We start from the raw sequence: 57,671 nt of genomic DNA on the forward strand, positions 1-57,671 counted from the left end.
ATCCCGTGGGATCATGGGGCTTTCTTCCGGTTTTTGGACGAAACGGGGAGATTTATGATGGATATTATACCCCGAAGTCAGGCCAACTCATTGCCTTTGTTCAGGTTTTTACTTTTGCAGGGGCGACAAATTACTATGACGGAAACCAGAAGTAATTTGATGTAACGACGTCCGGCTTCAACTGGATCAAACCTGGTTAGGCATTGCTCTGCCAGGTTTGCGTGGAGAGTATGATGAAGATTCCCAGCGCATTAATTGCTTTCGCAATGGTCGTTTCCGTGCCTGTGGCGGCCGCCCCCTATGCTGAGTGGGGGGTGCTTGCTGATGGTACGTCGCTTAAAGAAGTGTTTGTAGAGGTAAAAATGCCCGAGGCATCTGAGGTGCCCCTGCCACCTCCGCCTGGAGGTGTTTTCATAAACTCAGCTTTTGGCTCTGGCAGCTGTATAGTAGGAATGAGAACCAAGCATACAGTAGATGAGGTGTGCGATTTTTATAGAGCTAAGCTGAAGTCGCCTGAATATTTAAGTGTTAAAGAGGCTGAGATGGAGGGGGTGCCAAGCTGTGCTATTTATAAAAATGGTAATGCAGATCATCAGGCCGTTGGTGTTCTGGTATATGAAAATGAAGATCAAATGATGGCGAAAAATGGAACCACACTAACCCTTTTGAGTTACAAATCTCCGGTGGATGATGACTGCGATGGCTTGTTGTTAAAATAAAAGCAGTTGTGTCATGAGGCTGTCTGGCCTAAATAGTCGATGCGGCCCTATTCTAACGTATAGGGCTTTGGCGTGCACTTAATGATAAAGGCCTTCAGGTTTGATCTGGACTGCCCTAGGGAATCAACGCTGCAAATCCGATGGCTTTGCCGTCCATCGCCCATGAGTGGAAGCGACAAGTTGTAGGCCCAAGGATCGCAAGCTCACACTGCATCACATAGCTGTCAGCATTCATCAGTGCTGCGCCATCATCCGACCACAGGACGCAGGCCGCTTCCTCGGTGACGCTGGTTAGCAAGGAGGCGTTGGCCTCAATCGCCAGCGCGTTAACATCGACCATGCCCATAAGCTGCTCACAGGAACGACCAGTTGGCATGAAAGCGGTTTGTGCCGCGCCTGACTGAACGTTGCGCCACCGCCTCGGTAAACCTCGTGAAGGGCTTTATACTGGATTCATTACCTGTTTCCCGAACCGTCCGGATAACACGCCGCCAGCACAGCTAATTGAAACATGAAACTTCGCCCCTAATACACTTCAGCGCGACGGGATTGATGAATCCGTCGCGCAGGACGTAACGACTAGTATTCTTCCGGGTCCAGTTGCTTCATAAACGGCCGAACCGCCTGGATATCTTCGTCAGGGACAGTATCGATAGCTTTCATCTGCGCTTTCGCCTGCCGAGCCATCTGCAGAGCTTGGGCGGATACGTTCTGATTATTGCCGGCGCTCATCATCCTGTCCATCATAGCCCGGTTATCCTCCGTCATATCTTTATAATTTATCGCCAACTCAGCCATCACAATACGATCGCCTGTTTTTGCCCATTCCTCAACGCTATCGAAACCATGCTTTTCTACGATAGCTTCCAACTCACCACGGGCACCAGGGTATGCATCCAGTGAACCCAATACGCTCGAGAAGGGACGGGTCATATCCCGCTCTTTATCTGAAGCCTCTTCAAGACCAGGATAAGCGTCACTAAAGCTCCTAAGCTCTTCTTTAGTATCGATGAAAGATTGAACCTTCTCATCAGTCAATGGCGCTGCCTGCGCCATCCCCGTCAGAAACAGGCTTGCAAAAATCAGGAAAATTGAAGCAAGTATTCCTCGATGCTCAACTGTAAACGGCTTAAAGTGCTGCATAACTACCTCCTTGTAGACATTGTCGTTTCTTCCAATGAATGGATTTTTCTGAATCTGCAAAACGATTCTATCGAATGAATAGAAGCGTTCGTCAATTAATTTCGAGTACTTTCTTTGAATAAGTGCATCGACCACTTTCCAGAGCTGATCTGCGCCGAGTGTTTCGAGTCGATCACGAGGACTTGGCCCGCTATCTTCCAGTACGTTGAGTCGCTTTATAAAAGCAAGAGAAGATACTCCTCTGTGAGCTACCTCACCAGAGTGGGAGCCAGCAGAACGCTACCTCAGTGGTTATATCGTGAGACACCCGCTTATTTTGACGAAAACTAATCGCATTCATTATTTAACGGACCCTTGAAATCCAAGATGACTTCCGTACTTCCATTTTTCACCAACAATCGATCATCATTCTTATGCACTATTACTCCCGTAGCCTGATAACCATCACTACCGTCTTTAAACATAGCGCAGCCTGCCCCCAATTTTCATCCCCCTCCACGCAAGCGCAGCAAAGCAGAGCCTGAACGAGATTGATCTAGCTAAGGCGCACTTTCCTAAGGTTCGAGCACCGCACACAATGCTCGCTCTGATCGTCGAATAGGGTTCAAAGTCGCCGAACCAACTCAACCCGCCGATTCAGCCTTCGCCCAGAATCTGATCCGTTATCACTCACTGGAGAATAGGGCCCAACACCAGCCGGTCTCAGGCGGTCCGAATCCACATCGTATTTAGTTTTCAGCGCATTAACGACTGAAGCAGCCCTACGCGAGGACAAGGTCAGATTGTAGTCGCTATCACCCGTGTCATCGGTGTGACCGACCACATAGAGGTTTAACTTCGGATGAGAGCCGAGGAGGTCTGAGATGGCTTGGAGAGCCTCATCAGACTTGGGCTTGATGGTGGCCGAATCAATGTCAAAGTATATTCCATAAATCAGTGCTTTTCCGGTTTGCTCTATTTTCTCGTAGAGAATGTCTGCATTAACTTTAACCAGATCAGTTTCTGCCCCCTTTTCTTCTACAATGACTTGCTGAATCCATGCATCACCTTCGAAGCCCCCCACATATACTGCTATGGCAATACGTCCTTGAGCCGTGTCCCGAGTCGCCACAAAATAATACGGTTTTCTGTAAAAGTTCTCGACATCGTGATCGACTGCGAGACGCTCAGCTAATTCAATGGATTCCTGCTCGCCGCCACAGGCCCTACGCTCACAGGAAAACTTCACCGAGAAGCCAAGATTTTTCGCCGCTCTAAGGTAGTTCTGATAGACCTTCAACGTCGAAACGCCCTCAACTTCGTAAGTGTACTGATGGATATCTCCAGTAAAATTAAGCTCAACGGGAGCAACACCTTCCGAACCTAATCGGCTGACCGGTAGTGCAATTTTTTCATATTCAATGTTCCGGGCCCGGCTGAGGCTTGCCCCCGGAAATCGAGCTATCATAGGATGGTCCTGCGCCTTCTCCCTGGAAGTACGCTGATCGATTGGAGGCGCTGACTCTACCGGATCCTTGATATAGCCATCATTGACATCGATGAGCCCATTTTGCAGAGGCACCTCCTCAACAACAATCTGCTGCACTTGCACATCGCCGTCAAAGCCACCTATAAAGAGCCCTATTTGAATGTCGCCTTTCGGGCTGTCCAGTTTCGCCCGAATATAATATGGTTTGTTAAAGTAATTGCCGACATAACCCAATACACCTGAAGCCAGATCAAGCAATCCGTGGTCCTTATCACCGCACTCTGCTAACCGACAAACTGAAACCATAGTCGATCCGACATTCTGAAGCGCTTTTCTGTAATTCTCGAACACTTTTAATGTCGAAACACCCTCGATTTCATATGTTATTCCTGTGAAGTTTCCCACAAGTGAATCAACGTCAAGGCGGCCCTCTTCACCGACCGGCCCCGATGGGAGCTCAACCCGCTCATACTCGGTATAGCGCCAGTCTTTGATTTCTGCACCGGGATACCGACTTATGAGGGGATGGTCTGTCTGATTGGCAGAGGCCCACAGCGTAATCAGGCAAAGACATAACACTGCGAGGGTTCTTATGATCATGAACATTCCTTATTCAATTACTAGCAGCCAACTAATCCGGGCGGGCACTTTGAGGCTTTCCTCACTGGCACCGGCGGCCGAAATCCCACCGGTGCCGTTTTTTAGTAGCCAATCAGACCACTGTCAACACCTTTTTGACTCCTGCAGAAATCGAAAGCTACGCATCCACATCAAACCTCAGATGGAAATCAAGTCAGTAGCGACTGATCGCAGATGGTCAAAAGCAGGTCCGACTTGTATTCAGAATCTCGCAGTTACCGCCCAGCTTGGTTAAATCCGATGCTTCCCCTTGATCTAGCAGCGGCAATCCAACCAGACCCACAAAGACAAACCGCACTCCGTCAAAGAGAGAGCTTGTCGGCACCTTCTTTTGACAATTTCTTGAAAATTCACAACTGTCATCAAAAACTCTAATTTCGATACTACTTTTCAGCGATCCATTCAACGCCGCTTCGGCGTCCAGGCCCAGATCATCTCGATGGTGATGGGCTCCTTGCCCTCGGCGTCGTGGATGGTGACCTGGATCGGCGCTTCACCCTTGTCGTCCTCGCGCATGCGCTGTTGCTGCTCCGGCGACACGCTGGCCTCGACCCGCATGTCGCCACTGGCGCGCTTGGTGTAGTCGGCACGGACGGTCTTGATGACCGGCACCTTGTCGTCCGGCACGTTAAGCCCGACCAGGAAGCCGGTCGCCGATTCCGCCAACAGCAAAGACGCTACCGCATGCACACCGCCAATGTGGTTCTGCACCCGACGCTTGTTGGCCAGACTGATCACGCAGCGATTTTCATCCAGGGTTTCAATGCGAATGCCCACGGTGCCGGTAAACGGGACCGCCTTGCCGAAAAACAGCGACAGCGCACGGGACCGGGCAAACCCCGGCAGCCGGTTGATGCGATTGACGATGCCGTGCAATCGATTGTTTGCTTTCATGGGTGGATCTCCAGTGTCTGAAAACGCCTCTGTGGGCGTTTGTTTTCGGGCTCTTCACGGAGCCTCTGTGTGGTTGGTTTGAAAACCAGATGCGACATTAGCCCATCCGGCGTTGGAGGGGAACAAAACGGCCATAGAACAGGCCGATTCGGGGCGGTTATACTCGTTCTTCAACGGTATGCCATTTGAAAACCAAGGGACAAGCATGAGTGATCTGAAGACACAATTCGACGAAGCCGTGAACTACATCCAGACCGCCGAGGGCGACTTCAAGCCGTCCAACGAGCTCAAGCTGGAGTTCTACGCACTCTACAAGCAGGCCACCGAAGGTGACGTGAGCGGCAAGAAGCCCGGCATGCTGGACGTGGTGGGTCGCGCCAAGTACAACGCCTGGGAAGAGGTGAAGGGCATGTCCAGCGAACAGGCCATGCAAAAATATATTGATCGTCTGGAATCCCTGAAAAACGGCTGATTCCAGTCACATAGCCAGCGTCACAGGGCCTTGTGGCGCCGGCTACCCCTCATTTTGGCCTTTCCACACGTGAATCTTTCAAACGCCTGTCATAGAATGCGCGCACTCTAACAACAAGAACACACGTCGTACTGCGAGTAATCTTTCATGAGCATGACCGAAGCGCTGGACCAGAGTCAGTCCGGCCTGCTGTCGCGCGTTCGTCGCGCCATCCAGACCCACAAACTTAACCTCCGCACCGAGCAGACGTACCTGCACTGGATCACCCGGTACATGCTGTTCCACGATCTGCGCGATCCCGCCGAACTGGGCGAGAGTGAGCAACAGCTTTTCCTGGGGTATCTGCAGGAGCGCATGCGCGTGTCCCAGGCCCGCCTCAACCAGGCACGCCAGGCACTGGCGTTTTTCTATGAGGAAGTGGTGGGACAGAATACCGTGAGTGCCGCCAGCTGACCCGGCGTTGCCTCACCGCCCCTGAACGTTGGTGTTGAAGCTGTCGTAGGTGCGGTTTTCCGGCGGGCGGATCACGTAGTTGTTCCCGAACGTTTGCCCGGGGACTTCCTTGGGCGCACTGAAGCGGATTTCGGCAGGAATCTCGTGGCGCCCCAGATCCGTGCGGTCGTCGCGCGGTTGCAGCGCCAGCGGGTCCAGGTAGTAATCGTCGTCCGGACTGCTGACCGGCCGTGCCGGCACGCCGGCGGCCGGGGCCGCCAGCCCGCCTTCGATGGCGGTATTGGACAGGGTCTCGGAGTCCAGCGATTCAAACGGGATGGTCTTGACCGTGGACCGCTCCTCATAGCCAAAATCATCACGGGCCTGCTGGTCGGCGCCTTCCTGCTGCGCATGGGCCAAGCCCGTCACAAGAAGCGACAGCGTGAAGGCGCGGGCAAGCAATTTGTGACAGCGGGCGGATAACATGGCCAAATCCCTGGAACCGATGTAGATTGAGGTCGCGTGGCGACTGTCTCCTACGGCGTCACGACGACAATAATTGGACAGTTTATCGCCAATTAAAGCAGCAGTTTTAATTATTCGCCCGTTTTGTGACGGTTATCACCGATGCCGATCACACCCCGCCTTAACCCGGCGTTAACCCCCGCTTCGATACCCTCACCCTATCCGAAACCGCCCGATAGCCCGAGGAGTCCCGTTACCGTGGCGCATCCCACATACCCCTGCCTGATGGCGATCGTCCTGGCGACCACCCTGACCGGTTGCGCCATCCGCGGCGACAACCCCGACTACACGGAACGGACCCAGACGCTGGTCGAACAGGTGCCAGCCTGGTCCCAGCCCACGAACGGTCAAAAGATCACCGCACTGACCGACCTGATCCAGTCCGACGCACTCGACACGCTGGTGCAGCAGGCGCTGGCCGCCAACCCGAGCCTGCAGCAGACCCTGCTGACCCTGCGCATCCGGGAAGCCGAGCTCAAGCAAACCGGCGCCGATCGCCTGCCGGGCCTGGAAGCCGGCTTTTCTGCCAGCGATGAAGAAGACAGCGACGCCAGCTACACGGGCTCGCTAACGGTCAGTTGGGAAGCCGACCTATGGCAGAAAATCGCCGATCGGACCGCCGCCGCCGGCAAGGATGTGGAAGAACAGGCCGCCCTTTACCAGTCCGCCCGCGACAGCCTCGCGGCGGACGTGATGAGCAGTTGGCTGGCGCTGATCGCCCAGAAACACGCCATCCGCATTCAGCAGGAACGCCTGGCCACCCTGGAAAACAATGAAACGCTGATCAAGCAGCGGTACCGGAACGGCCTGGGCACGCTGGAAGACCTGGACAGTGCCCGCAGCTCCTCCGCCAGCGCCCGCGCCACCCTGGAAAACGATCGGGAAACGCTGGCCCAGCAGGAACGGGCCCTGAAGACCCTGCTCGGCCAGGTGCCGTCCACCGGCAGCGATGTTCCGGGCGACTACCCAGCCGTGCTCACCCCGCTGGCCGATCTGCCGACCCAGACCCTGCAGCGGCGTCCTGACCTGATCGCCGCCTACCACGCCATCGAAGCGCAGGACTACCGGGTCAGCGCCGCCTACAAGAACCTGTTGCCCAGCATCAGCCTGGAAGCCGCCCTGAAAGACGTGGCCGATTCGCCGGCCCAAGCCCTGCTGACCGATCCGGCCTGGAGCCTGCTGGGCCAACTGACGGCGCCTCTGTTCCAGGGTGGCGAACTGCGGGCCGCCGCCGATTCTGCCGAGTACGAACGCGCGCAGCTGTTCCAGGCCTATCGCGAGACCCTCCTGGACGCGGTCAACGAAGTGGAGGATTACCTGGGCCTGGAACAGTCCCTGACCCGCCGCCAGCAGCATATTGCGGATGCGCTCGAGCGCCAGGAAAGCACGCTGGAGCAATACCGCGCCAGTTACCGCGCCGGCCTGGTGGACATTCTCGACCTGCTGTCAGTCCAGCAGCAGACCTACGACCTCAAGGCCCAACTCGACGATCTGATCTATCAACGCCTGGCCAACCGGATTGACCTGGGACTGGCACTGGGACTGGGAGTGAACTCATGAAGCGCAAACTCATCCGCAGCCTGCCGCTGACCGCAGCCCTGGTGGTCGTCGCGGGCGTTATTTTCTACATCCACGACCAGGCCCAGGCCTTCGCCGACCGGCCATTCACCAAGCCGGAAACGCCGGTCCAGCGGGCGGACGTGTCCGTGGTGTCGGTGGAACCGGGCACCTACGCCGCCCATATCTCCGCCTTTGGCGCGGCCAGCGCCCATTACCAGCTCACCCTGAATGCCCAGGTGTCCGGTCAGATCGACGACATCACCGGCGAATTCGAAGGGGGCAACCGCGTGGCCAAGGGCGATCTCCTGGCCGAAGTGGAGGCCAGCAGTTACAGGGAAGCGTTGGCGAGCGCCCAGAGCACCCTGGCCAGCGCCAGGGTCGACCTGCTGGAGGAAGAGCGACGGGGTGAGCAGGCGGTTGCGGAATGGAAGGCCTCCGGCCTGTCCGGGGAACCGGACTCCCCGCTGGTGTTGCGCAAACCACAGTTGGCGTCCGCAAAGGCCGCCGTTGCTGAGGCCCGGGCAGCGGTGGATACCGCCCGCTACAACCTTAACCAGACCCGCATCGTGGCGCCGTTCGATGCGCTGATCACCGATCGCAGCGTGGCGCCGGGCAGCTATGTGCAGTCCGGCACCGAAGTGGCCACCCTGGTCAGTACCGACCGGGTAGAAATCAGCGTCAGTCTGTCCGCCGAAGAATGGAACCAGCTGCCGGACCAGCGGTTGCTGACCGGCGGCCAGTGGCCCGCCACCCTGACCAACATTGAAACCGGCCAGCACTGGAGCGGCCGCATCATTCGAGCCCGTCAGCATCTGGACGACACCAGCCGCCAACGGTCCCTGGTCATTGCCGTCGACGCCCCCTTCAATCAGTCCCCGGCCCTGTTTCCCGGCACGTTCCTGCAGGCCACCGTCGCCGGACGCGATGTCGACGGCCTGTGGAAACTGCCGGCCACCGCCCTCAGCCAGAGCGGCGAGATCTGGTACGTCACCGACGACAACACCCTGGCCAGCTTCGCCGCCGAACCGCGATTTGCCAGCGACGGCGCCATCTACATCGTGCCGCCGAAAGCGTTGGCCGTCGAAAAAGAGCGGGTGGTAAGGCAGCCGCTCAGCAGCTACGTCGAAGGCATGGCCGTGAATCCGGTCGAGGAGAACAGCCATGTCTGATCCATCCCTCGAGCGGGGCATCATTCCCTGGTTCGCCCGCAACCCGGTTGCCGCCAACCTGTTGATGGTGCTGGTGATTGCCCTCGGTGCCATCGCCCTGGGTTCGCTGCAGAAAGAGGCCTTCCCGAGCATGGAGCCGGACAGCCTGTCCATCTCTGTGAGCTACAACAGCGGCTCGGCGCAGCAGTCCGAGGAAGGCCTGGCGATCAAGATCGAGGACGCGCTGGAAGACGTCACCGGCATCGACTCGATCACCAGTTCGTCCACGTCCAGCGGCACCACGGTCACGGTGGAGAAAACATCCGACTACGATCTGGATACGCTGCTACGGGACGTGAAGGCGAAGGTGGACGCCATCAACAACTTCCCATCGGAAGCCGATAAACCCGTCATCAGCAAGGACGAACGGGAAGAGCACGCCCTCTGGATCCAGCTCTACGGCGACGCCAGCCGGCGCACCCTGCAGCACCTGGCGGACAGTCTGAAGAGCGACCTGCTCGCCAACGACAACGTCAGCCGGGTGTCCATTTCCGGCTGGCTGGATCCGATGATGGCCATCGAGATCGACGAGGGCCACCTGCAGGCCTACGGCCTGACCTTGTCCGACGTGGAAGATGCGGTGAACGCCGGCTCCAGCAGCGCGATGACAGCGGTCCTGCGTGACCAGGATCTGTACCTTCAGCTCAAAGCCTCCGAGCAGGCCTATCTGAAAGAAGACTTTGCCAATATCCCGCTGATCACGACCGCCAGCGGCGACCGCATCCTGCTGGGGGATGTGGCCCAGATCCGCGACACCTTCGACGACACCACCTCGACCCTGTCCCGTTTCGATGGCAAGGACAGCATTGCCCTGCAGATCATCACCACCGGCACCGACGACATTTCCGACTCGGTCAACGGCGCGCGTGACGTGGTGCAGCAGTGGCGGGACGAGGGCAAGCTGCCGGAGAGCATCAAACTGGCCACCTGGTACGACCGCAGCACCTCCATCAACGAGCGGCTGCAGCTGCTGATCGACAACGCCCTGTTCGGCATCGCGCTGGTGTTCGGCCTGCTGGCGCTGTTCCTCAACCTGCGGGTCGCCTTCTGGGTCGCCATGGGCCTGCCGTTCGTGTTCTTCGGCACCCTCTACTTCATGGGCGACAGCTTCCTGGGGCTAACGCTCAACGAATTCACCACCTTCGGCTTCATCATGGCCCTGGGGATTGTGGTGGACGACGCCGTGGTGGTCGGTGAAAGCGTCTACTCGGTACGACAGGCCGAGGGCGACACCCTGCGCAACACCATCAGGGGCACCCTGCGCGTCGCGGTACCGACCCTGTTCGGCGTGTTCACGACCGTGGTGGCGTTCTTTGCGCTGTCGCAGATCCAGGGCGGCTTGGGCAAGCTTTATGCGCAGTTTGCGGCGGTCGTCAGCCTGTGCCTGGTGCTGTCGATCATCGAATCCAAGCTGATCCTGCCGGCTCACCTGGCCCACCTGAAAACCCGGGGCGAGCCGTCGAGGGCGTTGCCGGCCCGGGTCTGGGGCGGCATCCAGGGCGCAGCGTCCGGTGCCCTCAGTCTGTTCACCGAGCGGTTCTACCGGCCACTGATCAAGCTGGCGCTGACATTCCGCTACACCACGGTGATGCTGTTCATGGCGGTGCTGATCCTGGTGATGGCGATGCCGTTCGACGGCACCATTCGCATGAGCTTCTTCCCGGACATTTCCGGCGACACCGCCCGGGCCCAGGTTGCCCTGTACAACGACGCCAGCTACGGCCTGACCCACAAGGCCCTGGCGGAGCTGGAAGATTCGGCGTATCAGGCGGACCGGGAGCTGCGCCACAACACCGGCGACAGCGGCATCGAGCACCTGCAGGTCACCTCCTCCGGCGACCAGTCCGGCAAGGTGACGGTGAAACTGATCGCCGACGCGCCCTACGATCTGAAGCAGTTCACCCGGGAATGGACCACCCTGGCCGGCAACCCGGAAGGCGTGCGCTCCCTGAGCATTCAGAGCCACCGCAACAGCGTCGATGCCCTGCGGGTGGAGCTGCGCGCCAACGACGACAGTCTGCTGACCCGGGCCGGCGCCCTGTTCCGCACCAAACTGGCGGACATTCCCTCGGTCAGCGGCATCGAGGACAACATGCAGCCCGGCCAGCCGCAGCTACGCCTGTCGCTCACGCCCCAGGGCCGGGCGCTGGGCATGACCACGGACGACCTGGCCCAGCAGGTGATGCAGGGTTTCCAGGGCCAGGTGGTCCAGCGTTACCAGCGCAACAACGATGAGATAGAGGTCAAGGTCCGCTTCCCGGCGGCCGACCGCCAGTCCATCACCAATGTCCTGCAGTCCAACGTACGGGCGCCGGACGGCACAGCGCTGGCGCTGTCCAGCGTGGCCAAGGTGTCGCTGGGCTATACCCGCGACACCATCACCCGCATCGACGGCAAGCGGGCGGTGTACCTGACGGCCGACGTCAACAAGGATGCGCTGTCCTCGACGGAGCTGGTCGCCCTGCTGAAGCGCGATGTGGTGCCGGAAATCAAGAGCCAGTACCCCGGGGTCGATGTCTACTTCGCCGGTGAGGCGGAGCAGCAGCAGGAAACCCAATCGTCCATGACGGAAGTGTTCCTGGTGGCGATGCTGGTGATTTACATGCTGCTGGCGATTCCGCTGAAGTCCTATGTCCAGCCGCTACTGATCATGACCGCGATTCCGTTCGGCATCGTCGGCGCGCTGCTGGGCCACTGGATCAACGACCTGTCGCTGGGCATCCTGTCTCTCAACGGCATCATCGCGCTCAGCGGCGTGGTGGTGAATGACAGCCTGCTGCTGGTGTCACGCTACAATGACCTGAGACGGGAAGGGATGGATCGCAAAGAGGCGATTGTCGAATCCGCCACCAGTCGGATGCGGGCGGTGCTGCTGACCTCGGCCACCACCTTTGCCGGGCTGATGCCGCTGCTGGGGGAAACCTCGCGCCAGGCGCAGTTCCTGATTCCGGCGGCGGTGTCGCTGGCGTACGGTATCCTGTTCGCGACATTCATTACCCTGATCCTGATCCCGGTCCTGTTGCGCATCCAGACGGACCTGCAGGAGCGGATCGCAGGCTGGTTCGGCAACCGGCAACCGACGGACGAGGCCCCGGCATAATGCTCAGCGTACTTTTGGTGGAGGACGACCAGGACCTGGCGATGACCATCGTCCAGTACCTGGAGATTCAGCAGATCCGCTGCGACCACGCCAGCAATGGCGTGGCCGGCCTCCAGCTGATCCGCACCAACCGCTACGACGTGATCCTGCTGGACCTGAACCTGCCGCGCATGGACGGGCTGTCGGTCTGCCGCGAAGTACGCCGCAGCGGGGACGACACCAGCATCCTGATGCTCACCGCCCGGGACCAGTTGGCGGACAAGGTGGAAGGTTTCGAGTCCGGCACCGACGACTACCTGGTCAAGCCATTCGAGCTGCAGGAGTTGCTGGTGCGCATCCGCGCCCTCGCCCATCGCCGCAGCGGACAGGTCCAGCGCCTGCGCTGTGGGGATCTGGAGATGGACCTGACCGCCCAGCAGGCGACCCGTAGCGGACAGCCCCTCAAGCTGTCGCCTACCGGCTGGCGTCTGCTGGAAACCCTGCTGCGCGCCGCGCCGTCGGTGGTCACTCGCCAGGCGCTGGAACAGGCCGTCTGGGGCGACGAGCCACCGGACAGCAACAGCCTCAAGGTGCACATGCATCACCTGCGCAAGACGGTGGATCACGGCCACGCAACGCCACTGATCCATACGGTTGCCGGGCGCGGCTTCATGATCCGGGAGGGCGGCGATGATCCGGAAAATCCGGCTTAAATGGCAGTTGGCGGCGATTTTCCTGGCTCTGGGCGTCCTGCTGGTGGCGGGCTATTCCATGCTGGCGGCGCACTACTTCATGCTGGGGATGGACAGTTTCCTGGTGGGATCCATGGAACACGCGGTCCAGCGCTACGAGACCGAAGCGAAGCAGGGCCTGACACGACCTGAAATCGAAGGATTCACCATCACCCGGCGCTGGGCCGAACAGCCCTCCGCCGTCCAGTCGGCGTTCGGCCAGCCTCCCGAACCGGCGCGCACGCTGCTCAAGGCCCGCGTGGAGCGCATCAAGGGCAAGCAGCACGGCCGACTCTATTTCGCCATGCGCTTTCCCGAGGCCGACGGCGATCTGTTCATTACCCATGAGATTTCCCGGAAATCCGTTTCCGATCTGGTGGGCACCATCATTCACGACAACCTGAACAGCCTGCTGACCATCAGCATCGGTTCGGCACTGGCACTGGTCCTGATCCTCTGGCTGGTGCTTAGAAGCGTCTCCAAACCCGTGAGCCGGCTGGGGCAGTGGGCACACGACCTCAATACCGACACCCTGCGCGAACCGGTCCCGGACTTTCGGTATCCGGAACTCAACGAGCTCGCCGGCCTGGTCCGCTCCAGCCTGTCGTCCCTGGAAGAGAATCTGGAACGGGAGCACCGCTTCTTGCGCCACACCAGCCATGAACTGCGCACGCCCATCAGCGTGATCCGCAACAACGTGGAGCTGATCCGTTCACTGCCGCCCGAGAAAGGGCCAGCCAGCGACTCCCCCCTGGGCCCGATCATCGACCGGGTCGACCGCGCCAGCCTGACCATGAAGCACCTGACCGAGACGCTGCTGTGGCTGAGTCGGGACGAGCCGGAAAATCTGCCGACCCGCACCCTGTCCCTGGACACCCTGATCCGCGAACTGGTGAGCGAACACCGTTACCTGCTGCGGGACAAGGACGTAACGCTGACGGTGGAGACCGAGCCTACCGCTCTCGATCTGCCGCACGTGGCGGCCCGGGTGGTCATCGGCAACCTGATCCGCAACGCTTTCCAGCACACCTGGGCCGGCGAGGTCAGTATCCGCCAGCAGGGCGACACGGTGCACATCGACAACCACCAGGCCAGCGACGAGGACGCCAACGACGATCTCGGTTTCGGCCTGGGACTGCAGCTGACGGCGCAACTCACGGAGCGCCTGGGCTGGTCCTACCGGAACGACCCGGCACCGGGCGGTCACCGGGTCACCCTGCGCTTGGGCACTGTCGGCACGGGTTGATCTGGTAGACTGGAGCGCATCGTCACAGCTCCGGGATACGAGAGGGTATGCGCGCAAAACTGATCACCCGCGAAGGCTTCAACGCCCTGCAGAAAGAACTGGATTACCTCTGGCGCGAGCATCGGCCCGAGATCACCCGCAAGGTGCAGTGGGCCGCCAGCCTCGGGGACCGCAGCGAGAACGCCGACTACCAGTACAACAAGAAGCTGCTGCGGGAAATCGACCGCCGGGTGCGCTACCTGCGTCGCTCGCTGGCCGAGCTCAACGTGGTCGACTACGCCCCGGAGCAGGAAGGCCGGGTGTTCTTCGGCGCCTGGGTCAGCGTCGAGAACGAAGACGGCGAAACCCGCCGCTTCCGCATCGTCGGCTACGATGAAATTTTCGACCGCAAGGACTACATCTCCATCGACACGCCCATGGCTCGCGCTCTTCTCAAGAAAGAGGTGGACGACGAAGTGGAAGTGCGCACGCCGAAGGGGCCCGCGTATTGGGTGATTACGGAGATCGAGTATGTGCAGGATTTGGAGTGATTGAGGGGCTCGCGTCCTTATAAAAAGCCGCCTTGGAGTCTGAAACCAATGGATACCACCGCTTCCGTCGCCTAAGAGGGCCGTCCATGGCCGCTCATGCGATGAGGACATCCTGTCCTCGGCTCCAGCGATGGCATCCATTGGTTTCGATCTGGCCTTTGGGGCGGTCGCCTGGGTTTAGGGACTCATCGAGGTGACATTCCGAATCGTGGGCGTCAACAGCCATGTAGGTTGAGCCGACGCAGGAAGCCCAACAAGCCAGGTTTGCGGCCAATTCAATCGTCGCCAAGCCAGTTTTGAGACCCCTTGCTACAGGCATGTCTGCGATTATAGGAACGTTCGGAGCCCACGTGTTGTTGGGCTTCCTGCGTCAGCCCAACCTTGTATCTGTCCATGAACTTTGGCTAGCTACCAGAGTTCACTTGGAAGCCGGGTATATAGCGCCCAACCTGAGGGCATAGACCCTGCGTTGTAGATGTAACCCGGCTTCCTCTTTATCGCACTCTGAATGGTATCCGAGTCCCTGGCCACGCCAGAGAGGCTGCATGTACAAGGCGAGATGACGATATGACGGCACAGATTGGTATTGATGTCAGCAAGAATAAACTGGACGTCTGCTGGCTGAGAGATCCGAACACCCTCAAGCTGAAGACTCGGATCTTTGGGAACGACAAGCCGGCCTTTGGAGAGCTCATCCAGTGGCTGTGCAAGCAAACCGGACAGGCACCGGAGTCGATCCACGTGATGATGGAGGCCACCGGGGTGTATCACGAGGCCCTGGCCTATGCCCTGTATGGCGCCGGCATGACGGTGTATGTGAGCAACCCGCACCGGGTGAGCGAGTTCGGCAAGAGCCTGGGGCGGCGCTCGAAGACAGACAAGCGGGACAGCATCATCCTGGCCCGATTCCTCGACAGCCGTGCCCACCAGCCGTGGCAGCCGGAGCCCTTCGAAGTTCGCCAACTCAAAGCGCTGCTGAGCCGCCTGGATGCCCTGGATACGGACATCCAGCGTGAGTACAACCGCCAGGAAAAGGCACAGATCCAGGACGCGTCCAAGGCGGTCCAGGACTCTATCCGCAAGATGATCCAGACCTTGGAAGAGGAGCGGCACCGGGTGGAGCGGCAGGTGGATGATCATTTTGACGATCACCCGGGGTTGAAGAACGACCGAGAGCTGCTGAAGAGCATTCCGGGTATTGGCCGCGTCCTGTCGGCCGAACTGACGGCCATGCTGCGCAGTCGAGACTTCCGCCATGCCAGTGAACCCGCCGCGTTCGCCGGCCTGGTGCCGTTGATGCGTGATTCCGGAACATCCGTCCACAAGCGCCCCGTGATGAGCAAAGCCGGCAATGGGCGTTTACGCGCCAAACTCTATATGGGAGCCATTGTGGCGACTCGGCACAACAGGCGGATCAAAGGACACTACCAGCGGCTGCTGGCGCGAGGCAAAGCCAAGATGAGCGCCTTAGGCGCCGCTATGCGGAAACTGGTGCAGATGGCCTACGGCGTGCTGAAGCACCAGCAAGGCTACGATCCTCAGTGGGCAGCGTAAGCCCATTGAGGACTGTAGGGACAGATGGTATCTACGGCCCCAAAGCATCTGCTACCTGCTCGAGTCGACACCGAAATGTAGCTGATGGGATGGTCCCCTCCCACTCTTCGGCATCGATGTGCCATGGTTGATCGTGCGAACAATTCAACGAGAGCCATAAGGAGGGGGCCAATGACAGTGTCAGTAATTGGGCTCGATATTGCAAAACGCACATTGCAAGTCCATGCCGTTGATGAGCATGGGCATCGGCTTCTGAATCGGTCATTGAAACGCCACCAGTTGCTGCAGTGGTTCGCGACGCTGGACCGTGTGGAAGGCTGCGTCGTTGGCATGGAAGCCTGCGGCACCTGCCATTACTGGGCCCGGGAACTGGAGAAGCTGGGCTACCAGCCGCGGCTGATGAAGCCTTCGCTCGTCAAGCCGTACCGGCAGGGCCAGAAGAACGACGCCCGGGATGCTGAGGCCATCTGCGAAGCGGTGCAACGCCCGAAGATGCGGTTTGTCCCGCAGAAGACCGCCGAGCAACAGGCGGTTCTGGGGCTGCACCATGTCCGCGAACGCCTGATTCGGGAGCGGACACGCCTGATCAACCAGACGCGGGCGATTCTGCTGGAACAAGGCATCAGCATCGCCCTGGGTCGAAAGCGCTTTCGGGAAGCCGTGCCCGAGATCCTGGAGGATGGCGAGAACGCCTTGCCGATGCTGCTCCGGGAGACCGTGGCCGAGGTTTACGACGAGTACCGGGAGCTGGAGGTGCGCATTGAGCGCCTGACCCGGCGCATCGAGTCGGTGGCGCGCCAGGACCCGGCCTGCCAGCGTCTACAGGCGATCGAAGGTGTGGGCGCCCTGACGGCCACCTTGCTGCGAGCGCTGATCGGTGATGCCAAGCCGTTTCAGTGTGGCCGGGACTTTGCCGCCTATCTGGGGCTGACGCCCCGTCAACACTCCAGTGGAGACAAGGAGCGATTGCTCAGCATTACCAAGGCAGGAAACGGTTTGCTGAGGCGCTTTCTGGTACATGGGGCGCGCGCGGCCTTACAGCGATTGACGGGCAAGGACGACGCCCGTTCGGCCTGGTTGCGGGGGCTGTTGCACCGCCGGCCCCATAACGTGGTGGCCGTGGCACTGGCGGCGAAGAATGCGCGGATTGCCCTGGCTCTGGTCAAGGGCGATACGGCTTACGCGCCGGCCTGAAACCATGGTCGGACAACACGAACGCACCGATTAACAACCAAACGAGTACTCAACCGGGTTTGCGATCTCCCTGAGATCATGGTGAGCGGCCAAGCCGACATCCTCTGAAAACTGATGAAGCGTCCGGACCGAACGAGTCCGAGTAGCTGTATAGGAGTTGAGGATGAGCGGAACCCATGAGGGCCCGGAAGCCAGAACGCTTCCACGATGAGGCCGGATATGCGAATGCAACCGTTCTTCATTGACCTGGGGGAGTGACCAACAGGGAGGGGACCATATACGACGCTTCAGCTTCGGAGCAGCCGTCAGGCTGCCTTACTATTTCCCATCGGCCACGCACGCATTAACCTTTTCCCGGCCATAAAAAAACCCCGCAAATTGCGGGGTTAAGGCTAGCGCTGTGCTGGAGGGAACAATACCTGAAGCGCTTGGCGTCTCAGATATTGTCTTACTCGACACTTTCTATTCTGCACATTCGGGGTTACACCCAAGTGGCCCCGCAATTACACTTTTTTAAGGGGTCGACCGGGAACTTTTTGGCCATTCTAGGTTGAGCATTCTAGAAACCCGCCCTAGATTCTGCGCACAGGTATGAAAGCGCTGCCCGCCAGCTGTTGAGGCTGAACGGCGACGACACACAGTAATACGAGGTGCACCCGGATGAATGTGAAAAAAGCGATCGACATGGCCCTGAACGGGCTGGATGCAGTGGGCTACCGACTGGATCAGTACGGCGTCACCAGCAAGGTGAACCGCCATACGCTGATTGCGCTGGCCATGGCCGAGCAGAAACACCTGGAAGGGGAATGGGACAGCCTGCAGGCGCGCTACGGCAGCCAGATCCGCCGTGTCGAAGGCCTGGTTAACCGTGCCCGGGGCCTGGCGCGCATCTGATCACGCGGGCGCGAGTCCGGCCGCTCACGACTGCGAGAGGCTGGACTCCTGCTGGGCTTCTTTCTCGTCGGTCTCCACCGCACCGGCCTGCAAGGCCTGCTCCTGAACCCGCAGCGCCTTGCCCCGAATCGGACGATAGAGCGGCAGGAAGACCTGCACACGCAACCCGGGATTTTCCTCGCCGGGCCGGCGGTCACTCAACTCGATGCGCCCCTGGTGAATCTCCGTCACCGCACTGACCAGACTGAGGCCGAGGCCATTGCCGGGTAACGACCGACTCTTGCCCACCCGATAGAAGCGCTGGAAGACGTTGTCCTTCTCACTGTCCGGGATACCGATGCCGCTGTCGCTCACTTCCAGAACCGCTTCGCCTTCCAGCTCTTCCACCGCCACGCGGATATCACCCTGTTCCGGCGTGTACTTGATGGCGTTGTCGATCAGGTTACTGACCATCTGGAACAGCAGGTCGCGATCCCCTTCGATCTTCACTTCCATGCTGATGGCCTGCTCGAAGGCCTGATCCTTGTCTTCGGCCACCGCTTCATAGAGTTCGCAGGCATCGGCCACCAGTTCGCCGAGGGAGATGACGGTTTTGTCGGCCGCGTTGCCACGGGTTTCCAGGCGGGCAATCCGCAACAGGGCGTTGAAGGTCGCCAGTAGCTGATCGGCTTCCGACACGGCTTTGGCCGCCTGATCACGGGCTTCGTCGTTGTCCACTGCCATCAGCGTGTTCTCAAGCTGATTGCGCAAACGGGTCAACGGCGTACGCAGATCGTGGGCGATGCTGTCAGAGACGTGGCGGATGCCTTCCATCAGGTAGACGATGCGGTCGAGCATCTGGTTGAGGTTGTCCGCCAGCTGGTCGAAATCATCGTTGGTGCCGCGTGTGGGTATCCGCAAGGACAGGTGACCGTTCATGATCCGCCGTGAGATGGCGTTGATCACCTCGATGCGTTTGGTGGTGCTGCGGCTCATCATGAAGCCGCCCAATAAAGCCAGTGCCAGGGTAATGCCCATACCCCAATTGATGGCACGTTCGATCAGGCGCTTGAGGGTGGTGAGTTCCTGGACGTCGCGCCCGACCAGCAGGCGCAGGCCGCCCTGCACTTCGAACACACGGGCCCTGGCCAGGCGCTCGGAGCCTTTCCAGCCCACTTTGTCGTCCAGGGTGAAGTTGATCCAGCCGTTCTGGATCTGGGCTTCTTCCGGCCAGGTACTGAGATTACCGGCCAGCTTGAGATAATCGTCGGTGGCCAGCAGGTAGAGGGATTTGGCGTTGGGATCCCGGGCCACCCGCTCCCGGATGATGGTGATGAGGCCGTTGACGCCACGGCCCCGGTACTGCTCGGCCAGACCGGCGATTTCCGCCTCGATGGTTTCATCCGTCTGTTCGGTCATGAAACCGGCGGTTCGCCAGTAGATAAAGGCCAGCAACAGGAATACGGAGGTGGCAAAAACCACCATGTAAAGCAGGGCCAGCTGAAAGGTAGAGGTTTTAAGCTGACTAAGTATCTTCACGCAACATGTATCCTGCGCCCCGCACCGTTTGCAGCAACGGCGTATCGAATTCCTTGTCGATCTTTGCGCGCAGCCGGCTGATGTGGACGTCGATCACGTTGGTCTGGGGATCGAAGTGATAGTCCCACACCTTCTCCAGCAGCATGGTCCGGGTGACCACCTGGCCGGCGTTGCGCATCAGGTATTCCAGCAGTCGGAATTCCCGGGGCTGGACGTCGATGTTCTGACCGGAACGCTTGACTGTACGGGCCAGCAGGTCCATTTCCAGATCCGCCACGCGTAGGACGGTTTCTGTTTCCGGTGACTGGCGGTTTCGGCGCACCAGGGCGTCGATCCGGGCCAGCAGTTCGGTGAACGAGAACGGCTTGGTCAGGTAGTCGTCACCACCGCCGCGCAAACCTTCCACGCGGTCGTCCACGTCGCCCAGGGCACTGAGGATCAACACCGGCACGCTGTTACCGGTGGCCCGTACCGTCTTGATGATGTTCAGACCGTCCATGCCCGGCAGCATCCGGTCGACAATCATGATGTCGTAGTCTTCGCTCGCTGCCAGCATCAGCCCGTCCTTGCCATCAGCCGCATGGTCGACGACAAAGTCGGACTCCTTCAGTCCCTTGACGAGGTAAGTTGCTACATCATGATCGTCTTCAATTACCAGCGCTCTCACCGGTCAGGCCTCCCGCAATGCGTGAATGGAATGACTACAGAGTACGAACCGCTACATTAAACAGCCAGTTAACATCTTGTAAGAGGGTGTCGCAAATGGCGACGGTCAGCTCATGACGACGCACCCAGCCAGGACAGACTGGCCGAAGTGGCGCCGCTGGGGTGGTACTCCGCGCTGACCCACCCACTATAGCCTATTTCGTCCAGGGTACTGAAAATTCTGTCAAAATTTATCTCACCGGTGCCGGGCTCGTGGCGCCCGGGATTGTCGGCGAACTGGATATGGCCAATGTCGGGTAAATAGCGCTCCAGCGATCGGATCAGATCGCCAGACATGATCTGCATGTGGTAAAGGTCATACTGCAAGGCCATGTTCGGTTCACCCGCCGCCTCAATCATGGCCAGGGTTTTCTCGGCCGTGTCCAGGAAGAAGCCGGGCATGTCCACCCGGGAATTGATGGCTTCCACCGTCAGGGTGATCCCGGCCGGCGCCAGCTGTTGCGCCGCCCAGCGCAGGTTGGCCACCAGGGTATCCCGCGCCACCCCGTCATCCAGACCGACGGGTTTGATGCCCGCCAGGCAGTTCAGGCGCGTGCATTCCAGTGCCCCGGCGTAGTCGAGTGCCCGGGCCACGCCCTCACGGAACTCATCCACCCGGTCCGGCAGGCAGGCGATGCCCCGCTCCCCGGCGGCCCAGTCACCGGGGGGCAGGTTAAACAGTACCTGGGTCAACCGATGGTCCTTCAGGCGGGCCTGCAATTCATGAACGGGCCACTCGTAGGGAAACAGGTACTCGACGCCCCGGAAGCCGTCCGATGCGGCTGCTTCAAAGCGGTCCAGGAAAGGGAGCTCCGTATACAGCAGGGTCAGGTTGGCGGCGAAACGTGGCATGGTTTACTCCCGGTTGGCTTTGGCCCGTGGCGGCAGGTCCGGATCGGACATCTGCACGCCGTTGAGATGCTCCAGCGCCAGCAACAGGCCGCTGTGGTCCGCTTCGCCCTGGCCATTGGCGATCAGGGACAGGTACTCGTCGTGGGTGCACTGGGCCAGTGGCAGGGTCAGGTTCTCCGCGCGGGCCTCGTCGAGGATCATGCGCATGTCCTTGAGCTGGATGCGCGAAGGTGCGCCCGGGTCAAAACGGCGGTCGATCATGCGTTGGCCGTGCAGCTCCAGAATGCGGCTGCCAGCAAACCCGCCCATCAGGGCCTCGCGCACCGCAGCCGGATCCGCCCCGCCCCGGGCTGCCAGCATCAGCGCCTCTGATACCGCGCCGATAGTGATGCCGACGATCGCCTGGTTGGCCAGCTTCGCCAGTTGCCCGCTGCCAACCGGGCCGATGTGGGTGACCTTGCCCAAACGCTCCAGAACCGGGCGGACCTGGTCCAGCGTTGACGCCTCGCCTCCGGCCATAATGCTCAGGCTGGCCGCTTCTGCCCCGACCGTGCCCCCGGACACCGGTGCATCCAGGTAGCCCGTATCGCACGCCAGGCAGCGGTCGGCGTGGTCTCGGGCCAGCGATGGTTGTACCGAACTCATATCAATCACGATGCTGCCCGGCCGCAGCGCATCGATCACGCCCTGGTTCACCAGCACGTCGTCCACCACCGGGCCGTTTTCCAGCATGGTGATGACAATGTCCGCTTCAGCGACAGCGTCTGTTGGGGAGTCTACGATGGTGGCGCGCTCGGCGAAGGGATCGCACTTGTTGCGAGTGCGGTTCCAAAGGGTCATGGGGTAACCGGCCTGAAGCAGGTTCTCGGTCATGGGCGCCCCCATGAGGCCAATTCCGAGGAAGGCAATGCGAGGTTGGGTCATAGCAACGGGCTTTCCGGGCAGTGGAAAAATCCCGATGATAACGGATTGCGGGGGACTCTGCCGACGGGCACGGGTTGCCCCCATAAACAAAAACGCCACGGACCATCACGGCCGTGGCGTTTTTCAGTTCAGACCGCGTACGGATCAGGCGGCCTCTGGCTCACCCATCTGCAACCGGATCTTCTTCATCGCGTTCTTTTCAAGCTGTCGAATCCGCTCGGCAGACACGCCGTACTTGTCCGCCAGCTCATGCAACGTGGACTTGCTTTCGCTCAACCAACGCTCACGCAGAATGTCTTGGCTGCGCTCATCGAGGCCGGACAGCGCGCTCATCAGGCGACTGTTGGAGTCCTCGGTCCAGTCGGACTGCTCCAGCTGCTTGGCCGGATCGCTGCGACGGTCTTCCAGATAATAGGCCGGCGCCTGATAGGCGTTATCGTCGTCATCGTCCATCGGACCGTCGAACGCAGTGTCCTGTGAGGCCAGACGGCCTTCCATCTCGCGCACGACCTTGGGCTCGACGCCCAGATCCTCGGCAACCCGGTTGAGTTCGTCGTGCGTCAACCACGCCAGGCGCTTCTTCTGACTGCGCAGGTTGAAGAACAGTTTGCGCTGTGCCTTGGTGGTCGCAACTTTCACGATGCGCCAGTTGCGCAGGATAAACTCGTGAATCTCGGCCTTGATCCAGTGCACGGCAAACGACACCAGACGCACCCCGTATTCCGGATTGAAGCGTTTGACGGCCTTCATCAGGCCGACGTTGCCTTCCTGGATCAGATCCGACTGGGCCAACCCGTAACCGGAGTAACTGCGGGCAATGTGCACGACAAAGCGCAGATGGGACATAACCAGACGACGCGCCGCTTCCAGGTCATTGTCCTGATGTAGGCGTTCGGCCAGTTCCTTTTCTTCAGCGGCGGACAGCATCGGGATGCTGCTTGCGGCCTGGATGTAGGCCTCAAGATTCGCACCCGGAACCATTCGATCTGTCAGCTGTAAGCTTGTACCCATGCTTTTCCTCCGCAACGTGGCGACCCACTAATATAGCAATCATTGTTATGACCGCCAAGTCGCCTGAAAGTTCCATGCCTTCAGGGATGAAACCTTCAATATCAATGTGTTGGCTCGATTTCGACGTGTCGGACCGGCAATAAAACGGTCACCACCAACACTTTCGTTACTCTGTTGTACCGGTCACCGGCAAAATCGACTATACGGTGAACCCGAAACGGCCTATCAATCAGCCGGCCGTCGCGCGGGCTTCAATCTGGTTGGGTTCGATCGCCTCAAGATGGCGCTTCACGGCGAGCCAGGCGCCCATCCACCCTAACAGCACTGACACCATCAGCAAGCCCAGTGTGCCATCCCAGGACAAGCCGCTCAGTTCAAATTCGCTGCGATACAGGCTCGCCAGCCGCTGGACCGGGCCGCTCATCCACCACAGGGTGACCTGCAGCAGGATAAAGGCCACGATACCGCCACCCAGGCCATACCAGACGCCGGTATACAGGAACGGCCGCCGCACGAAAGCGTCGGTACCACCCACCAGCTTGGCCACCAGGATTTCATCGCGCCGGTTTTCGATAGCCAGGCGAATGGTGTTGCCGATCACCAGGATCACCGCCGCCGCCAGCAGCAGCCCCAACGCCCAGACACCCCGCCCCAGCAAGTCGGTAATGGTATTGAGCCGTTGCAGCCAGCCCAGATCCACCTGGACCCGGGCCACGTCTTTCAGATCTTCCAGTGCCACCATCAGCTTCTGCATGCCAATCTGGTTGCGGACGGACTCGTCCGGCGTCAGCAGCAGGGTGTGCGGCAGCGGATTTTCATCCAGGTAGTCCAGCGCATCGGCCAGACCGGACGACGCCCGGAATTCTTTCAGGGCCTCGTCCTTGGTGATCACCGTCACGTCGGTCACATCCGGCCGGCTGGCGACCTGGGCCCGCAGACGGTCGAGATCATCCGTAGTGGCGGACTGGTCCAGATAGACCGTCACCCGGGCGGTGCTCTCCCATCCGGCGCTCACGCCCTGCAGACTGGTCAGCAGCAGCAACAACCCCACTGGCAAGGCCAGCGCGATGCCCATCACCAGCCAGGTCATCAGACTGGCAACCGGCGCCCGCCACAGGCGCTCGGCGCTGTCGCGGGCGGTCTTGCGATGATGCAGCAGATAACTGCCCAGCAGTTCCTTCCAGGGCGAACGGGTGGAGGCGGCTCCGCGGGCCCGACGTTCAGTGGCCATACAGCGCCTCCTCGTCCGGCATGGCGTCGCCCGAGGTCATCTCCCCGTTGCGCAGGGTCAGTACGCGCCGGCGCATGTGCCGGATCAGGGCGATGTCGTGACTGGCAATCAGCACGGTGACCCCCACCTGACTGAACTGTTCGAACAGGTGCATGATGTCCGCCGACAATTCCGGATCCAGGTTACCGGTGGGCTCATCCGCCAGCAGGAGTGGCGGCTTGTTGACCACGGCCCGGGCGATGCCCACTCGCTGCTGCTCCCCGCCGGAGAGCTGGATCGGGTTCATCTTCTCTTTGTTGAGCAGGCCCACCTTGTCCAGTGCCGCCCGCACCCGGCGACCGATTTCCCGGTGTGGCACGCCGGTGACTTCCAGTGGCATGGCCACGTTGTCGAAAACCGTGCGGTCGAACAGAAGCTGGTGGTTCTGGAACACCACGCCGATGTGGCGGCGAATGAAGGGAATCTGGCGACGCGGCAGCTGGTTCAGGCGTTGGCCACCGACGATGACGTGTCCGCCGGTGGGCCGTTCCATCAGCATGATGAGCTTGAGCAGGGTACTCTTGCCGGCGCCGGAATGGCCGGTCAGGAAAGCCAGCTCGCCTCGATCCATCGCGAAGCTCACCGCTTTCAGGGCCGTGTGCCCGCCTTCATAGCGTTTGCTGACTTTCTCGAACTCGATCAACTGCTTGTGTCCTGTCTGGAAATACGTGCTCGGCCCGGCCGCCCGGGGACGGCCTCATCGCCGGCCACTCCCGTTTATTCGTCGAAAAGCGCCTCGACAAAGGATTCGGCCTCAAACGGACGCAGGTCTTCCGCCTGTTCGCCCACGCCGATGTAGCGGATCGGCAGTTTCAGCTGGCGAGCCACGGCAAAGATAATACCGCCCTTGGCGGTGCCATCGAGCTTGGTCAGGGTGATGCCGCTGACACCAACGGCCTGCTGGAACACCTGCGCCTGGCTCAGGGCATTCTGACCGGTTCCGGCATCCAGTACCAGCATCACTTCGTGGGGGGCGGAATCGTCCAGCTTCTTCATCACCCGGACGACCTTCTCCAGCTCGGACATCAGGTTGTCCTTGTTCTGCAGACGGCCCGCCGTATCGGCGATCACCACGTCGACACCGCGGGACTGGGCGGACTGCACCGCGTCGTAGATCACCGAGGCGCTGTCGGCGCCGGTGTGCTGGGCGACCACGGGCACGTCGTTTCGCTCGCCCCAGACCTGCAACTGCTCCACCGCCGCCGCACGGAAGGTATCGCCGGCCGCCAGCATGACGGACTTGCCCTCGGCCTTGAACTTGCGGGCCATCTTGCCAATCGTCGTGGTCTTGCCGACGCCGTTGACGCCCACCACCAACATGACGAACGGTTTCTTGCCGGTGTCGATATTGAGCGGCTCGGTACTGTCCACCAGCAGGTCCCGCAGATCATTCTTCAAGGCCTCGCGCACCGCCTGACCATCCTTGAGCTGCTTGCGCTCCAACTTGTCGGTCAGGGATTCGATGATCTCGGTGGTCGCGGTAATGCCCACATCCGCGGTCAGCAGCGTGGTCTCAATCTCTTCAAGCAGGTCCTCGTCCACCGATTTGCCGGTGCTGAACAGATCGGACAGACCGGACGACAGGTTCGCACGGGTCTTGCCCAGGCCGCTCTTGATGCGCTGGAAAACACTCGCGGACGATTCCGGTTCAGGGACGGGCTCAGGCGCCGGTGCCGGCTTTTCCGGCTCGACCGCCGGTTCCGGGGCCGGCGTTTCTGCTTTGGCTTCCGCTTCGACCGTTTCGGTAACCGCTGGCGTCTCGGCAGGCGTGGCGCCGGCCTGGGGCTGAGGTTCACGCTGCGGAACAGCCTTGGGACGCGGACGCGCCCGGCGGCGATTCACCAGTTCCACAACAAATACAAGCACCAGCAGGACCAGAAGTCCTGTCATAATCCACTCTGCCTTCATCTTTTGCAGTTCCGTCGGTCAAGAGGTGAGAAATCGAAGGTGTCACTACACCGGGCGCGGCGCCCGGGACACGCCGTCAGAGCCGCGTATTCTAGCGAGCTGACCAATGATCGTCCAAATTGATGGCGGTTTTAGTTAGACTGCGCGCGTCTAAACCCATCGGTGGAGCTCTTAACGACCATGCCACGCAAGCCGAACCGAAAAAACGGCCGACCTCTGGCCCGACGCCGTGCCATTCAGGCCACCGTCCAGGACACGGGCGAACTCCGCCTCATCGGCGGTGACTGGCGCAGCCGGCGCCTGATCTTTCCCGCCGTGGGCGGCGTCCGACCAACACCCTCACGGGTCCGCGAAACCCTGTTCAACTGGCTGATGCCGGTGGTCCCCGGCGCAAGATGCCTGGACCTGTTCGCCGGCAGCGGCGTCCTGGGACTGGAAGCCCTGTCCCGCGGGGCCCGCGAAGCCGTGTTCGTGGATCACACCCGGGCCCTGTGCGACGCCCTGAAAGCCAACCTGGCCCGGCTTAAGTCCGATACCGGCCGGGTCGTCTGCCAGGATGTCGCCGGCTTTCTGGGGCAGACGGCGGACGCGCCATTCGACCTGCTCCTGATGGATCCGCCGTTTCGCGAGAACTGGCTGGATCGGCTGATCCCGCTGATTGCCGACAACGGCTGGGTCGCCGACGGCAGCTGGGTGTATATCGAGCATGAGAGCGAACGGAGCCAGGTGGTGGTGCCATCCAACTGGTCACTGCATCGGGAGAAAGTCGCCGGTCAGGTGTGCTACCGGCTGTACAAGGTAGGTGCTTGATCCGGTTCTGATCCGGCTGCGCGCAGCCGGATCAGACCGTAATTCAATCAGGATGCCGGACGCAGGGCGTAGGACTTCAGGTGCTCGGCAAACTCTTCCAGGTAGCGAATACCGCTTTCTTCGGCGTCGCGGCACCATTCCGCCAGCGCGTGCAGCTTGTCCTGCGGTTTCAGGCCACGACGGCGCCACAGTGCCTGCAGTTCGTGACTCTTGTCGTAGATCTGGCGCAGCACGGCGTTGCGTTCCAGCAGCGATTCCAGCTTTTTCTGGTCGTGCGGCTTGATCAGCGAGCTTTCCCGCGACAGCAGCTTGCGGGCTTTGCTGTACAGCGGCTTGATGTCTTCTTCCATCACCTGCTTCTGCTGGCGCAGGACCGGCTCCAGCACGCGCTTGCGGTACTGGCGCATGATGTCGAAGCGGTTGTTGGCGATCGCCTGCACGGTTTCCACGTCCATATCCAGCTTGCCCGGTACGCGGTGCGCAATCGGACGATAGCCTTTCGGCTTGGCCAGGCGGAAGAACTGGAACAGGCGGATATAGCCCCAGCCAATGTCCACTTCGTACCAGCGACGCGACAGCTTGGACGAGTTCGGATAGGTGTGGTGGTTGTTGTGCAGCTCCTCACCGCCGATGATCAGACCCCAGGGGACGATATTGCGGGCGTTGTCGCTGCATTCGAAATTACGGTAGCCGAAATAGTGGCCAATGCCGTTGATCACGCCCGCCGCCCAGAACGGGATCCACATCATCTGAATCGCCCAGATCCAGATGCCATTGACGCCAAACAACGCCAGATCAATCACCGCCATCAAGACGATGCCCATCAATTTATGCGGGGTGTAGACCTTGCGTTCAATCCAGTCTTCCGGCGTGCGCTGGCCATAGCGGGCCAGGGTTTCCGGCGTGGCGGCTTCCTGATACAGCTCGGCGCCTTCGGCCAGTACCTTCTTGAGACCCTTGACCACCGGACTATGGGGATCGTCTTCGGTTTCACACGTGGCATGGTGCTTGCGGTGGATGGCGGTCCATTCCTTGGTGTTCTGGCCGGTGGTGAGCCACAGCCAGAAGCGGAAGAAATGCGCCAGTGCCGGATGCAGGTCCAGCGAGTTGTGCGCCGAATGCCGATGCAGGTAAAGGGTGACGCTGACGATGGTCACGTGAGTGAGTCCCAGTACCACCAGCACCAGCTGCCAGGCCGGGAGGTCCAGGAGACCGTTGTACCACATAGAAGTTTCCTCGAAGAAATAACGCGGGCGAAAAGACGTTCCGTATCTCTCCGCGATGGAACCTGACCAATCAGAAACCGCGTGAAAGCGCGCCAAACGCCTTTGTATTCACGCCATCTCGCACTCAGGAGCCTTCCTTATACCGCCAATAGTTGAGGAACTCCTGGACGTTAGCAGTCTAGCGTACAGCTGTAAGCTACAACAAGCCTCGCAGCCCAATCCATGTCTGTTTTGTGACCAGTCGCGAGTCTTTGTAAGTCTCGATTACAGTCGGTACCGGAAGTCGGGCGCAAGGCATCCGGGCGTTTGACTTCCCGCCGCCGTAGGCGACAATCCGCATCCTGAACTGCGCGTGACCGAGGAGTCGACCTTGCCTGAACTGCCCGAAGTGGAAACCACCCGACGCGGTATTGCCCCTTTCCTGGAAAACCGGGTGATCCGCAGTGCCCGGGTGCACGAGCCACGCCTGCGCTGGCCGATTCCCGACGATCTGGCCCAGCGCCTGACCGGCGCCACGCCGCGCCAGGTGGACCGGCGCGCCAAGTACCTGCTGGTGCGTTTCGATAACGGCACGCTGATGATCCACCTGGGCATGTCCGGCAGCCTGCGCATCGTGACCGACGGCACGCCCCGCCTGACCCATGACCACGTGGAACTGGAGCTGGGCGACAACCAGTGGCTGCGTTACAACGATCCGCGCCGGTTCGGGGCCTGGTTGTGGAGCGACGATCCCGACGCGCATCCCCTGATCAGCCACCTGGGCCCGGAACCGCTGGATCCGGTGGCCTTCACCGGTTATCAACTCTACCGTCAGGCCCGCGGGCGCAGCACCGCCATCAAGTCCTTCATCATGGACAGTCGCATTGTGGTCGGGGTGGGGAACATTTACGCCAATGAAGCGCTCCACATGGCCGGCATTCACCCGGGCCGGGCCGCCGGCCGCATTGGACGGGACCGGATGGTGCGCCTGGTGGAGGCCATCCGGGAAATTCTCACGGCCGCCATCCTGATGGGTGGCACCACCCTGCGGGATTTCGTCAACAGCGACGGTAAACCCGGCTACTTTGCCCAGTCCCTGAACGTGTACGGCCGCGGTGGCGAACCCTGCCGCCAGTGCGGCACCACCCTGAAGGAAATCCGGCTGGGACAGCGCTCTACGGTGTATTGCCCCCGCTGCCAGCGCTAAAGCGAAGCGCGTAACGTGTCACACTGAGAGACAGAAAAACGTTTGAAATCACGGCACCATGAGCCATAGTTAACCCATCCGAACCAGAAAACCGGCGTCCTGCCCCGGATGGCCGGACGGTATTCCGGAATTTCCAGGAGAATCAGCAATGTCCAAGTTTGCACGTGTTTTCGTCATGACCCTCGCCGTCAGCCTGACGGGCTTTTCCTCCCTGGGCTACGCCAATCCCGTCGAAGAAGAACCGTCCGCCTTCGCCATGACCGCCGATGCCCTGTTCGCTCGCCCGGTCCTGCTGGCCACGACGATCGTCGGCGGTGCGGTGTATGTGGTGTCCCTGCCCTTCTCGCTGCTGGGCGGTAACGCCAAGGAAGCGGGCGAGACACTGTTCCTGGGACCGGCAGAAGCCACGTTTGTCCGTTGCCTGGGCTGCACCCAGTCCGGCCGCAAGCAGGACACCGTCGCCAACACCCAGTAACGTCGCGGCAAGGCCCTATTGCCCCGACCCGGGATCTGCGGCAGGCTTGAATATCACTCTCTGATATCGGGCCTGCCCCATGATCGATTGGTCAGCGCTGGACACGGTGTTCCTGGATATGGACGGGACACTGCTGGACCTGCACTTCGACAGCCACTTCTGGCTCGACCACCTGCCCCGTCGTTACGCTGAACTCAAATCCGTGAGCCACGCGGCGGCGCGCGAGCACATCATCCCCCAGATCGAATCGGAAAAGGGCTCCCTGCAGTGGTACTGCGTGGACTACTGGAGCGATCGCCTGGATGTGGACATCACCGCCCTCAAGCGCGAAGTCGCCGACCGCATCAACTACCGTCCGCATGCGGAATCGTTCATGGGGAAACTGCGTGACAGCGGGCGCCGCAGCGTAATCGTCACCAACTGCCACCCCAAACCGCTGGCCCTGAAACTTGAAAAAACCGGTCTCGACCGCCATGTCGATCGAATCCTGTCGACCCACGACTTCGGGCGCCCCAAAGAGGACATCCGGTTCTGGGCCGATCTGGCGGTGGTCGAGCCCTATCGAGCCGAACGCACATTGATGGTGGACGATAACCTGTCCGTGCTGGCCAGTGCACGGCAAGCCGGCATCGGCCAGCAGCTGGCCATCCTGGCACCCGACAGCCGGGAACCGGTGCGCGCGGCCCAGGCCGGCACACCGTCGATTGCTCACTTTGATGAAATCCTGGCGGATATTGCACCCGTCCCCATGCCGGGTTGATCGCGTTATAATCAATACAGGACGGCCGGTCCGCAGAACCGGCGAAGATACACCCGGCAACCGGAGCATCATGAGTTCAGCAGAAACCAATGACCGGGTGCGGCTCGACAAGTGGCTCTGGGCCGCACGCTTCTACAAGACCCGAACCATCGCCAAGGAAGCGATCGAAGGCGGCAAGGTTCATTACAACAGTCAGCGCACCAAGCCGGGTAAACCGGTGGAAGTGGGCGCGCGGCTGCGGCTGAGACTGGGTCACCAGGAAAAGGAAGTCATTGTCGACGACATCAGCGACCGCCGGCGCGGGGCTCCGGAAGCGCAGAAGCTCTACCACGAGACCGCGGAGAGCGAGAAGAAGCGCGAAGAGATCGCCTGGCAGCGCAAGACCATGCAGGCCGCCCAGTTGCCGCCGGCACGGCGCCCGACCAAGAAAGATCGCCGGGACCTGCAGCGTTTCCGGGATCAGCACGGGCTCTGACAGCAATCATTTGACGCCTTTTACCCCCTATTCAAGATGAGGTCTTGATTCCATGGCATTGGACGACCAGTTCCAACGATTCCTTTTTGAAGACAGTCAGGTCCGCGGCGAGTGGGTCCGCCTGTCCGGCAGCTTCCAGGAGATCATCTCCCAGTCCGCCTACCCCGAGCGCATCCAGCACCTGCTGGGGGAAACCCTGGCGGCCAGCGTGCTGCTGTCCGGCACCCTCAAGTTTGAAGGCACACTGTCCATCCAGGCCCAGGGCGAAGGTCCGGTTCGCATGCTGATGGCCGAATGCAGTCACGACCGCGCGATTCGCGGCATCGCCCGCTACGACACCCAGCCGGCCGGCGAGAGTCTCGACGAGCTGCTCGGCGAAGGCCGCATGGCGATCACCATCACCCCGAACCAGGGCCAGCGCTACCAGGGTGTGGTGCCGCGGGAGCACGACAACCTGTCGGCCTGTCTCGAAGAGTATTTCGAGCGTTCGGAGCAGATCGACACCCGTCTGTTCCTGTTTGCCGATGGTCAACAGGCCGCCGGCCTCATGCTGCAGCGTCTGCCGGGCGACAAGTCGCTGGACGACGACCTGTGGCAACGCGTCGGCCATCTCGCCAGCACGGTCAAGGCGGATGAAATGCTCGGACTGGACAGCCAGACCGTTCTGAACCGCCTGTTCCACGAAGAAACCCTGCGTGTTTTCGATTCGGAAACGGTGCGTTTCCAGTGCAGCTGCTCCCGGGAGCGTACACTGGCGGCACTGGAATCCGTTGGTCAGGACGAGTGCTACAGCATTCTCGATGAGCAGGAAACCATCGAGATGGACTGCCAGTTCTGCCACGCGCAGTACCGCTTTGACCGTAACGATATCGACCAGCTGTTCCACGGTCATTCACTGCACTGATCGCGACGGCCTGGATGCCATCGGATCCAGGCTTCCCGGAATGTAACAGGACAGTTTCAAACAGGCTCCCCAAAGTTGTGCAAATTGGCCGTAAAGCCCTCAACCATGCACCTTTGCGGGCAGTCGTTTTTTAATCAGGTCTCTGGCATAATAGCGCGCCTGTGCGAACCCGATTGTTCATAAAACCGTCAGTTTCTGAGCCGGGCCGTTCCCGGGACGACGTCGGATCGAACAATGCCGAAACCACCTAGGGCGAGGTTGAAGTGAGTAACACCTACACTGATTTGAGTGCAGCAAGACTGGTCGAACTGGCGCTGGAGCGCAACGAAGGCCGGCTGGCTGCGAACGGGTCTCTGGTCGTCAAGACCGGCAAGCGGACGGGCCGTTCTCCGATGGACCGTTTCATCGTCGAAGAACCCAGCACCTCCGACGCCATCCACTGGGGCCCGATCAACCGCCCGTTCGATGCCGACAAGTTCGACGCACTGTGGGATCGCGTGGAAGCCTACCTGGCGGATAAGACCCAGTTTGTCTCCAACGTCCACGTGGGCTCGGATCCGGAGCACTACCTGCCGGTCAAGATGACCACCGAAACCGCCTGGCAGAACCTGTTTGGCCGCACCCTGTTCATCCGCCCGGAGAGCTTCAACCCGGCGGACAAGCAGGAATGGCAGATCCTCAACGCCGCCGGTTTCCAGTGCGACCCGGAGCGTGACGGTACCAACAGCGACGGCACCGTGATGATCAACTTTGCCAAGCGCAAGGTTCTGATCGCGGGCATGCACTACGCCGGTGAAATGAAGAAGGCCATGTTCTCCGTGCAGAACTTCCTGCTGCCGGAAAAAGACGTGCTGCCGATGCACTGCTCTGCCAACGTCGGCGAAGACGGCGAAACCTGCCTGTTCTTCGGCCTGTCCGGCACCGGCAAGACCACCCTGTCCGCCGACCCGGATCGCTATCTGATCGGGGACGACGAGCACGGCTGGGGTCCGGGCACGGTCTTCAACATCGAAGGCGGCTGCTACGCCAAGTGCATCGACCTGAGCCAGAAGAACGAACCGATCATCTGGGACGCCATCCGTTTTGGCGCCATCGTCGAGAACGTGGTGATCGACGACGAGACCCGCGAGCCGGACTACACCGACGTCTCCCTGACCGAAAACTCCCGCTGCGCCTACCCGCTGGAGCACGTGGAGAAGCGGGTCATCGAGAACCGCGCCGGTGAGCCGTCCGCCATCGTCTTCCTGACCTGCGACATGACCGGCGTCCTGCCCCCGGTGTCCCTGCTGAATAAAGAAGCGGCGGCCTATCACTTCCTGAGCGGCTACACCGCGCTGGTGGGCTCCACCGAAATGGGCTCCTCCTCCAAGCTGAAGTCCACCTTCTCCACCTGCTTCGGCGCGCCGTTCTTCCCGCGCCCGGCCGGCGTCTACGCCGAGCTGCTGATGAAGCGGATGGAAGAGTTCGGCAGCAAGGTCTATCTGGTCAACACCGGCTGGACCGGCGGCCCCTACGGTGTCGGCGAGCGTTTCAGCATCCCGACCACCCGCGCCATCATCAGCGCCATCCAGAACGGCGACCTGGAAGGTGCCGAGGTGGAACACCTGGACAAGCTGAACCTGGACGTGCCGAAAGAAGTCCCGGGCGTGGACAGCAAACTGCTGAACCCGCGCAACACCTGGAGCGACCCGGCCGAATATGACGCCAAGGCCCAGGAGTTGATCAACCAGTTCGTCGACAACTTCACCAAGTTCGACGTCTCCGACGCCATCGTGGCGGCAGGCCCCAAAGCCTGATCGGAAGCTGGTTTACGAGAAAGGCGCCCATCGGGCGCCTTTTTTGTGCCCAACGATGCATGAATACGCTCGGGGAGAGGTAGGTTGGCGCTGACGCAGGAAGCCCAACAATGAGCGGGCACCAGACGTTCCCGTTATCGCGAGACAGGCTTGGAGCATGGGTTCTCGAAAGCCGGCTTGGCGACCATTGGATTGGATGAGATTGGCCTCAAACCCGCCCTGTTGGGCTTCCTGCGTCAGCGCCAACCTACGAAGCTATCGCATTCATTGCCGACCATGATCGATGTATCCGGTGACGCTTGATGCGCTAATTTCGAGGTTTATGGGAAGCGCATGAATACCCTTGCCGAAGGAGGGACAAGGACGTTCCGTTCGTATTAGCCAGCCAGGGACGGCCGTCTAATACAGCGTAGGCAAGGGTATTCCTGCGTTTCCCTGGCACGAGCTGGCAACCCTGGAATTTGACTCACCACATTTGAGAGAGGCATGTCAGGGCCCTTACGGGCCCTCCGAAGCTAAAGCGTCGGCTACACAAGAGTCACTCCCGAGGAATCATTGAATCACGCATAAAACGCCAACGGCACAAACGCCACCAACAGTAACGCAATGCCCATGACAATCAACGGCATGATGATCCGCTCATGGCGCTGATAGAAGGTGCCGGTCTGGGCCATGGCCGCCGAGACTTCCGCTTCCCCCACCACCTGCCGGGTCAGCAGATGGTTGAGTGCCACCGGCGGGCTCAGGTAACCCAGTTCGAAGGCCGCCAGCGTGGTCATCCAGAAATGGATCGGGTTGATACCGCTGCTGTAGGCGATGGACGCCACGGTCGCACTGACCAGGATCACGGCACCAAACGCATCCATGATCATCCCCAGCACCACCAACACCAGCACCATCAGCACCATCGCCGCCCAGGGGCTGGCGAAGGACTGCGGGAACAGGGACATGATCTCGGCTCGCTCAATCACCCCGCCAATACTGACCGACAATCCCAGCAACAGCAGCAACGCCCCGATTTCAGACGTCGTATCGTTGGTGGCCCCGCGGATACTGCGCTCGATGCCCTGATGATTCATGCGCTCGCCGTCGGCGTGGCGGGCCCGTTTCAGGGTGATGTGCTCGAAGACCAGGATCGCCAGCATGATCACCGGCAGGATGCGCGGCGCCGAGAATTCGTCCATGCCCACGTCCAGCGCCCAACGGTAGAACAACACCACGCCGGCGATGACCAGCACGTAGGGCACCAGCGGCACCAACTGGCGCAGCATGGCCGGCAGCGCCTCGCCGGCCGGCGCCAGCTTGAGTGGGCTTTGCCGGTTGGCGCTCAGGGAAATGGCCAGGAACAGCACCGCGGTCAGCAGGAACACCCAGACGCCCCAGCCGAACAGATCGTCCGTGGTCACCTCCCGGTTCAGGTAGGCGATCACCACCACCAGCAGACAGGGCCGCAACACCACACCCAGCGAGCCGGACATGGCGGTGGCGGCCAGCGCCAGATGACGCCGGGCCCCCGCCGCCCGCAGTTCGCTGTAGATCACCGCGCCGGCCGCGATCACGAAGATCCCGGACGCCCCGGTGTAGGCCGTCGGCACCGCCGCCACGATCACCGCAACCACCGCCAACATCTCCGGCGGCATGCGCCAGGGCCGGAACACATTGAACACCAGCGTCGCCAGCCGCGTCTGCTTGAGCATCATGCCCACCCAGACATACAGCGCCACATTCAGGAACATGTCGGACAATTCCATCATCTTGTCGAGATAGACGCCGATACCCGCCGCGTGCCCCACCAGCGCAAAGTAGGTACCCGAAATCAGGCACATGCCGGTATACAGCGGCACGGCGAGTCCCGCCTTGATCAGGTCACCGCCCGGTTTCAGATCGGCGGGCGGTCGCGCCAGACGATAGAGGCTGACCATCGTCAGGGCCAGGAAGCCGGCGATCCACAGGTCGTGCAGGATTTCCCGCTCCAGGGTGATGTCCGAGCCCGCGTCGTGGGAGGTCTGTCGGTACAGCAGGCTGGATCCCAGCAGCATGACGTTGGCCACGGTCTGCAGGAAATACGACAGGGTGTAGTCCAGACGGGTCTCGATGGCCCGCATTGCGATGTGGTGGCGGGTCAGCGTGGCGGTGGCGGCGCACAGCATTACCAGGACCACGAGGATGTAGCGCTGGGAGGTCAGCCCCAACGCAATGAGATCGGCGACAAACCCTTCCACCGCCCGATAGGCTTTCAACCCCGGCGTCATCTGCCCCTGCAGGCTGGCGTAGTCGGCGTGCTTCTCCCGGCACAGGGCGATGGCATTCTCCACCGCCGCCCTGACATCGGCCGGGTTCACCGTCTGCTCGCCGAGCAGGCCCATCAGCGGATCATCCGCCGCCTTGCGGGACTCAGCCAGCTTGCGCTCGACCTCGGCGTCGATGTTCCGGTTCGGATTGCAACCGGGTTCCACCGGATCCGTCCGCAGCTTGTAGTACCCGCTCCAGAGTTGCTCGCCACCGCGCAGCATCTGGTTGTGGATGTCGCTGCTGGTGGAGAAGATCACCACCAGCAACAACAGCAGGCACGCCGGCAGCGAGGAAAACCACTCCAGTCCGGTTCGCGCGGCCGTTCGCTGGGTCATTACGGTTGCAGACATCGAGATCGAGCCTTATCGGTTTACGGTGTTTGTTCGCCCTATTCGGCAGCGATGGCGCATTCCGCCCGCGTTGCGTCGTCCTTGCAGCGGATCGCCCGCATCAGCTTGAGCGCCCGGGCGTCGTAGGTGCCGGCATCGCGCAGGCTGACGCGGACCTCGCCCAGCATGCGGTCGTAGTCCGCCACCTGCTGCTGGGTCGGATGCATCCAGGTGGAGGCCGGGATGTCCTTCTCTGCTTGCTGGATCAGCCCGTAGGCCTCGTCCACACGAGACAGGGCGTAAGCGCGCATGCGATCGCCGTAGTTGTCGGGAAAGCGGTCGCGGTGGTCAATCATCTGGAACGTCATCTGCGCCAGGCGGTACTGGTAAATGCCACCTTTCGGATTGACGCCCTTGTAGAGTTCCAGCGGCTGGTAGGCCACCGCCGGCGCGTAGGCCAGGTCGACGCTGCCGTTATTGAACTTGCCGGCAAAGTTGGCGGAGTTGGCGCCCACCACCGACGCGCCCACGTGACGCACCATGGTGACCGCGGCGTTGTCGTAATCCAGCGTGGCGATCTTCTTGCCCTGCAGCTCTTCCACGGTGTCGACGTTGCGGTCCCGGATGAACAGGTAGATGGAGCCCGCCGGCAGGATACCCACGACCTCGTAGTTGTCCTTCTGCAACAGGCTGGCGGCGGACGGCTGGGCCAGGGTCTGCAGCAAAATGCGCATCTGGGCTTCGCTGGTCAGCGCACCCAGCGCTTCGATGCTGCCGGTGAAGTGGTTGTATTCCCGCGCCCGGGTGCCGGTGAGCAGCACCGAATCACACTGTCCGGCCTTGAAGTCTTCCGAGGCGATTTTCTCATCGGTGTAGGCGCGCAGATCCAGGTCCACGCCCCAGCCCAGCGCCGTCGGGCGAACCGACTTCATCACGTTGAACAGGGGGCCGTTGGAACCCACGGGATCAAAAACGCAAAAGGATCGCTTGATCACCTCCGCATTGGCGGCGTGAGCCAGGCCGGCGCCCAGCCAGAGGGCCAGGCCAAGGGCCGCCAGGGCCCGCTTTGCGAGTTGCATGTTGAGTGTCTCCGTCATTGTTATCGTTATGCGCTGTAGACGGGCTACAGCGGTGTCCCTGCATCACGACCGCTCAACGTGATGCCGGCGGGCCTTACAGCACCGCCGCCAGTGCGGCGCTAACGCCCGCAGACGGATTCCCCAACAGCCCGGTCGGCCTACAGCAGGGAATCCAGATCGATCACCTCACCCACCGGGGCCTCGTCATCCCAGAAGGTGCCGAGCCCGCCCATGGGCGTGCGGTGACCGGTGTTCTCCATCCACAACCGGTCGGAAATCGCCAGGATGTTGTGGGTGGCCAGTTCGTCGACCAGAGCCCATTCCGGATCGGCCGGGCGTTTCTCGATGGCGTCGGCATGGCGGCGGATGACATCCTTCACCCGGTCCATATCCCCCTTGTTCCAGGCGGCGATGGCGTGGAACACGTGGCTGATGCGAACACCCTCGGCCTCGCCGATGGCATCGGAGGCCTGCAGCCGTTCGAAGGCGTCCTCGCCATCCGGCTGGGCACCCGGGATCATCGCCCAGACGGTGGCCCGCAGCGCCATGGGCGCGCCCCACCATTTTTCGTTGTCCAGGCAGCCGGAGGCGCGAGCCACGATCGAGCCGATATTTTTGGGCACACCGACCGGCGCGGTGGACTGGATTTCCGCGTTCAGCGCCTGCAAACCCGACAGCAGGCCGGCCAGGTAGATGAATTCGTCCATGTCCTCGTCGAAGTCGGGACACTCTTCGGTTTCCGGATCGCCGTAAAACGCTTCGAAATGTCGCCATCCCTTGAAATAACGCTGGGCGGCCAGGGCGTAATAGCGTTTCTGCAGGATAATGGCGTCCTCGGCCTGCTCCGGCTGACGAGCCCGCAGGGCGCCCATGCTTTCAAGCTCGGCCTCACGCGCCCGGTCCTCGGCACAGCCACCGGCCTGCAGGCTCATCATCACCGCCAACTGGTCCGGGTTGTCGGTAACCCGCCCGAACGACATCAACAGCGGCTGCACCGACTCGCTCATGGCGCAGGCCATCTCCAGATCGCGGGTCTCCAGCAGGTAGGGCATGGTGTGTTCCTTGGAGAAACCCTGCATCACGTCGCCGGTGGTGGAATAGATCATGTGGTTCACGACGCCACAGCCACTCAGCGAAGCGGCGGCCAGCGCCGACAACGCGACGGCACGGGCGCGGCGTACCAGAGCCGGACGCCAGAATGAACGAGAAGCATCAGCACGTGTTGTCATACAGCCTGTCACCTTTTGGGTTCGCGGGAGCATCTGCTTACTCCCCTGTTTTTATTAGAAAGTTGCGGAACCGCTACGAGGTTGCTGCTGTCCGACGCATTCACGCTTTTTGTGCAGCACCGTCTAAAGGCGCCCTGACATGGCACCACCTGTAACGATTTGTTACAGACCGGAATTATCCTCAAGTCCACAACGATTTTGTGAGACGGACGCCTCAAAGCCGCAATGACGGCGGCGGCTCCGCCCTGCTTCGGGATTGACAGCCTCCGCCGAAACGCTATACCTGTATGAAGCCTCAGGTAGGCTAACTATCGCCGGGCCGATGCCCGGCAGCAGTCGGTGACGCCTCCACAGGGCGCGTCACCTGTTCACCATCGAAGGAGAATTTCATGCGCAAACCCGAACTTGCCAGTGCCATTGCCGAGCAGACCGGTCTGACCAAGGAAAAAGCCGCCGAGGTCATCACCGCCTTTACCGATCAGGTGTCAGCCGCCGCCGCCAAAGGCGACGACATTTCACTGATTGGCTTTGGCACCTTCAGTGTCCGCAAGCGCGAGGCCCGGACCGGTCGCAATCCGCAGACCGGCGCCACCATGAAGATCGCCGCCAGCAAGACGGTGGGCTTCAAGGCCGGCAAAGCGCTGAAAGACGCCGTCGGCAAGTAAGCGCCAGCGGCCGGCTGCGACCTGTAGCCGGCCCGGTTTCTCCCTTAACTGGATGCGCACTCTGCCCTGGAGGCATCCACGCGACAGCGAATCGCTTTCATCAGCTTGATTGCACGCGGGTCATAGACGCCCTCATCGAGCAGCGACAGGCGCACCTCCCGCAGCATCTGGTCATATTCCTGCACGTCCTCTTTCGGTGGGTACATCCACTCGTCTTCAGGAATCTCGGCTTCCGCCTGAGCAATGATCTGGTAGGCCTCGTTGATGCGCCTCGACGCTTCATCACGCACCATCTGCCCCGCATCCTCGGGGAAACGGTCGCGGTGCAGGATCACCTGGAAGTTCATGTAAGCCACGGCGTACTTGAAGACGCCACCGTTGGGCTCGACGCCCTTGTAGAGTTCCAGTGGTGTGTAAGCCACCGCCGGCGCGTAGGCGATGTCCACGCTGCCATTGTTGAACTTGCCGGCGAAGTTGGCGGAATTGGCACCCACCACTGACGCGCCCACGTGGCGGACCATGGTCAGAGACGCCGTGTCGTAGTCGAGCGTGGCGATCTTCTTGCCCTGCAGCTCTTCCACCGTGTCGATGTTGCGGTCGCGGGTGAAGAGGTAGACCGCCCCACCCGGGAAGATACCGGCTACTTCGTAACGCTCGTTGGTGAGGAACGGCTTGGCCTTGGGCTGGCTCAGGGTGTTGAACAGCAGCCGCATTTCCTTCTCACCGGGAATGGCGCCCATGGCTTCGAGGCTGCCGGTGAACTTGTTGAATTCCCGGGCCCGGGTGCCGGTCAGCAGGACCGCATCGCACTGGCCGGCTTTGAAATCCTCAGCCGCCACCTTTTCGTCGGTGTAGGCGCGCAGGTCCAGCTCCACCCCTTCTCGCAGGGCGACCGGACGAAACGTCTTGGTGATGGCGAACAACGGGCCGTTGGCCCCGACGGGATCGAACACACAGAAACTGCGTTTGATGACCGCCTGCTCGTCCGCCTGAGCGGTTGCGGTCAGCAGCATACTGATAGACAAGGCCAGGCCACCGGTCAGGTGGCGCAGCCGGGATGGACTGAACATGGGGCGCACTCCTGCTTATTCTTGTCATGCCTTGTGCCCGACCTGGTTCATGGGTTGACCAGGAGGGACACCGGTGGCATCAGAATAGGAAGGCCCCGGAAGGGTTGCGTTGGCAGGAGCGCCCGGGCCGGTGGGGCATTGTTGCCACCAGCCATCGGCGACAGATCACAGCAACCCGGACGGGCCGGCCTGCTGCGCCATCGGGCTATTCGGCGCTCTTGGAAGCGCTGGCGTCGGTGCCACCGGCTTTTGTGCCGGTCTTTGAACCAGTTCCGCTTTTACGAGCCGTGGAGCGCCGGTTGGGCGAACTCTTGCTGGTTGTTTTCTTCTGTTGTTCGGCCAGCTGCTCCAGCAGCGTATCCACCCGCTTCTCCAGCGCCACCAACTGATGCTGCAGCGCCGTCTGCTTGTCGAGGGAATCAGTGGAGTTGCGGGAAATGGTCCAGAGCAGCCAGACAATCGCCAGCAACAGCAGGAAAGACAGGAATCCCATGGTGATCTCCGCCAGTTTGGGTCAGGAACCGCCGGCTCCGGTGAGCCGGCCCATAAGCCAGTCAGAGGCCCATTAAGTGTAGCAGGCCCGGACGGAACGGCAGCCTGCAAGGGTTCAATCCTGACGGGTGTACGCCACGTCGCCGTCGACCCAGACCTGGTTCACCACGCCCGGCAACGATGTCCCCAGCAGCGGGGCGTGTTTGCCAACGGACATCAGCGAATCCGCAGACGCGGTCCAGCGTGCCTGTGGATCGATCCAGCAGAGATCGGCCACCTGCCCCACCGACAGCGACGGCGGCGTCAGTCCCAGTGCCTGGGCCGGGCCGGTGGTCAGGGCGCGGATCAGGGCCGGCAGCTCCAGCTCACCCCGCTCCACCAGCGTCAGGCCCATGGAAAGGACGCTTTCGATGCTGGACAGTCCGGCCTCGGTATCCCCCAGCGGCGCGTTCTTGGCCGCCGGATCGTGGGGCTGATGCTGACTGACGATGGCGCTGACGGCGCCGCTGCGCACGCCTTCGATCAGCCCCTGGCGATCTTCCTCGGAGCGCAACGGCGGTTGCAGATGGTAGCGGCTGTCGAAATCGGCCAGCGCCTGTTCGGTGAACAGCAGATGATGCATGGCCACATCCGCCGTGACCGCGACGCCACGGCTGCGGGCCTGAGCCACCATATCCACACTGCGGGCGCAGGACAGCTGGCTCAGGTGCAGGCGCACGCCGGTTTCCTCGGCCAGCAGGATCATTTCCATCACTGCGGCGGTCTCCGCCACCTCGGGAATGCCCAGCAGACCCAGGCGCGCCGTCACCAGCCCATCGTGGGCAAAACCATCCGCCGCCAGGGCGTGATTCTGCGGGTGCAGCATCAGGGTGATGCCGAAGGTGCGGGCGTACGCCATGCAACGACGCAACACCCGGGCGTTGACCAGTGTTTCCGAACCGTTGCTCAATGCCACGCAGCCGGCGCCGTTCAGGCCCACCATGTCACTCAGCAGCTCGCCGGATAGCCCCTTGGTCGCGGCGCCCAACGGCAGCACCCGAATCGGCGCGTCGCGCTCGGCGACATCGCGGATCAGGTGGGTGATCGCGCTGGAATCGTTGACCGGCGAGGAATCCGGCGCTGCACAGACCGTCGTGAAGCCGCCACGCGCCGCCGCCCGGGTCTCGCTGGCAATCGAACCCTTCTGGCCGTTGCCGGGCTCGCGCAGGTTGCAATAGAGGTCGATAAAGCCGGGAGTCAGCAAGCCGCCCGCAGCGTCCAGAACCGAATCCGCTGCGGCGGCATCCGCCTCGCTGCCGGTGGCGGCTATGAGCCCATCTCGGATCAGTAGCGACTGCTGTTCGTCCCGACCGGTATGAGGGTCAATCACGCGGCCGTTTTCTATGCGCAGTGCCGGTGTGCTGTTCATGCCTGTCCCTCCGCGTCCTGTCCACGCTGGGCCCGCTGCCCGCCCATCGCCATGGACATCACCGCCATGCGGATGGCGATGCCGTTGGTGACCTGGTTGAGGATCACCGAGCGCGGCCCGTCGGCCACGGCGGATTCGATTTCCACGCCCCGGTTGATCGGGCCGGGGTGCATGACGATGGCATCCGGCTTGGCGTAGGCCAGCTTTTCGGTGTTCAGGCCGTACACTTTGTAGAACTCCCGCTCACTGGGCAGCAAGGCGCCTTCCATGCGTTCGCGCTGCAGGCGCAGCATGATGATCACGTCGATATCCGCCAGGCCCGAGCGCATGTCGTAGGCCACGGTGCAGCCCAGGCTCTCCACGTCCGTCGGCAGCAGCGTGCTGGGGGCAATCAGGCGCACCTCTTCAGCCCCCAGGACGTTCAGCGCCTGGATCTGGGAGCGGGCCACCCGCGAGTGCAAGATATCGCCGACAATCGCCACTTTGAGTCCTTCGAAACCGCCCTTGTGCTGGCGAATGGTGAGCATGTCCAGCATCGCCTGGGTCGGGTGCGCGTGACGGCCGTCGCCGGCGTTGATAATGGCCACCCCCGGGGTCACCGATTGGGCGATGAAGTGCGGCGCCCCGCTGCGGGAATGGCGCACCACGAACATGTCGCTGGCCATCGCTTCCAGGTTGAGCAGGGTGTCGGACAGGGATTCACCCTTTGAAGTGGCCGAGGTGCTGATGTCCAGGTTCAGCACGTCCGCCGACAGGCGCTTGGCCGCCAGTTCAAAGGTGCTGCGGGTGCGGGTGCTGGATTCGAAGAACAGGTTCACCACCGTGCAGCCCCTCAGCAGCGGGACTTTCTTGATACGGCGTTCGCCCACTTCGATGAAGGAGTCGGCGGTGTCCAGGATGCGGGTGAGCAGCTCCCGGTCGAGGCCGTCGATGGTCAGGAAATGGCGCAACTGGCCCTGCTCGTTGAGCTGCAGCGCGCGCGCTGAGGCGTCCGTTGTCGTCATCGAATCAGGCTCCTTTTGCCGGCGTTGCATCGGCCTGGCGCAGTTCCACGCTCAGTGGATCCGGGCCCTTGAGCTTGACCCGTTCATTGGCTTTCAGTGTCAGGGTCTGCCCCACCACGTCCGGCTGGATCGGCAGTTCCCGGGCGCCCAGGTCAATCAGCGTCGCCAAGATGATGCCGGCCGGGCGGCCGTAGTCGAAGATCTCGTTCATGGCAGCGCGGATGGTGCGCCCGCTCATGATGACGTCGTCCACCAGGATGATGTGGCGGTCTTCGGTCTCGAAAGGCAGATGGGAGGGCCGGACTTTGGGATTGAGTCCGATCCGGGAAAAATCGTCCCGGTAGAAGGAGATATCCAGTTCACCGAAAGGCTCGTCCAGGCCCAGGCGCTTGTGCAGGATATCGGCGAGCCAGACACCCCCGGTTCGGATGCCGATCAGTACCGGCCGCTCGATGCCACGCTCCTTGAGGAGGCGGCGCAGGCCCTGCTCGAGATCGTCGAGCAACGCGTCCACGTTCAGCAATGCCGTCATTGTAGTCCCCCGTGCGAACAGCGGCGCTAGTCTATCATGGCCGACCGGGGGAAGCAGCGGGCAGGCAGTGTCCGCAAGGCAGGAGTCCGGCTGTCAGCCGTGGCTGGAAAACCAGGTCTCCAGGATGATGACCGCCGCCAGGTCGTCGACACCGTGGGTGCCGAAATCGCGGGAGCCGCCGCGGGCCATGACCTCGCCCTTGGCTTCAAAGCTGCTGAGGCGCTCGTCCACCATGTCCACCGGATGATGGAAACGGCCGTGTAGGCGCTTGCCGAACTTGCGGGCACGCAGGCACATCTCGCTTTCGGTGCCGTCCATGTTCAGCGGCAGGCCGACCACAAACAGGTTGGGCTGCCATTCCTCGACCACCTTGGCAATCTCATCCCAATTGGGTTGTCCGTCCCGGGCCTTGAGCATGGCCACCGGCTTGGCGGTGCCCAGCATTTCCTGACCCACGGCGATGCCGATGCGACGGGTGCCGAAATCAAACCCCATCACCCGGCGCTGACCGACCTCAGGCATGGCCCACCGTATCGGTCAGCTGGTTAAGGTCGATGCCCATGGCGCGGATGACTTCGGCGTAGCGCTGCTCGCTCTCTACCCGGAACAGCAGGTCGTGATGGGCCGGACACACCAGCCAGCTGCTGGTATTGAGCTCTTCTTCCAACTGGCCGGGCGACCAGCCGGAATAGCCCAGCGCCATCAGGAACTCCGACGGCCCCTCACCGCAGCCAATGGCTTCGAGGATATCGCGGGATGTGGTCATGGTGAGCTGATCGGTAATGGCCATGGAACTCTGCCACTCCCCGAACGGGCGATGCAGGACGAAGCCCCGCTCCGGCTGCACCGGGCCGCCAGCGTAGACGGGCTGGTTGACCTCCTCGCCGTCCAGGTCGAGCTGTTCCAGCACTTCACCCACGGAAATATCCAGCGGCCGGTTGATCACCAGCCCCATGGCCCCGTCGCTGTTGTGCTCACACATGAAGATCACGGTCCCGTGAAAACCCGGGTCCTCAAGATAGGGCGAAGCCACCAGCAGGCGGTTACGGAGTGAATCGTCAGCAATCGTCATAGGATCTAGTATTCGTGCGGAGGCGCGCCGGTGCAAGCCTGGAAATGTGACAGGCCGATGGCAACGCCGGGAGATCAGCCGGAGGACAGGCCCCGGCGCTGGAACGACCAGGTGCGGATAATTTCCAGCTGGTCGAACTGGTCACGCATTTTATCCGAGAACGGGGCGAAAGGCGCGGACAGACGCACAATGCGGATCGCCGCATCGTCCAGCACCTTGTTGCCGGAGGAGTTGAGGATCTGCACGTCCTTGACGCTGCCGTCCTTCTCCAGCACCACGACCATGCGCAGGGAGCCGTAGATGCCCGAGCGGCGGGCTTCCGGCGGATAGTTGAGGTTGCCGACGCGGGTCACCTTGCTGACCCAGTTCTGCACGTACCAGGCGTTATCGGATTTGAGCGTGGAGGCCGCCGTCACCCGCTTGATCCGCGGTTTCTTGGCGTAGGCGCGTTGCTGCTGGTCGAGCCGGGCTTCCAGGCTGGCAATCTCCAGACTGCGGTCCATCAGGCTCTTTTTCTTCTTCACCGGCGCCTTCTCAACCGGCTTCTCTTTCTCTTTTTCCTGCTGCGCCGGACGCGACTTGGCCGTCGTGGTGACGACCTGCTTTTCCGGCTGGGGCTTGGGTTCCGGCTGAGATTGCTGCACCGGCTGGGGCTGGACAGGTTTGACCTGGGTATTCTGCACCGGGGCCTGGTGCGTGGTGGTCAGCTCCTGCTTTTCCTGTTCGGTGCCGCTGCCTTTCTGGTTGGTCTGCGCCAGGAAGTCGGCCTCTTCGGGCGCCTTCTGGTCATCGTGCTGGGCCAGGGTGATTTCCAGCGTCTCGGCGGCCGGTGCCGGGTCGTCCGGGGCAAACGAAATCCCCAGCACGATGACGGCATGAAGCGCCAGTGCCATAAAAAAGGTAAACGAAAACCGATCGAAATCACTGACCTGGACAGCCATGCTCGCCACTTAATCAACCACTGACCACTGCATGAGACGCGACGGTGCGGCGAAGCGCACCCTCAGATAAGGCCCCAAGTTTGCTGTCTTCGCCGGCACTTGTCCATCCTGCCAACAAATCGTCACAGGATGTCACGGTACGCCGACATCACAACCGGGCTTCGATGGCGTCCAGCAATTGCGACGAAATGTCGATGCCGAATTCCCGGTCCAGTTCGCGCACGCAGGTGGGGCTGGTCACGTTGATCTCGGTGAGGTAGTCGCCGATGACGTCGATACCGACAAAAATCAGCCCCTTCTCTTTCAGCGTCGGCGCGATGCGCTCGCAGATTTCCCGGTCCCGATCGGTCAGCGGGCGGCCTTCGCCGCGACCACCGGCCGCCAGGTTTCCCCGGTTCTCGCCCTGGGACGGAATGCGTGCCAGTGCATAGGGAATCGGCTCGCCATCGATCATCAGGATGCGCTTATCGCCGTCCTTGATCGCCGGCAGGAACTTCTGCGCCATAATCTGGTGATTGCCGTCGTTGGTCAGCGTTTCGATGATGACCCCCAGGTTGGCGTCACCTTCCTTCACCCGGAAGATGGACTTGCCGCCCATGCCGTCCACCGGCTTCATGATCACGTCGCCGTGGCGGGCATAGAATTCCCGCAGGCGCTCGGCGGAGCGGGTCACCACCAGCGGCGGCGTACAGTCGATAAAGCGGGTGGCAAACAGCTTTTCATTGCAGTCGCGCAGCGCGTTCGGCGGATTGACCACCAACGCGCCCTGGTCGGCGGCGGCATCGAGAATATAGGTGGCCATCATGAATTCCCGGTCCACCGGCGGATCCTTGCGCATCAGGATCACATCCAGTTCGCCCAGGGCCATTTCGAACTCATCGCCGAAGCTGTACCAGTCGTCCGGGTCCATGCGCACCGTCAGTTCGCGCACCCGGGCGCGGGCTTCGCCACCGTCCAGGAAGAGGTCGTGCTGCTCCATGTAGATCAGCTCCCAGCCCCGCTGCTGGGCGGCCCACAGCATCGCCAGCGACGTGTCCTTCTTGTAGTGGATGTCTTCGATGGGATCCATGACGATACCGAGTCTGACGGTCATAGCGCGACTTCAACCTCTTTCTGGAAACAGGAACGGGTCAGCAGAGCAGCCCGACGCTCAGGTGCTATGCTGGCAGGCACAGCGGATATTTCCGGGCCGGACCGATGGTAGTGCACCGTCGTTCAGTATGCATTACCCAAAACTGCCGAATCACTACGCAAAAGCCGGCCCCGCAAGCGCTCTTGTAAGCGCAAGAGTACATTTGGTCACAAACTTATGCTTTTTCTCAAGCGACCTATAATCTATAAATAGTCAGGCTTTATAGAACGCCCCTTGAATGTGTGTTAAAAAGGCCCGTCAAATCTCCCACTGGTCTCGGAAACCGGTCTGACGGCGCCAACGAAGCCGGGCTGGAAGCAAGGCCAGCTACCGAATCGACTGCGTGACCGGCTGGAACAGCCAGAGTGATTCGAATCGGAGCTGAACAACAACGATCCTGTAGAGCGCAAGGCTGTTGGATAATGGATGACAACTTCGAAAACCTGAAGATTATGGTGATTGACGATAGCAAGACGATTCGTCGCACCGCCGAAACCCTTCTCAAAAAGGTTGGCTGTGAAGTCATCACCGCAACGGATGGATTCGATGCCCTGGCCAAGATTGCCGACACCCAACCTGACATCGTGTTCGTCGATATCATGATGCCACGCCTGGACGGCTACCAGACCTGCGCCCTGATCAAGAACAACTCCGCGTTCAAGAAGACTCCCGTCATCATGCTCTCCAGCAAGGACGGCCTTTTCGACAAGGCCAAGGGACGTATAGTCGGTTCCGACCAGTACCTGACCAAGCCTTTCAGCAAGGACGAACTGCTGAACACCATTCGTCAGTACGTTCCCACGGCGGAACAGTAAACCGATTGATACAACGCATTTATCGAGGAACTCATGGCCCGCATCCTGATTGTCGACGACTCTCCGACCGAGGTTAAGAAAATCTCCAGCATCCTGGAAAAGCACCAGCATGAAGTGCTCTCCGCGGACAACGGTGCCGATGGCGTCGCCAAGGCCCGCGCCGAACAGCCCGACCTGGTCCTGATGGACGTCGTCATGCCCGGGCTCAACGGTTTCCAGGCTACCCGTCAGCTGACCCGCTCACCGGACACGGCTTCCATTCCCGTGGTGATCGTCACCACCAAGGATCAGGAAACCGACCGCGTCTGGGGCACCCGTCAGGGCGCCAAGGGCTATCTGGTCAAACCCGTCAACGAAGATGAGCTGATCAAGACGATTGCCAGTCTGATCGCCTGACCGCCAGTATGGAGTAAGCATGTCCGCCCAGGCTGCCCCTTTTGCCGTACTGACGGATATCGCCCGGCGTAGCAAGGCCCTCGCTTCGGGCCTGCCGGCCCAGCAGGAAGCCATTGAGCTGTGGAATGGCATCGGCTTCACGCTGGCCGGACAACGCTACGTCGCCCCGATGGGCGAAGTGGTCGAAATTCTTCACGTCCCCCGGTACACCCATATACCGGGGGTTCGTCCATTTATGCTCGGCGCGGCGAACGTCCGTGGCCGGCTGCTGCCCCTGATTGACCTCGCCCACTTCTTTGAGCTGGGTCGCAGTTCCCGCAGTCACCGGGAGCGTCGCGTGCTGGTCATCGAACAGGGCGACGTGTTCAGTGGCCTGGTCGTGGACAGCGTCTCAGGCATGCAGTATTTCGCGCTGGAAAGCTTCACCGAAGATCCGGCGCAAGTCCCAGACATCGTTCAGCCTTTCGTTCACGGAGGCTATCGACGCAACGAAGAAACCTGGAATGTGTTCTCGACCTTCGCACTGATGGACGATGAGCGTTTCCTGGATGTTTCTCAGTGGTGAACAGGACGGCAGGGCCTGCTCACTGAATCCCCAGACCCGAAGGACCAACTTGCCGACATAAGGCCGGGAGCCAGAAAATGAAGAAAAGAGCCGGAAGATTCAATGCGGGTCAGGGCGCCAACAAGCTGGTTGGCGGCCTGATCGGTGCATTGATCGTACTGACCGTCCTGCTCGTTGCTGTGCTGTTCATCATCAACCGCGACAGCCGCCACGATCAGGAATACATCGCCCACGCCAGTGAGCTGCGGGTCCTGTCACAGGAGATCGCGAAAAACGCCTCGGAAGCGGCCGGCGGTACGCCGGAAGCGTTCGACCAGCTGCAGCGCTCCCGTGACCAGTTCGCCAAACTCTGGGGATTCCTCACCGAAGGCAATCCGGAGACCGGTCTTCCGGCGAGTGAGCTGGCCACCAAGAGCGGCGTACAGGCCGACTGGAACGCCGTTCGCGAACGCGCCGACACCATTATCTCCACCCGCGAGGCGGTGCTCGGCCTGCACAAGGTGGCCCAGACTCTGAACGAGAACATCCCGCAGCTGCAGGTGGAGTACGACGACATCGTACAGATCCTGCTGGATAACGACGCGCCGGCGGAACAGGTTGCCCTGGCCCAGCGTCAGTCCCTGCTGGCGGAACGGATCGTGCGCTCGGTCAACAACGTATTGTCCGGTGACGAAGACGCGGTGATCGCCGCCGACCGTTTCGGTCGCGACGCCAAGCTGTTCGGTCGCGTCCTCGACGGCCAGACCAACGGCAACGCCGCCATGGGCATCTCCAAGGTCCAGGACGAAGACGCCCGCTACGGTCTGGACGCGGTTTCCGAACTGTTCGAGTTCGTCTCCCAGAACGTTGACGCCATCCTGGACGCCTCCCCGGACCTGTTTACCGTCCGCCGCGCGTCCAACGAGATCTACCAGAGCTCCCAGGCCCTGCTGAACGAAACGTCCACACTGGCGGATCAATTCCGTGACCAGGCCGACTCCCGCCTGATCAGCCCGATGCTGGCGTACATCCTGCTGGCCGCCCTGGCTGCCGTTATCGTCGTCATCGGTCTGACCATCTACCGGACCTCCCAGGCGCGACTGGCGTCGACCCAGGACCAGAACGAACAGAACCAGAACGCGATCCTGCGACTGCTGGACGAACTGGCCGACCTGGCCGATGGTGACCTGACCACCGAGGCCACGGTCACCGAGGACTTCACCGGGGCCATCGCCGACTCCATCAACTACGCGATCGACCAGATGCGCGGGCTGGTACAGTCCATCCGGGGTACCGCGGTTCGAGTCTCCTCAGCCGCCCAGGAAACCCAGGCGACAGCGATGCACCTGGCCGATGCTTCCGAGCACCAGGCCCAGGAAATTGCCGGTGCCTCTGCGGCCGTAAACGAAATGGCCGTGTCCATCGACCAGGTCTCCTCGAACGCCGCCGAATCTTCCGCGGTTGCGGAGCGGTCGGTTGCGATCGCGAAGAAAGGCGCGGAAGTGGTACAGAACACCATCCGCGGCATGGACAACATCCGTGAGCAGATCCAGGAAACGTCCAAACGGATCAAGCGTCTGGGTGAATCCTCCCAGGAAATCGGTGACATCGTCTCCCTGATCAACGACATCGCCGACCAGACCAACATTCTGTCCCTGAACGCCGCGATCCAGGCCTCCATGGCCGGTGACGCCGGTCGAGGCTTCGCGGTGGTTGCGGACGAGGTTCAGCGCCTCGCGGAACGTTCCTCTGCGGCGACCAAGCAGATCGAAGCCCTGGTTAAGACGATCCAGTCTGACACCAACGAGGCGGTTATCTCCATGGAACACACCACCGCCGAGGTGGTCCGTGGTGCCCGTCTGGCCCAGGACGCGGGTGTGGCCCTCGAGGAAATCGAGAACGTCTCGATGAACCTCGCGGAACTCATCCAGAACATCTCCAACGCGGCCCGTCAGCAGGCGTCGTCCGCGGCTCACATCTCCAACACGATGAACGTTATCCAGGAGATCACCTCGCAGACCTCCTCCGGTACCAACGCGACCGCGAAGTCGATCGGTAACCTGGCCGAAATGGCCGGTGAGCTGCGCTCCTCCGTTGCCGGCTTCACGCTGCCGGAGGAAGATCTGCCGGAAGAAGAAGAGGAAGACAGCGACGTTCCCGTGGTGAGCTGATAGCGGGGTGCAAGTGACGACGCCGGAAAGCACGGCTGAATCATGATCATGGCCGAAACGCGCGACGACAGATCCGCCGGTATCTGGACGCTGCGGCCCCTTCCCCAGATGGACGGGGCCCAGTTCCAGCAGTGGCAGACGCTACTGGAAGAGCGGACCGGAATGACCCTGACGCCGGATCGACAATCGTTCCTGCAGACCAATCTGGGCATCCGGATGCGCGAAATCGGTTGCGAGACCTATCAGGCCTATTACGAGAAAGTGGTTTCCGGCCCCGGCGCGATCGTCGAGTGGGCCACCCTGGTGGACCGACTCACCGTTCAGGAAACCCGCTTCTTTCGTGATCCGGACGCCTTTCGACTGGTCTCGGACTATGTCATGACCCGGCCACGGGACAGCCTCAAGAAACGCCCCCTGGAAGCCTGGAGCGTGGGCTGTTCCACCGGCGAAGAACCGTACACCCTGGCGATGCTGCTGGATCAGTGCATGCAGCAGCTGGAACTGGCCCCCCTGTTCGGGGTGACCGGATCGGACATCAGCAAGCCGGCCCTGGAAAAGGCACAGAGAGGGGTATTCGGGGGTCGCAGGCTATCCACAACAGAGCCTGCGGTGCGGGACCGTTACTTCCATCCGGCTGCCGGCAATGAATGGGCAATCGACCCGGCGATCAAACAGCGGGTCTGTTTTACCCGACTGAACGTGCTGGACCTGAATCAGGCACCGATGCATGGCATGAATATTATTTTCTGCCAGAACCTGCTGATCTACTTCCGCCGCTGGCGGCGCAGGGAAATCGTCAGGCGACTGACCGAACGACTGGCACCGGGCGGACTCCTGGTGCTGGGTCAGGGCGAACTGACGGATTGGCAGCATCCCTCCCTGCAGCGGGTGCCATCGGATAGCGTGCTGGCGTGGATCAAACGCCAGACAGACGAAGAATAACCGGAGTGGTTATGGGCAATCACCATGACAGCATCGCCCTGGATTGGGTTAGGGGCGAAATTCAGGACACCCTGAAACAGGGTCAGCAGGCATTGGAAGCCTATGTCGACAATCGTGACGACACGGCACGCCTGCGTTTTTGCCTGAACTATCTCCATCAGGTGCACGGCACCCTGCAGATGGTCGAACTCTATGGTGCGGCCCTGCTCACCGAAGAGATGGAAAAGCTCGCCCAGGCCGTCCTCAACGACGCTACCAGCAACGTCGATGAAGCCATCGAAGTCCTGATGCAGGCGATCCTGCAGCTACCGCAGTACCTGGAGCACCTGGACAGCAACCGCGATGATTTCCCGCTGGCGCTGCTGCCGCTGCTCAATGACCTGCGCGCTGCCCGTGGCGAAGCCCTGCTTTCCGATACCTCGCTGTTCAAGCCGGACCTGTCGGCGGCGGATTTCAAGGCCAACCCGGCCGCCACCCAGCGCCTGCAGGATCCGAAGGTCCTGGGCCACGTGCGCAAGCTGCGTCAGATGTTCCAGTTTGCGCTGGTCGGCATCATCCGCGAAGCCGAACTAGACTCCCACTTCGACTATATGGACAAGGTGATCCAGCGGGTCATCAAACTGTGCCAAGGCACGCCCCGCGGTGAACTCTGGCAGGCTGCCGGTGGTTTCCTGGACACGCTCAAGAGCCGGCACAACCCGATCAACTCTGCCGCCAAATCCCTGCTGCGCCAGCTGGATGCCGAACTCAAGCGCCTGCTGGACGAACACGGCGACATCCTGCAGCAACCGGTGCCCGAGGCGCTTTTCAAGCACCTGCTGTACTACGTCGCCCGTGCCGACGACCTGGGCATGCCCCGGGTCAACGACCTGCGCAGCCGCTATAAGCTGGCGGACGCCCTGCCCTCCGACGAATCCGTCGACGATGCCCGCCAGCGGGTTTCCGGACCGGGTCGCGAGGCCATCCAATCCGTGGTCAGCGCCCTCAACGAGGAACTGGCCCGCCTGAAAGACCAGCTCGATCTGTTTGTGCGTGCCGAGTTCCGCCAGAACAGCGAACTGGAAGAATTGCTGCCGGGTCTGCAACAGGTGGCCAATACCCTGGCGGTCCTGGGTCTGGGCATCCCGCGCCGTGTGGTCACCGAGCAGATCGAAATCGTCCAGCGCCTCAGCCACGATGACGAGCCGGCCGACGACGGCATCCTGATGGACATCGCCGGCGCCCTGCTCTACGTCGAAGCCACCCTGGCCGGACTCGAAAAAGAACGTCAGACCCATTCCGAAGACACCGGCGACGCCGTCCAGTACGGCACCCAGGAACTGAACGATGCGAACCGGGCGCTGCTGCGCGAGTCCCGCAATTCCCTGGAACAGGTCAAGACCGCCATCGTCAATTTCATTGCCGCCCAGTGGGACCGGCGTGAAATCGAGCATGTCCCGGGCCTGCTGCACAGCATCCGCGGCGGCCTGCAATTGATCCCGCTGGAGCGTGTCGGCGACATGCTCGCGTCCGCCGAGCGCTACGTTACCGATGTCCTGCTGGACGGACAGCGCGTCCCGGACTGGCAGCAACTGGACACCCTGGCGGACATGGTGACCAGTATCGAATATTATCTGGAGCGTCTGGCGGAAGGCATTGAGGACAACGAAAGCGTCCTCAAGATCGCCGAAGACAGCCTGCGCAGCCTGGGCTTCCCGGTAGGCGAAGAACCCACCTGGAACAATGAGCCAGCTGTCACATCCGCCGAGCCAGAACCGGCGCCGGCCGCCTCCGGACCAGACATCCCGAAAACCTCCGATGCCGACCTGGTGGACGACGAAATCCTCGAAATCTTCATTGAGGAAGCCGAGGAAGTCCTGGCCACCATTCGCGATTTCTACCCGCGTCTGCGTCAGGATCACGACGATCGCGAAGCGCTCACCGAAGTCCGTCGCGCGTTCCATACCCTCAAGGGCAGCGGTCGACTGGTGGGCGCCACCAGCATTGGCGAACTGGCCTGGGCGGTGGAGAACCTGCTCAACCGCGTGATCGACCAGAGCGTGCGTCCTACTGAAGAACTGTTTGCCCTGGTGGATACCGTCATTGATCGCATCCCGGGCCTGATCGCCGAGTTCCGTGACGGCAGCGCCGATGGCGACGTCAGCGACCTGATTGCCCAGGCCGACGCTCTGGCCACCACCCGCAAGACCGGCCCGGACGGCGAAACCACCGCTGAAACGGCAGCCGACGCCGCCGAACCGATCGCCGAGAGCGCGCCTGAAGCGACGACCGACGACACCGCCGAATCCGCCGCGCCGTCGCAGGACGACGGAACCGACGACGACCTCATCGATGACGAAATCCTCGAGATCTTCATCGAGGAAGCGGGCGAGGTGCTGGAGACTATCCGCGAATACCTGCCCATGCTGCTGCGCCAGTTTGACGATCGGACCGCACTGGCCGAAGTCCGCCGGGCGTTCCATACCCTCAAGGGCAGCGGCCGTATGGTGGGCGCAAGCGCCGTCGGCGAGCTCGCCTGGGCGGTTGAGAACATGCTCAACCGGGTGATCGACGGCAGCGTGTTCATGAACGACGACATCGCCCGCCTGCTGGACGACGTGGTTGGCGTGATTCCGGCCCTGGTCAGCGATTTTGAGGCCCGCCGCCCGGCGTCGCTGGACACCTCACCGCTGGAAGCCCGGGCGACCGCGCTGGCCAACGGCGAGATCCTGGAATCCAGCCGCATGCCGGAAGACAGCGACAGTGCCGGATTCGAGCCGGATGCATCAGCGGTCGAGACCACCGCTGGAGACCCGCACGAACGGGCGGAAGACGATGACGCCGGCGACGAACAACTGGTGGACCCGGTCCTGCTGGACATCTTCGAGAGCGAAACCGAAACCCATCTGCAGGCGCTCAAACAATTCCTGGCGGAGGCCGAAGGCCGCGAAACCACCGCCTACACCGATGGCCTGTCCCGCGCCCTGCATACCCTGAAAGGCTCGGCCCACACCGCCGGCATCGAGCCGCTGGCGACCATCATCTCGCCGCTGGAAAAATTCGTGAAAACGGCCCGCGCCGAGAACCATCGCGCCGATCGCGACGTGATGGCCCTGCTGGCCGACGCCTGCGACTTCATCGAGCGTGGCCTGGGGCAGATCCGCTCTGCGCCGCAGCAACCGCTGTCAGGCACGGAGGCGTTCCTCGAACGCCTGGATATGCTCGCCACCCGCACCCTGTCGTCCAATCCGGTCAGCACCGAAAATGCGGAAGCCGAGCACCGCCCGGACCCGCAGCTCATTCAGCTGTTCCTGAACGAAGGCCTGGATATCCTGCTGGACGCTGACTCCATCCTGGACGCCTGGGCCGCGGCACCCGGCGAGAACGAACAGCTCGACAAGCTGGTGCTGGAACTGCGCCAGCTGGCCCGCGGCGCCGATGTGGCCGGCCTGGCCGATGTGTCTGAACTGGCGGACCGGCTCGAGCGGACCTATGCCGCCGTGTTCGACGCCAAGGCCCAGCCGGACAGCGAGTTCTTCAGCGTTGCCCGCGCCGGCCATGAAGCCCTCATCAACATGATGGACCAGGTGGCCGCCGGTCTGGCGACCAAGCCAGACGACGACCTGCTTGGCAAACTGCAGGCCCAGCTCGACCAATTCCGCGAACAGGCCGACTCCAGCTTCGCCCAGGATCTGGAGGACATCGACAACAGCTTCGAGGAAGACCTGGAGCTGCCGACCCTGGACGTCGAAGCCGACGAACCCGGCGCCGCCGAGGTCGAAACACCGGAAACCGACGACGGTCTCGACTCCGAGCTGGTCGAGATCTTCCTGGAGGAAGCCCGCGACCTGATCGAAGGCACCGGCGAACGCCTGCAACAATGGACCGAGCAGCCGTCCGACACCGAATTGCTGCGCCACCTGCAGCGCGACCTGCACACCCTCAAGGGCGGCGCGCGCCTGGCCGACATCAGTGCCATCGGCGACCTGTCCCACGAGCTGGAAACCCTGTTTGAAGGCTTGACCGACAACCGGCTCAGCACCCGCGAGGACCTCGAAGACCTCCTGCTGCGCAGCCACGACCGGCTCGCGGCCATGGTGGACGCGATCAGTACCGGTGACCAGCCGCGCCCGGCGCCGGACCTGATCCAGGAGATCCAGGCCTACATCAGTCAGCATGCCGGCGCCAGCGATGCGACCTCATTCGACGCCGAATCCGAGGACGAGATCGAGCTTGAGCTGCCGCAACTGGATGTTGCCGAAGAGGACGAGTCCGACGCACCGGATGCGACCGAGACGGACGACGCCGAGCCGGTGGAACGCACTGGCGCGCTGCAGAACCTGGATCCGGAACTGGCGGAAATCTTCCTTGAGGAAGCCGGCGACATCATTGATACCACCGCCGAGCAGCTGCACCAGTGGCAGGGCAACCCCGACCAGCCGGAGTTGGTCAAAGAACTCCAGCGCGAACTGCACACCCTCAAGGGCGGCGCCCGCATGGCGGACATCGCGCCAGTGGCCGATATTGCCCATGAAATGGAAACGCTGTTCGAGCGCATCGTCGAAGGCCGCCTGAAAGCCACGCCGGAGCGTACCGATGTCGCCCTGCGCGCCCACGATCAACTGGCAACGATGGTGGACGCCATCGCCGAAGCTGGACAGTGTCCGGAAGCGCCGGACGTCCTGGATGCCCTGAAAGCCGCTCTGACCGATTCACCGGCGGTGGAAGACGTCACCGAGACACCGGACGAAGAACCGGCGGCGCCCGAAGCCGAAGCCGAAGCCGAAGCCGAAGCCGAAGCCGAAGCCGAAGCCGACGAGAGCGTATTCGACGACGCCCTCCTGGTGGAAGCCATGGATCAGGCCGCTGCGGACGACGACACCGCGGATGGCGAGGATCTCGACCAGGAGCTGGTCAGCATCTTCCTGGAAGAGGCCTACGACTTGGTCAACTCCACCGCCAGCACCCTGCACAGCTGGACCGAAGATCCCAGCAACACCAGGCTGGCCGGCGAACTGCAACGCGACGTGCATACCCTCAAGGGCGGTGCCCGCATGGCCGGTGTCGACGCCATTGGCGATCTGACCCACGTGCTGGAGGACCTGTTCGAGCGCGTGGCTGAAGGCCGCCTGGACGCCACGTCCGAGATGACCGACCTGCTGTTTGCCTGCCACGACCGGCTGGCGCAGATGGTGGAGCAAGTGGCCGCGCAGAAACCCTGCGAGCCGGCCACCGCACTGATCGAGCGCGTCGAAGCCATCCTGTCCGGCCGGGCCGACACGGAAACGCCGGCTGAAGACAGCGCGCCGGTTGACGTGCCGCCGGTGGAGATGGATGAGACGCCTGCAGAACCGGCCGCAGCCGACAGCGAGCCGCTGGATCGGGACGACGACCTGATCGGCATCTTCCTGGACGAAGGCGTGGAGATCCACGACGCCATCAAGGAATGCCTGGCGCAATGGCGCGAAGAG

General features: G+C 61.5%; 52 protein-coding genes (1 of these 52 running past the window's edge). 26 read left to right on the top strand and 26 right to left on the bottom strand.

Going from position 1 to position 57,671, the window contains the following annotated elements; all coding sequences use genetic code 11:
• Positions 1-233 precede the first annotated feature (233 nt).
• The gene (locus tag J3364_RS12085) at positions 234-719 is read left to right on the top strand and encodes a hypothetical protein (RefSeq protein ID WP_349558596.1); all 486 of its coding nucleotides are present in this window, start codon (positions 234-236) and stop codon (positions 717-719) included.
• Between the two features lie 115 nt (positions 720-834).
• On the opposite strand, the gene J3364_RS12090 is transcribed toward J3364_RS12085, so the two are convergent.
• The 4 genes from J3364_RS12090 to J3364_RS12105 form a co-directional block, all read right to left on the bottom strand.
• A complete protein-coding gene (locus J3364_RS12090; protein ID WP_349558597.1) occupies positions 835-1,065 on the bottom strand; it encodes a hypothetical protein in 231 nt (76 codons plus the stop codon).
• Between the two features lie 233 nt (positions 1,066-1,298).
• Entirely contained in the window at positions 1,299-1,862 is a 564-nt protein-coding gene (locus J3364_RS12095) for a hypothetical protein (RefSeq protein ID WP_349558598.1), read from the bottom strand.
• A 604-nt stretch (positions 1,863-2,466) separates the two neighbouring features.
• On the bottom strand, positions 2,467-3,930 hold the full coding sequence (locus J3364_RS12100) for an OmpA family protein (RefSeq protein ID WP_349558599.1): 1,464 nt from the start codon (positions 3,928-3,930) through the stop codon (positions 2,467-2,469).
• 441 nt (positions 3,931-4,371) lie between these two features.
• The gene (locus J3364_RS12105) at positions 4,372-4,863 is read right to left on the bottom strand and encodes a DUF4442 domain-containing protein (protein ID WP_349558600.1); all 492 of its coding nucleotides are present in this window, start codon (positions 4,861-4,863) and stop codon (positions 4,372-4,374) included.
• A 205-nt stretch (positions 4,864-5,068) separates the two neighbouring features.
• On the opposite strand from J3364_RS12105, the gene J3364_RS12110 reads away from it, so the two are divergent.
• Positions 5,069-5,335, top strand: a complete 267-nt coding sequence (locus J3364_RS12110) for an acyl-CoA-binding protein (protein ID WP_123636586.1) — start codon at positions 5,069-5,071, stop codon at positions 5,333-5,335.
• Between the two features lie 147 nt (positions 5,336-5,482).
• Entirely contained in the window at positions 5,483-5,788 is a 306-nt protein-coding gene (locus tag J3364_RS12115; RefSeq protein ID WP_349558601.1) for a site-specific integrase, read from the top strand.
• A 12-nt stretch (positions 5,789-5,800) separates the two neighbouring features.
• On the opposite strand, the gene J3364_RS12120 is transcribed toward J3364_RS12115, so the two are convergent.
• The gene (locus tag J3364_RS12120) at positions 5,801-6,253 is read right to left on the bottom strand and encodes a hypothetical protein (RefSeq protein ID WP_349558602.1); all 453 of its coding nucleotides are present in this window, start codon (positions 6,251-6,253) and stop codon (positions 5,801-5,803) included.
• A 237-nt stretch (positions 6,254-6,490) separates the two neighbouring features.
• Here J3364_RS12120 and J3364_RS12125 point away from each other — a divergent pair, with 237 nt between their 5' ends.
• From J3364_RS12125 to J3364_RS12165, 9 genes are all read left to right on the top strand, one after another.
• Positions 6,491-7,852 (top strand): TolC family protein, encoded by a 1,362-nt coding sequence (locus tag J3364_RS12125; RefSeq protein ID WP_349558603.1) that lies wholly within the window; start codon positions 6,491-6,493, stop codon positions 7,850-7,852.
• Positions 7,849-9,021, top strand: a complete 1,173-nt coding sequence (locus J3364_RS12130) for an efflux RND transporter periplasmic adaptor subunit (RefSeq protein WP_349558604.1) — start codon at positions 7,849-7,851, stop codon at positions 9,019-9,021. Before J3364_RS12125 ends, J3364_RS12130 begins: the two co-directional genes overlap by 4 nt.
• Positions 9,014-12,160: an efflux RND transporter permease subunit gene (locus J3364_RS12135; protein WP_349558605.1), complete on the top strand. Its 3,147-nt coding sequence runs from the start codon at positions 9,014-9,016 to the stop codon at positions 12,158-12,160. The genes J3364_RS12130 and J3364_RS12135 overlap by 8 nt, the downstream gene beginning before the upstream one ends.
• Positions 12,160-12,852, top strand: a complete 693-nt coding sequence (locus J3364_RS12140) for a response regulator transcription factor (protein ID WP_502882511.1) — start codon at positions 12,160-12,162, stop codon at positions 12,850-12,852. Before J3364_RS12135 ends, J3364_RS12140 begins: the two co-directional genes overlap by 1 nt.
• Positions 12,830-14,116: a sensor histidine kinase gene (locus J3364_RS12145; RefSeq protein ID WP_349558606.1), complete on the top strand. Its 1,287-nt coding sequence runs from the start codon at positions 12,830-12,832 to the stop codon at positions 14,114-14,116. Before J3364_RS12140 ends, J3364_RS12145 begins: the two co-directional genes overlap by 23 nt.
• 47 nt (positions 14,117-14,163) lie before the next feature.
• Positions 14,164-14,646 (top strand): transcription elongation factor GreB, encoded by a 483-nt coding sequence (gene greB, locus J3364_RS12150; protein ID WP_349558607.1) that lies wholly within the window; start codon positions 14,164-14,166, stop codon positions 14,644-14,646.
• A 567-nt stretch (positions 14,647-15,213) separates the two neighbouring features.
• Positions 15,214-16,200 carry an IS110 family RNA-guided transposase gene (locus J3364_RS12155; RefSeq protein WP_349558608.1) on the top strand — a complete coding sequence of 329 codons (987 nt, stop codon included), beginning with the start codon at positions 15,214-15,216 and terminating at the stop codon, positions 16,198-16,200.
• Positions 16,201-16,371: 171 nt separating this feature from the next.
• On the top strand, positions 16,372-17,394 hold the full coding sequence (locus tag J3364_RS12160) for an IS110 family RNA-guided transposase (RefSeq protein WP_349558609.1): 1,023 nt from the start codon (positions 16,372-16,374) through the stop codon (positions 17,392-17,394).
• Positions 17,395-18,054: 660 nt separating this feature from the next.
• Positions 18,055-18,288, top strand: a complete 234-nt coding sequence (locus tag J3364_RS12165) for a hypothetical protein (RefSeq protein WP_203142184.1) — start codon at positions 18,055-18,057, stop codon at positions 18,286-18,288.
• 24 nt (positions 18,289-18,312) lie between these two features.
• Here the strand turns inward: J3364_RS12165 and J3364_RS12170 are convergent, their stop codons facing one another.
• The 8 genes from J3364_RS12170 to ftsY form a co-directional block, all read right to left on the bottom strand.
• Positions 18,313-19,806: a HAMP domain-containing sensor histidine kinase gene (locus J3364_RS12170; RefSeq protein ID WP_349558610.1), complete on the bottom strand. Its 1,494-nt coding sequence runs from the start codon at positions 19,804-19,806 to the stop codon at positions 18,313-18,315.
• Positions 19,793-20,473: a winged helix-turn-helix domain-containing protein gene (locus J3364_RS12175; protein ID WP_123633755.1), complete on the bottom strand. Its 681-nt coding sequence runs from the start codon at positions 20,471-20,473 to the stop codon at positions 19,793-19,795. Before J3364_RS12175 ends, J3364_RS12170 begins: the two co-directional genes overlap by 14 nt.
• Positions 20,474-20,583: 110 nt before the next feature.
• On the bottom strand, positions 20,584-21,363 hold the full coding sequence (gene hyi / locus J3364_RS12180) for a hydroxypyruvate isomerase (protein ID WP_349558611.1): 780 nt from the start codon (positions 21,361-21,363) through the stop codon (positions 20,584-20,586).
• 3 nt (positions 21,364-21,366) lie between these two features.
• Positions 21,367-22,287 carry an NAD(P)-dependent oxidoreductase gene (locus J3364_RS12185; protein WP_349558612.1) on the bottom strand — a complete coding sequence of 307 codons (921 nt, stop codon included), beginning with the start codon at positions 22,285-22,287 and terminating at the stop codon, positions 21,367-21,369.
• Between the two features lie 144 nt (positions 22,288-22,431).
• A complete protein-coding gene (gene rpoH / locus J3364_RS12190; RefSeq protein WP_349558613.1) occupies positions 22,432-23,298 on the bottom strand; it encodes an RNA polymerase sigma factor RpoH in 867 nt (288 codons plus the stop codon).
• 229 nt (positions 23,299-23,527) lie between these two features.
• Positions 23,528-24,529 (bottom strand): permease-like cell division protein FtsX, encoded by a 1,002-nt coding sequence (gene ftsX, locus J3364_RS12195; RefSeq protein ID WP_123633759.1) that lies wholly within the window; start codon positions 24,527-24,529, stop codon positions 23,528-23,530.
• The gene (ftsE, locus tag J3364_RS12200; protein WP_203142180.1) at positions 24,519-25,211 is read right to left on the bottom strand and encodes a cell division ATP-binding protein FtsE; all 693 of its coding nucleotides are present in this window, start codon (positions 25,209-25,211) and stop codon (positions 24,519-24,521) included. Before ftsE ends, ftsX begins: the two co-directional genes overlap by 11 nt.
• Positions 25,212-25,285: 74 nt before the next feature.
• The gene (gene ftsY / locus J3364_RS12205; protein WP_349558614.1) at positions 25,286-26,476 is read right to left on the bottom strand and encodes a signal recognition particle-docking protein FtsY; all 1,191 of its coding nucleotides are present in this window, start codon (positions 26,474-26,476) and stop codon (positions 25,286-25,288) included.
• 180 nt (positions 26,477-26,656) lie between these two features.
• On the opposite strand from ftsY, the gene rsmD reads away from it, so the two are divergent.
• Entirely contained in the window at positions 26,657-27,286 is a 630-nt protein-coding gene (rsmD, locus tag J3364_RS12210; RefSeq protein ID WP_349558615.1) for a 16S rRNA (guanine(966)-N(2))-methyltransferase RsmD, read from the top strand.
• A gap of 47 nt (positions 27,287-27,333) precedes the next feature.
• Here rsmD and J3364_RS12215 read toward each other — a convergent pair whose 3' ends face one another.
• Positions 27,334-28,512: a DesA family fatty acid desaturase gene (locus J3364_RS12215; protein ID WP_349558616.1), complete on the bottom strand. Its 1,179-nt coding sequence runs from the start codon at positions 28,510-28,512 to the stop codon at positions 27,334-27,336.
• 370 nt (positions 28,513-28,882) lie between these two features.
• Here J3364_RS12215 and mutM point away from each other — a divergent pair, with 370 nt between their 5' ends.
• From mutM to J3364_RS12245, 6 genes are all read left to right on the top strand, one after another.
• Positions 28,883-29,698 carry a bifunctional DNA-formamidopyrimidine glycosylase/DNA-(apurinic or apyrimidinic site) lyase gene (gene mutM / locus J3364_RS12220; RefSeq protein ID WP_349558617.1) on the top strand — a complete coding sequence of 272 codons (816 nt, stop codon included), beginning with the start codon at positions 28,883-28,885 and terminating at the stop codon, positions 29,696-29,698.
• A gap of 148 nt (positions 29,699-29,846) precedes the next feature.
• Positions 29,847-30,173 (top strand): hypothetical protein, encoded by a 327-nt coding sequence (locus J3364_RS12225; RefSeq protein WP_349558618.1) that lies wholly within the window; start codon positions 29,847-29,849, stop codon positions 30,171-30,173.
• Positions 30,174-30,252: 79 nt separating this feature from the next.
• Complete coding sequence (yrfG, locus tag J3364_RS12230; RefSeq protein WP_349558619.1) at positions 30,253-30,933, top strand: GMP/IMP nucleotidase; 681 nt, start codon at positions 30,253-30,255, stop codon at positions 30,931-30,933.
• A 70-nt stretch (positions 30,934-31,003) separates the two neighbouring features.
• A complete protein-coding gene (hslR, locus tag J3364_RS12235; protein WP_349558620.1) occupies positions 31,004-31,408 on the top strand; it encodes a ribosome-associated heat shock protein Hsp15 in 405 nt (134 codons plus the stop codon).
• A gap of 52 nt (positions 31,409-31,460) precedes the next feature.
• Entirely contained in the window at positions 31,461-32,312 is an 852-nt protein-coding gene (gene hslO / locus J3364_RS12240) for an Hsp33 family molecular chaperone HslO (RefSeq protein WP_349558621.1), read from the top strand.
• A gap of 263 nt (positions 32,313-32,575) precedes the next feature.
• Positions 32,576-34,108, top strand: a complete 1,533-nt coding sequence (locus tag J3364_RS12245; RefSeq protein ID WP_349558622.1) for a phosphoenolpyruvate carboxykinase — start codon at positions 32,576-32,578, stop codon at positions 34,106-34,108.
• 560 nt (positions 34,109-34,668) lie between these two features.
• Here the strand turns inward: J3364_RS12245 and J3364_RS12250 are convergent.
• The 3 genes from J3364_RS12250 to J3364_RS12260 all read right to left on the bottom strand — a co-directional run bounded on the left by J3364_RS12250 (position 34,669) and on the right by J3364_RS12260 (position 39,037).
• Positions 34,669-36,750, bottom strand: a complete 2,082-nt coding sequence (locus J3364_RS12250) for a TRAP transporter large permease subunit (RefSeq protein ID WP_349558623.1) — start codon at positions 36,748-36,750, stop codon at positions 34,669-34,671.
• Positions 36,751-36,788: 38 nt separating this feature from the next.
• Positions 36,789-37,808, bottom strand: coding sequence for a putative solute-binding protein (locus tag J3364_RS12255; protein ID WP_349558624.1), 1,020 nt, complete (start codon positions 37,806-37,808; stop codon positions 36,789-36,791).
• Positions 37,809-37,966: 158 nt separating this feature from the next.
• Positions 37,967-39,037, bottom strand: a complete 1,071-nt coding sequence (locus tag J3364_RS12260; RefSeq protein WP_349558625.1) for a hypothetical protein — start codon at positions 39,035-39,037, stop codon at positions 37,967-37,969.
• Positions 39,038-39,426: 389 nt separating this feature from the next.
• On the opposite strand from J3364_RS12260, the gene J3364_RS12265 reads away from it, so the two are divergent.
• Positions 39,427-39,702 carry an HU family DNA-binding protein gene (locus tag J3364_RS12265; protein ID WP_123633771.1) on the top strand — a complete coding sequence of 92 codons (276 nt, stop codon included), beginning with the start codon at positions 39,427-39,429 and terminating at the stop codon, positions 39,700-39,702.
• Positions 39,703-39,746: 44 nt separating this feature from the next.
• Here J3364_RS12265 and J3364_RS12270 read toward each other — a convergent pair whose 3' ends face one another.
• The 9 genes from J3364_RS12270 to gshB form a co-directional block, all read right to left on the bottom strand.
• Complete coding sequence (locus J3364_RS12270; protein WP_349558799.1) at positions 39,747-40,715, bottom strand: putative solute-binding protein; 969 nt, start codon at positions 40,713-40,715, stop codon at positions 39,747-39,749.
• A gap of 262 nt (positions 40,716-40,977) precedes the next feature.
• Positions 40,978-41,265 carry a hypothetical protein gene (locus tag J3364_RS12275; protein ID WP_349558626.1) on the bottom strand — a complete coding sequence of 96 codons (288 nt, stop codon included), beginning with the start codon at positions 41,263-41,265 and terminating at the stop codon, positions 40,978-40,980.
• Between the two features lie 114 nt (positions 41,266-41,379).
• A complete protein-coding gene (locus J3364_RS12280; protein WP_349558628.1) occupies positions 41,380-42,672 on the bottom strand; it encodes a dihydroorotase in 1,293 nt (430 codons plus the stop codon).
• Entirely contained in the window at positions 42,669-43,676 is a 1,008-nt protein-coding gene (locus tag J3364_RS12285; protein WP_349558629.1) for an aspartate carbamoyltransferase catalytic subunit, read from the bottom strand. The genes J3364_RS12280 and J3364_RS12285 overlap by 4 nt, the downstream gene beginning before the upstream one ends.
• 4 nt (positions 43,677-43,680) lie before the next feature.
• Positions 43,681-44,208: a bifunctional pyr operon transcriptional regulator/uracil phosphoribosyltransferase PyrR gene (gene pyrR / locus J3364_RS12290; protein ID WP_123633776.1), complete on the bottom strand. Its 528-nt coding sequence runs from the start codon at positions 44,206-44,208 to the stop codon at positions 43,681-43,683.
• Between the two features lie 93 nt (positions 44,209-44,301).
• The gene (gene ruvX / locus J3364_RS12295; RefSeq protein ID WP_349558630.1) at positions 44,302-44,730 is read right to left on the bottom strand and encodes a Holliday junction resolvase RuvX; all 429 of its coding nucleotides are present in this window, start codon (positions 44,728-44,730) and stop codon (positions 44,302-44,304) included.
• Entirely contained in the window at positions 44,723-45,280 is a 558-nt protein-coding gene (locus tag J3364_RS12300; protein ID WP_349558632.1) for a YqgE/AlgH family protein, read from the bottom strand. The genes ruvX and J3364_RS12300 overlap by 8 nt, the downstream gene beginning before the upstream one ends.
• 74 nt (positions 45,281-45,354) lie before the next feature.
• Complete coding sequence (locus J3364_RS12305) at positions 45,355-46,221, bottom strand: energy transducer TonB (protein WP_349558633.1); 867 nt, start codon at positions 46,219-46,221, stop codon at positions 45,355-45,357.
• A gap of 148 nt (positions 46,222-46,369) precedes the next feature.
• On the bottom strand, positions 46,370-47,314 hold the full coding sequence (gene gshB, locus J3364_RS12310) for a glutathione synthase (RefSeq protein WP_349558634.1): 945 nt from the start codon (positions 47,312-47,314) through the stop codon (positions 46,370-46,372).
• Positions 47,315-47,775: 461 nt separating this feature from the next.
• Here gshB and pilG point away from each other — a divergent pair, with 461 nt between their 5' ends.
• The 6 genes from pilG to J3364_RS12340 all read left to right on the top strand — a co-directional run.
• Entirely contained in the window at positions 47,776-48,168 is a 393-nt protein-coding gene (pilG, locus tag J3364_RS12315; protein ID WP_123633781.1) for a twitching motility response regulator PilG, read from the top strand.
• A gap of 33 nt (positions 48,169-48,201) precedes the next feature.
• Positions 48,202-48,564 carry a twitching motility response regulator PilH gene (gene pilH, locus J3364_RS12320; protein WP_123633782.1) on the top strand — a complete coding sequence of 121 codons (363 nt, stop codon included), beginning with the start codon at positions 48,202-48,204 and terminating at the stop codon, positions 48,562-48,564.
• Between the two features lie 19 nt (positions 48,565-48,583).
• Positions 48,584-49,129: a chemotaxis protein CheW gene (locus tag J3364_RS12325; protein WP_349558635.1), complete on the top strand. Its 546-nt coding sequence runs from the start codon at positions 48,584-48,586 to the stop codon at positions 49,127-49,129.
• 77 nt (positions 49,130-49,206) lie between these two features.
• Positions 49,207-51,279, top strand: a complete 2,073-nt coding sequence (locus J3364_RS12330) for a methyl-accepting chemotaxis protein (protein WP_349558636.1) — start codon at positions 49,207-49,209, stop codon at positions 51,277-51,279.
• A 48-nt stretch (positions 51,280-51,327) separates the two neighbouring features.
• Positions 51,328-52,221 (top strand): CheR family methyltransferase, encoded by an 894-nt coding sequence (locus J3364_RS12335; protein ID WP_349558637.1) that lies wholly within the window; start codon positions 51,328-51,330, stop codon positions 52,219-52,221.
• Positions 52,222-52,232: 11 nt separating this feature from the next.
• A protein-coding gene (locus tag J3364_RS12340; RefSeq protein ID WP_349558638.1) for an Hpt domain-containing protein crosses the window boundary here: on the top strand, positions 52,233-57,671 show its 5' portion. It continues 2,676 nt past the right edge of the window; only the first 5,439 of its 8,115 coding nucleotides appear in the window; its start codon is at positions 52,233-52,235; its stop codon lies beyond the right edge, outside the window.

This window comes from Marinobacter sp. NFXS9, assembly GCF_040148665.1.
GTDB classification, from domain to species: Bacteria; Pseudomonadota; Gammaproteobacteria; order Pseudomonadales; family Oleiphilaceae; genus Marinobacter_A; species Marinobacter_A mangrovi.

Excerpts from the sequence above, each read along its gene's own strand:
- hslR (WP_349558620.1), top strand. The coding sequence starts at position 31,004 with ATGAGTTCAGCAGAAACCAATGACCGGGTGCGGCTCGACAAGTGGCTC.
- J3364_RS12130 (WP_349558604.1), top strand. The coding sequence starts at position 7,849 with ATGAAGCGCAAACTCATCCGCAGCCTGCCGCTGACCGCAGCCCTGGTG.
- ftsY (WP_349558614.1), bottom strand. The coding sequence starts at position 26,476 with ATGAAGGCAGAGTGGATTATGACAGGACTTCTGGTCCTGCTGGTGCTT.
- J3364_RS12280 (WP_349558628.1), bottom strand. The coding sequence starts at position 42,672 with ATGAACAGCACACCGGCACTGCGCATAGAAAACGGCCGCGTGATTGAC.
- J3364_RS12250 (WP_349558623.1), bottom strand. The coding sequence starts at position 36,750 with ATGTCTGCAACCGTAATGACCCAGCGAACGGCCGCGCGAACCGGACTG.
- J3364_RS12185 (WP_349558612.1), bottom strand. The coding sequence starts at position 22,287 with ATGACCCAACCTCGCATTGCCTTCCTCGGAATTGGCCTCATGGGGGCG.
- J3364_RS12110 (WP_123636586.1), top strand. The coding sequence starts at position 5,069 with ATGAGTGATCTGAAGACACAATTCGACGAAGCCGTGAACTACATCCAG.
- J3364_RS12120 (WP_349558602.1), bottom strand. The coding sequence starts at position 6,253 with ATGTTATCCGCCCGCTGTCACAAATTGCTTGCCCGCGCCTTCACGCTG.
- J3364_RS12115 (WP_349558601.1), top strand. The coding sequence starts at position 5,483 with ATGAGCATGACCGAAGCGCTGGACCAGAGTCAGTCCGGCCTGCTGTCG.
- J3364_RS12300 (WP_349558632.1), bottom strand. The coding sequence starts at position 45,280 with ATGACGATTGCTGACGATTCACTCCGTAACCGCCTGCTGGTGGCTTCG.
- J3364_RS12275 (WP_349558626.1), bottom strand. The coding sequence starts at position 41,265 with ATGGGATTCCTGTCTTTCCTGCTGTTGCTGGCGATTGTCTGGCTGCTC.
- J3364_RS12145 (WP_349558606.1), top strand. The coding sequence starts at position 12,830 with ATGATCCGGAAAATCCGGCTTAAATGGCAGTTGGCGGCGATTTTCCTG.
- pyrR (WP_123633776.1), bottom strand. The coding sequence starts at position 44,208 with ATGACGGCATTGCTGAACGTGGACGCGTTGCTCGACGATCTCGAGCAG.
- J3364_RS12160 (WP_349558609.1), top strand. The coding sequence starts at position 16,372 with ATGACAGTGTCAGTAATTGGGCTCGATATTGCAAAACGCACATTGCAA.
- J3364_RS12095 (WP_349558598.1), bottom strand. The coding sequence starts at position 1,862 with ATGCAGCACTTTAAGCCGTTTACAGTTGAGCATCGAGGAATACTTGCT.
- ruvX (WP_349558630.1), bottom strand. The coding sequence starts at position 44,730 with ATGCCTGAGGTCGGTCAGCGCCGGGTGATGGGGTTTGATTTCGGCACC.
- J3364_RS12330 (WP_349558636.1), top strand. The coding sequence starts at position 49,207 with ATGAAGAAAAGAGCCGGAAGATTCAATGCGGGTCAGGGCGCCAACAAG.
- J3364_RS12255 (WP_349558624.1), bottom strand. The coding sequence starts at position 37,808 with ATGCAACTCGCAAAGCGGGCCCTGGCGGCCCTTGGCCTGGCCCTCTGG.
- J3364_RS12225 (WP_349558618.1), top strand. The coding sequence starts at position 29,847 with ATGTCCAAGTTTGCACGTGTTTTCGTCATGACCCTCGCCGTCAGCCTG.
- rpoH (WP_349558613.1), bottom strand. The coding sequence starts at position 23,298 with ATGGGTACAAGCTTACAGCTGACAGATCGAATGGTTCCGGGTGCGAAT.
- J3364_RS12090 (WP_349558597.1), bottom strand. The coding sequence starts at position 1,065 with ATGGGCATGGTCGATGTTAACGCGCTGGCGATTGAGGCCAACGCCTCC.
- J3364_RS12260 (WP_349558625.1), bottom strand. The coding sequence starts at position 39,037 with ATGACAACACGTGCTGATGCTTCTCGTTCATTCTGGCGTCCGGCTCTG.
- pilG (WP_123633781.1), top strand. The coding sequence starts at position 47,776 with ATGGATGACAACTTCGAAAACCTGAAGATTATGGTGATTGACGATAGC.
- gshB (WP_349558634.1), bottom strand. The coding sequence starts at position 47,314 with ATGACCGTCAGACTCGGTATCGTCATGGATCCCATCGAAGACATCCAC.
- J3364_RS12140 (WP_502882511.1), top strand. The coding sequence starts at position 12,160 with ATGCTCAGCGTACTTTTGGTGGAGGACGACCAGGACCTGGCGATGACC.
- hyi (WP_349558611.1), bottom strand. The coding sequence starts at position 21,363 with ATGCCACGTTTCGCCGCCAACCTGACCCTGCTGTATACGGAGCTCCCT.
- J3364_RS12155 (WP_349558608.1), top strand. The coding sequence starts at position 15,214 with ATGACGGCACAGATTGGTATTGATGTCAGCAAGAATAAACTGGACGTC.
- J3364_RS12305 (WP_349558633.1), bottom strand. The coding sequence starts at position 46,221 with ATGGCTGTCCAGGTCAGTGATTTCGATCGGTTTTCGTTTACCTTTTTT.
- J3364_RS12325 (WP_349558635.1), top strand. The coding sequence starts at position 48,584 with ATGTCCGCCCAGGCTGCCCCTTTTGCCGTACTGACGGATATCGCCCGG.
- yrfG (WP_349558619.1), top strand. The coding sequence starts at position 30,253 with ATGATCGATTGGTCAGCGCTGGACACGGTGTTCCTGGATATGGACGGG.
- J3364_RS12215 (WP_349558616.1), bottom strand. The coding sequence starts at position 28,512 with ATGTGGTACAACGGTCTCCTGGACCTCCCGGCCTGGCAGCTGGTGCTG.
- J3364_RS12105 (WP_349558600.1), bottom strand. The coding sequence starts at position 4,863 with ATGAAAGCAAACAATCGATTGCACGGCATCGTCAATCGCATCAACCGG.
- J3364_RS12335 (WP_349558637.1), top strand. The coding sequence starts at position 51,328 with ATGGCCGAAACGCGCGACGACAGATCCGCCGGTATCTGGACGCTGCGG.
- greB (WP_349558607.1), top strand. The coding sequence starts at position 14,164 with ATGCGCGCAAAACTGATCACCCGCGAAGGCTTCAACGCCCTGCAGAAA.
- J3364_RS12085 (WP_349558596.1), top strand. The coding sequence starts at position 234 with ATGAAGATTCCCAGCGCATTAATTGCTTTCGCAATGGTCGTTTCCGTG.
- hslO (WP_349558621.1), top strand. The coding sequence starts at position 31,461 with ATGGCATTGGACGACCAGTTCCAACGATTCCTTTTTGAAGACAGTCAG.
- J3364_RS12135 (WP_349558605.1), top strand. The coding sequence starts at position 9,014 with ATGTCTGATCCATCCCTCGAGCGGGGCATCATTCCCTGGTTCGCCCGC.
- pilH (WP_123633782.1), top strand. The coding sequence starts at position 48,202 with ATGGCCCGCATCCTGATTGTCGACGACTCTCCGACCGAGGTTAAGAAA.
- J3364_RS12265 (WP_123633771.1), top strand. The coding sequence starts at position 39,427 with ATGCGCAAACCCGAACTTGCCAGTGCCATTGCCGAGCAGACCGGTCTG.
- J3364_RS12165 (WP_203142184.1), top strand. The coding sequence starts at position 18,055 with ATGAATGTGAAAAAAGCGATCGACATGGCCCTGAACGGGCTGGATGCA.
- ftsX (WP_123633759.1), bottom strand. The coding sequence starts at position 24,529 with ATGGCCACTGAACGTCGGGCCCGCGGAGCCGCCTCCACCCGTTCGCCC.
- J3364_RS12270 (WP_349558799.1), bottom strand. The coding sequence starts at position 40,715 with ATGCTGCTGACCGCAACCGCTCAGGCGGACGAGCAGGCGGTCATCAAA.
- J3364_RS12100 (WP_349558599.1), bottom strand. The coding sequence starts at position 3,930 with ATGATCATAAGAACCCTCGCAGTGTTATGTCTTTGCCTGATTACGCTG.
- J3364_RS12285 (WP_349558629.1), bottom strand. The coding sequence starts at position 43,676 with ATGACGACAACGGACGCCTCAGCGCGCGCGCTGCAGCTCAACGAGCAG.
- rsmD (WP_349558615.1), top strand. The coding sequence starts at position 26,657 with ATGCCACGCAAGCCGAACCGAAAAAACGGCCGACCTCTGGCCCGACGC.